Below are 57,671 nucleotides of genomic sequence, written 5' to 3'. Positions count from 1 at the left end.
CATAAAATACTAAAGTTCATTACCAATAGTACCCCCAATACATAAGGGGTTCCAATCCACTTTTGCGAGATGGTAAATAACAGGATACATAAGATCATAGGCACTAGCATGATACTTCCCAACAGCTTGAATCGACTGGTTAGCATCAAATAGCCAATGCTTACCTGAGATACAGCTATAAATTTGCCAAAAAGCTCAAGATTGTATTCCTGAAGCTGCTCAATTAAATCCGGTGGTCCGATCCATCCAATGAATAGATGCCCTTCAAAAAGCTTGACCATGCCCGCACTCCAAAAGGTAAATCCTAAGAAAATGGCTATAAAATGGATGAAATTGCGCTTCATACTCAATGGGAATAAAGTGGTTAATTTAACTGATAATAGGGGAAAGTTAGGTATTTGCGCAAAAAGTTCAGCTCCCAGCAACTGCTTATTTAAAGATAAAAACCGGTTGGTTCAGTAAAATTTCTTGGATAGAGGAAGCATTGGCAAAAAAGTAAGGTCACATTGGGTTAAAACAATTATTTTTGGGAGGAAAAGCGTCTTATTAAGTCACATACGATCATTCTGTTTCACAATCCTATGGCAATATCTACAAGTGAACTGGCTCCAGGAAGTAAAATCACCCATCCGAAATTTGGTTTGGGAATGATACTTTCTGTGGATGAAAAGTTTTATAAAATTTATTTTTATTCAACCGAGGAAGTCAAACTACTCGCCAGAGATTTTGATGGCTTTACGGTAGAGGATGCCAAAAAACCCGATTTTCCCATGCTAACCATGCGGGATGTCGAAAAAGCGATACGAGAGGCTTTACTTGCTACCTCTGAGCGGGCACCCCTTGTACCGATGGGAGGAAAATGGATCGGGGGATCGATAAATATCCTTCCAGGTGATCCTAGTTTGCAATCAAAGGAAATTTCAGTAGATGCTTTTTTTCATAAGATTGTAATGGTGAGAGAAAAACTCCGGGTTTTGGAGCAAAATATCAATAATCATCCCAAACTTGATGATCAAGATCGGGTGCATCTCCAGCAATACATTACCCGATGTTATGGTTCATTGACCACCTTTAATGTGTTGTTTGCATACAAGGAAGACCAGTTTAAAGGAAGTAGTGGGAAGGAGTAGGCAACTAGAAAGAAAAACATGGTTTAACTATTTGATTTTTAATGTGTTTTTTCAATGGATTGCACGAAAAAAAATCTCAATTTTGCCTTTCTTATCTTTGGATAAATATGGCTGAATCGAAATTTTTAAACAAAATAATCTTAGTTGACGATGACCCGGCTTTTCATCTGATCGCTAAGAAAAACTTAAAAAAAATTGAGGTATACCAACCACTTCAATCGTTTTACACGGGGAAAGAATTCCTTCAATCGATCTTAGAACAAAAAGATGAAGCAAGGCCTAATTTCTCCAACTTGGTCTTATTGGATATCAATATGCCTGAAATGAATGGTTGGGAATTTTTGGAGGCTTTTTCTCAGCTAGACCATGCTCTTCAGCTGGGGTATTACATTGTCATTTTGACCAGTTCGATTTCCCTAGAGGAGCGAAATCGGGGTTTGTCTTACCCCATGGTCAAAGGCTACTATCACAAACCGATGAATAAAAATGGCATTCGGGGGATTTTAGATGATTATATGGCCAAGGTCAATCCTGAAATCTAAGCTGAGGTACTTGGTAGTTTCACCATATCGGACCAAAAACCCTCGATGGCACTGACCGCATCATCGAATGATTCCATATCTACCGGCTTGGTGAGGTAAAGATTGGCAAAGGACTGATAGCTTTTTTTGATGTCATCAGGTGAAGAAGAGGTGGTAAGGACGATTATGGGAATATGTCTGGTTTTGTCGTTATTTTTCAGGGTTTTCAAAACCTCATGTCCATTTTTAAGTGGAAGATTAATATCCAATAAAATCAAATCCGGACTGACTTCCTTTCTAAACGGACCTTTTTTAGTCACAAAATCGATTCCTTCCTGTCCATTGGTTGCAACCGATATTTTTTTAATAAAGGGCCGACCCGAAAGCACCTCTCGGATCAGAAGGATATCCCCTTCATTATCTTCAATCAGTAAAATGTGCATGTTTCTCATACGGGTTTTTTTGGTAAGGTAAAAGTAAACGTACTACCCACATCTAAGTTTGATTCGACCCAGATCTTTCCGCCCAAACCTTCTATTATTTTTTTAACTATGGCTAGTCCCATTCCAGTCCCATTGTATTCTTCTTTTCGATGCAGGCGTTGAAAAATAACAAAAATTTTATCAAAGTAATCGGTTTTGATCCCAATACCATTGTCAGAGACGGAAATAGACCAATGATCAGCCAGCTCTTTACAAGTGACTTCTACGATTGGTGGGACATCGGGTTTACTATATTTGATGGCATTCCCAATGAGGTTATGGAGAACCTGCAACAAGGGTGAAGGATAGCTTTTTACTTTTGGGTTTCCCCTAAAGAGGAGTTGTCCGTTTTTCTCTTCCAAGAGTCGCTTTTGGAGTAAGCCGACTTCTTTAATGACTTCCCGAAGATCGATCGGTTTGATTTCCTCCTCTTGCTTGCCTACGCGTGAAAATTCCAACAGATCTAAAATAATCTGCCGCATTCTGACTGCCCCTCCTTTGGCAAAATCAATATATCGCAGTGCTTTTTCATCCAGCTGGTCCTGATATCGTCGTTCCAGTTGAGATAAAAAGCTGGATACCATCCGAAGGGGTTCCTGTAAATCATGGGAGGCGATGTAAGCAAATTGTTCGAGTTCGGAATTGGAAATGGCCAATTCCTTCGCCTGTTTTTCTAGATTCTCATTGAGCCGCTTCAGGGATTCTTCATAAGATTTTCGCTCGGTGATATCTGACATAGCTCCTATCGCTCTGATTGGGATGCCTTTGGTATTTCGGATAAATGAGGCTCTGTCAGCGACAAAAGAATAGCTGCCATCGGCTTTCAAAAATCGGTATTCCTCAATCCAATGATTAGACTCCGAACTTTTCATCATTTCCTCTATTTTCTCTATAATTCTGGGTCTATCCTCTTGATGAATCAATCCGATCAGTTTTTCAAATCGGGGTTCGAATAAATCCGGGTCATAGCCAAAAAGTGTTTGGAACCCTTTCCCCCAGAAGAGCTGGTCATTTAGGATATCATAATCCCAAATTGCGTCATTGGTTGCTTTGGCGACCAGTTCAAAGCGCTCGTTGGAAGCTTCCAATTCCGCCTTTGCTAATTTTTCACTCGTGACATCTTTGAAATACACGGTAAGTCCCATTTCGGAGGGAAAAACCGAAACATCAAACCAGCGCCCATATTTCGCGAAATAGTCCTCAAAATGCTGAATCTTACCGGTTTTCATGGCTTTTTGATAAAAATCACGGGAAACCGGATTTGCTTCATCATCGAACACATCCCAAAGGTTTTTCCCTAAAATGGACTCTCGGGAAATCCTCAACATCTGCTCGGCTTTATAATTCCAATAGGTCACCTTGAACTTGAGGTCTACTGCAAAAAAACCATCTCCAATACTTTCGAGAATCGTATTGCGCTCTTCCAAAAGTTCCTGTAAATCAATTTCTGCGACTTTTCGGTCATGGATATCTTGAAAGCTTCCATAGGCCCGGAGCACCAATCCATTCACCACTTGAGCATTTCCTATGCAACGGATCCATTTGGAATTTCCTTGAGGTGTGGTGAGCAATAATTCGATGTCAAAGCCTACTCCAAACCGAATTAATCGCTCCATGGCCTCTCTTGCCTGATTTTTATATTCTCCTTGATAAAATGAATAAGCGGATTCAAGTTCGATGCCCTGCTTATCGGATTCCAATATCTCCCGAGTCGTGTTGGACCATTGGAGCAGTAAGGGGTCTGCGTCAGGAATGACTTCCCAGCTGCCGATTTTGGCCATTCGCGCAGACTGTTCCAGAAGGTTTTCCAAGTTTTTTTGGTCAGTGGTATCCATGACCAAGCTGTCCCAGATTATCCTCCCATCTGCCATTTTATGTGGAGTACCAACGCCTTTGAGGTATCTGATTTTACCATCATGGGAAAGGACCCGCCATTCACAATTCCAGTTGCTGAGGTTGCGGGCAGAATCCTCTATGCTTTTTCGCAGGTTTTCGATATCGCCACCCATGGCTACTTGAGTCCAAACCAAGCCACTATCCCGCACACAATCTTCGGGACTTAGCCCCCAGATTTTATACGAACCTTGGCTTACATGTTGTAGCTTGTTGCTGCCATCCGGATTTAAAACGTATTGAAAAATTACCCCCGGAATACTGTCTGAAACACTTTTGAACCGCATTTCCACCATTTTTCGCTCGTGTATATCCTGAATCGAACCAAAGATTCGAATGCATTTACCATCCACCATTTCCGCTTCCCCGATGGAACGGATCCAGCGTTCTTTCCCTTTGGCGGTGATGACAGGAGCCTCAAATTCATAATTTTCTCCGGATTCCATTGCCTTTCGAACCTTTTCGTTGACCATATCCCGATATTCTTTTCGGTAAAATTCTAAGGCGTTTTCTAAAGTCAGGATTGTGTTTTGATCGGTTTCATGAATCTCATGAGTCATCTTTGACCATTTGATTTCCTTGGTTAAAAGATTGACCTCCCAGCCACCTACTCTGGAGAGCTTGGAAGCGTTATGGAGTAGTTCCTCCAGTTTTTTAAGTTCGGTGATATCCCGGCCAAAGGCGAAAACATTGGAGTCGCTGCCGAAGATTCCCGATGAGCTCCAGGAGATGTATCGGTATTCACCAGATTTCGTACGATACCGGTTGACAAAATTTCTCGCCAGTCGTTCCCCGGATTTGGTTTCTTGGTATTCCTTGCTCGTGTCGCTGAGATCATCCGGATGCACATAATCTATAAAAGGGCGGGTGGTAAGTTCTTCTGCTGAATAGCCCATAAGCTGACAGAAGGCAGGATTTACTTTGGAAAAATAACCATTTGGGGTAGCAATGGCCAAAATATCCGGCGCATTTTCAAAAAACTCCATGAGTTCTTCTTCCTGCTGTTTTCGCTCAATTTCCTTTCCCAAAATTTCCTGAATGACCTGAAGGATAGACTGCGTTTGCAGGTCTTTTTCTAAGTCTGAACTGCAAAGGATGAGACAAGATCCAATGATTTCATCTTTAGATTCGATGGGGATTGCGATACCCGATTTCAATCCAAATTCTTTGGCGGATTGTGAGCGAATAAAATTCGGGTTTTTTTCTAAATGATTCCATACCTGTACCGATCCTGTCTTCCAAGCCGCTCCCGGTAGTCCAGACCCTTTGCTTAGTTCGGATATGGTTTGCTTATGGGTATAAATTGATTCGTATTCGAGGTGTTTAATACTTTTACCTACTAGTTTGAGTTTAGTTTTGGAGTTGCCTTTTAACCATATTTCCGTGATTTCAAAATTTCCAAAATCCAAAATAAGCTGGCAAACCGCTTGGTAGATTTGTAATAGGCTTTGGTCTGTTTTAAATAATTCTGAGATTTTAGCCTTGAGCTCCTTTTGCTCTTGATCGATATGAAGCTGGGTCTGGTCCCGGAGTACTCCGATCATTCGGATCGCCTTGCCTTGTTTGTCACGGATCATAAATCCCTTTTCCTCTACAAATGCGTAGGTTTGATCCTCTTTGAGAAAACGGAAGGTATTGTCCCACCTGGACTGATCGGGGTTTTTAATGAATTGTTCCCACTCTTTTTCTTTCTTTTCTCCATCCTCAGGATGCATGAGCTTTCTCCAATGACTCAAAGTGAAATTTTCAAAATCGATTTGATGGCCAAATACTCGAGTGAAGCTTTCTCCCCAGGTAAAGATATCTTTCTCCACATCCCAGTCAAAAATCGCCTCATTGGTTGATTTATTGACATATTCGTAGCGCTCATTTGAACTTCGGATTTTCTCTAAGTAATCAAACTTGGCCATTAAAATGGACACCAGACGGTGGGTTCGCTCCAAGGTTTCCAGTTCCTGGGCTGATGGGGACTTCGGATAAGGGAAATAGTAAGCCACTGTCCCGATAACCTGTGATCCTGCTGAAATTACTGGGAATGACCAACAAGCACCGATTTGGTAACGCTGAGCTAATTCTCTGAAATCTTGCCAATAAGGGCTTTTTTGGACATCATCTACCAAGACATTTTCTTTTAGAAAAGCTGATGTTCCGCAGGATCCTTGGTTGAGCCCGATGGGCTGTCCTTCGATTTCAGAAATGTATTGGTTTGTCAAAGATGGGGAGCTCAAGTTTCTGAGTTGATCATCTTTAACCCGAAGGATAGACCCTTTTAGGTCCGGAATTAGCTCTTCGAGCTGTAGAATTAATTGATCAAAAATTGTTTTTTCTGAAGCATTTTCTTTAAAACTTGCCTCCATGACCTCTTTTTCGATGGCCTCCAAGGTTCTGAAGTAGTGTTCTCGGCTAATGTCCCGCATGGCCCCCACCGCACGGATGGCCTTTCCTGTTTTATCTCGTAGAATGACGGCTTTATCGTAAACATACGCGTAGTCTTGAGGTCCCCTCAAAAGGCGGAACTCCATTTCCCAAACTTCCTGGTTTTTGTTTTTAAGGGCAGCTCTGAAGCTGTTCAGCACCCTTTTTTTATCCTCTGGATGAATCGCTTGGTTGATCAAGTCATTGTTTTCTGCTTCTGATTGAATCTGAAAGTTGAAGCTTTTGCGGAAGCCGTCTCCCAAAAATAGGGATTGGTTTTTTGGGTTGAAGTCCCAGATACTTTCCGAACCGGCTTTCATGACCAGCTCAAACCGCTCATTACTTTTTTTGAGAAGATTTTGCGCACGTATAATGGCCGTGACATCCACTGAATTGACTACTATCCCTTGGATATCAGGGTCATCAATAAGGTTAGTGGCTACACTTTGGAGCCATCTCCAGCCATCTTCCTGATGTTTCATTCGGAAGGGACGACCTTTGATCTGCCTTTTATGATCAATTGCTGAGAAATCTCTTCTCACCTGCTTTACATCTTCAGGGTGAATAAAATCTTCGGCAACCTGTCCGATAAGGGTTTCGATTTTTTGACCTAAATAGGACTCATAATTTGGGCTGAGGTAGTTGTAAGTTCCTTGAGGACTGATGATGGTAACCAAGTCTGCTCCTTCCTGAGCGAGTGTTTTAAACCTTTTTTCACTTTTTTGTAGGTTTTCTTTAGCCAGGTACTCGGTGGTAATGTCCTTAAAGTTATCGACAATTCCATTGATGACCGGGTCATGAAGCATATTGGTGATGGTAGCAGAAACCCATCTCCAGGAACCGTTTTTGTGTTGGACTCGAGCAGGATGTCCCGGGAGCGATTTTCCTGGATTTGCCAAAGCTGCTTGGAGTTGTTTCTCTACTCCGGCAAAATCATCCGGATGTACAAGTTTGTCCAGACTGATTTTCATCGCCTCGGATTCGGAATAACCCAATACCCGATGAATAGATGGGGAAACGTAAGTTGGTTTTCCATCTAAGCCTAAAATTGCCACCGCCTCATCGCTATTTTCGACTAGAGTCCGAAACCGTTTTTCACGTTTAATGATCTCTTGATTAGCAATGACCTGCCCTGTGATGTTCGTGTGGGTACCAAACATCCGAGCAGGGTTACCTTCCTGGTCCCAATCCATCACTTGGCCTCGGTCTAAAACCCAGATCCAGGATCCATTTTTATGCTTCATCCGGACCTCGCATTCATACATTTGGTTTTTGCCTTGAAGGCAGCTTTCCAGCCAGAGATTGGAAGTTTCTAAATCTTCGGGATGAATAAATTTTACCCGGGTTTCTCGGTCGATGGTTCCCAGTTCCTCCAGGGTGTAGCCAATCATTTCTGCCCAACTTGAACTGTAGTGCAATTCATTGTTTAAAATATCCCATTCCCAAGTCCCCACTTTAGTGGCAAGAATAAGATTATGGACTCGAAGATGCTCTTTTTCCAATTCGGATTTAATCTTTTCGAGCTGAATTTTGTGTTGGTTGAGTTCCAATACATGAACTACTTGATTGGCAAGTTTTCGGAGCCCTTGGATTTGGGCATCCGAAAGTTTACGACGTTTTTGGTCCTGCACACAGATACTTCCAATCAGGTTGTTTTGGCTATCGATTAAAGGAGCTCCAGCATGGAATACAACCCCATTTTCCCTGTTGACAAGGGGATGATCCTGATAGTTTGGGTTTTGGTTGATGTCTTCTAATACAGTAATCTCATTGGGTCTTTCCAAAAGCTCCCGGCAAAGCGATTTTTTTACTGAAATTGTCGGAGCTTTTATCCCTTTGCTGGCTTTGAAAATCTGTTCACCATTGATGAAGAAGGAAATAAACGCATAAGGCACTTTGCAGAGCTCTCGCGCCAATTCAGCTAAATCATCAAACTCCTTTTCTAGGGTAGATGTCAATGCCGTTTCTAAAAATGATTCAGGATTATCGTTTTTTTCAGAATTCTTCATTTCATATTCTGGGAATAAAAAATCGGTTATGATAATTTCACTATTAATGTAAGGATATTTTGGAGAAATTATAGATGACTTTTTTTGAAAAAATACTTAGGAAGAGGAAAATCTCCGAAAAGTTCTTTTCCCTAGACTTAAATCTCGGCTTGGATTCAATTTTAGCATGATATACCTATCCCTACTTATTACTTAAAAATCTAACTTAGCTATGATTAATTCGGTATTCCTAATGTAATGTTAAAATTCGGTTCGTTGGGCTTGGTTTTAATCAGGTAACCAAGGGGTTGACTGATTTCAAAGTTTTGAAAAAAAATGCTCTTGAGAGTTTGAATTGTTCTTTTGACTGCACCCTATTGGGCTGAAAAAAAAGAGATGAATAAGAAATAAAAAAATCATTTTGTGGATATTATAATTTTTAAAGATATTTGGTTGAATGATTTTTTAGGCATTTAATAAATCCCCCTATAATGATGAACCCTGATTGGTCAAAAGTAATCAACAACGCTGTGGAGGTATTGCAAAAATCCGACAATGGCATTGTTTTACTCGATATGTACAACACTATATTGACTCCGGAAGAAGCAGCTTTTAATAAAATTACGGTTACGCCTTATAATGCCCTAAAATTTATTCAAGAGCAGTTTTTATCGCTTGGTTTTGATATCTATAAAAAAGAAAACCGAATAAAGATGATTGCCTTACTGGAGGAAATAGACCGACAAATGAATGAAAAACGAAAAGCTAAACTTTAATTTAGCTAAGACAATCTGAAGGGGGGATGGAGCCCTGATTAGCTTTTTTATGATTTATCCTCAACCAGTATTCAATACCGGTGAATTATTAGTACCTTGATCAGAAGGGTTACCAGCACTTCATGACCCTTGGATAGTATACTAAGACTTAGCCTCTACTCAGCCTTCTAGATGAAATTTTGGAATTCGTACAAGAAAGTGATTTGGAATAATTTAGGTTTTGAAGACCTGACTGTCCAAGGGTTGACCTTTTGGCAAAACCAACTTTTTTACATTACGCTGATCTATTTAATTCCATTTAGTACCCTGGTTTTAATTCCTGGCATGTATGTCTCTTTTTTGGAAAAGCGGTGGTTCTTGATCTCTTCTGATATGGTTGCCATTTGCACACTTTTACTTCTTGCTTTTAGTTCTTGGCCAAGCGTCAAAGTAAAAAAATCCCTTTTTATCTATTTGATCTATTTTTTGGCTGTAGTGTTGATGATCGAGTTGGGGCTTTTGGGACCGGGATTGATGTATTTAGTGGGAGGGGCTGTTTTTACGGCCTTACTCTTACCCAAGTCTTATTGGAAATTGTCCATTGGCGCCAGTATTTTGGTTTGTTTACTGTATTATTTGGCTCAAGGCTACGCTTGGGCATCAATTCCCGAAAATCAACGAATTGAGCTGATCCCATTTTTGGCAGTGACGCTTAATGTGTTTTTTGTCAATGCGATTATTGCTATTCTACTTCCTCTGCTTCTCCAAAAAATGGAGGAAAACCTGTTGCTTCAGCGAAATCTCATGGAGCAACTCGAGGGGAGTAATCAACGATTGGATAGCTCTTTGAAAAAGCTTGAATTTTATAATCTCAGTATGGGGCAACTGGTCAAAGTGACTTCTCAGGAACTGCAAGAACCCTTGCGGATGATTTCGGCTTTTCTGAGACGAATCAAGGATAAGTATCACGATCGGTTGGATGAAAAGGGGCTGACCTTTATCGATTTTGCCATGAAGGGTGAGCAGGATGTTCGGGATATCGTCATGCGTCTCTGGGAATTTTCGATTGCAGAAAAGGCCGAATGGAAAGTGGAGACGATTGATCTCAATGCATTGGTTCAGGAAATTCTTCTCAGCAATAAACGTGAAATAGAAACTTACCCAGTCAAAATTCAAATTGGGAAGCTTCCCAGAATCAATACCGATAAGGACATGATTACGGCTATTTTTACGAACCTATTGATGAATGCCGTGCAGTTTTCTAAACCCAATCAAGAAAATAAAATTGAGATAGCCTATACCGAATTGAAAAATGAACTGGTTTTTGAGTTTGGCGATCATGGAATAGGAATAGAAAAGGAGCAAATTGATAAAATCTTTTTGGCCTATAAACGAATCCCCATTCAAAACTACAAACGCAAACGAATAGGCCTAGGTCTTCTCATCGTGAAGCGAGCAGTAGAAGCCCTCCAAGGAGAGGTTTGGATCGAATCAGTTTTTGGTAAAGGAACAACTGTCTTCGTGTCCTTGCCCAAGCATATCCGAAAGGAAGATCAGGATTAGCTTTTCCTTTTGTGAGCGAGAGATGTTTTGGTGAATGCTAGCGGTTTGGCCGTGGGAAAGCTGCTTTGGTGGAAATCAGCCACTCAAAAAGCTCCGACCTTAAGTCCGCAGCAAGTTGGGGTTTCTGGCTGGCTAGGTTTTTCTTTTCACTGATATCATCTTTAATGTGATACAATTCCACCTGTTTACTTTCGAAGAAATAAATCAACTTCCAATCACCTTTTCGGATGACCGAACCCGGATTTCCTCCCTGATTTCCATAGTGCGGATAATGCCAGAATAGGCTCCGGTTTTCTAAATCTTCAGAGCCGGTGATCAGGTTTTTCAAACTTTTTCCATCTTCATCTTCGGCTTCTCCACCTATTCCTGCCATTTCCAATATCGTTGGTTTCAAGTCCATGGAAATCACAGGGGTTTGGATTTCTATTCCTTCCTGTAAGTTTCCCGCCCAATTCATCAAAAGGGGTACACGAATTCCTCCTTCGTACAACCAGCCTTTTCCGGCGCGGAGAGGCAAATTACTGGTGGGACTGCCCTCTGCGGTGGTTAATCCCCCATTGTCTGAAAAGAATATAATCAGGGTGTTATTCTGTAGCCCTTGTGCATGGACTTCATCGAGTACTTTTCCAATCGCCTGATCCATGGCTTCGACCATTCCCGCGTAGATGGCATGTGCTTGGGTAGTCCGGCTTTTCGTGTCCCACTCGGGTTCGAAGTGATCTTCCAATCCCATCTTAGCTCGTTTTTCAAGGTATTTTTCTTCTAATTCAGGCGTGGTCATTAAGGGAGTATGCACCGCATAAAATGACAAAAAAGCAAAGAATGGTTCCTTGCGATGAGCTCGGATAAACTTCACGGTCTCCTCACCAAGACGATAGGGGAGGTATTCACCCTGTGGTCCATCCTCCAATCGGGGATTGTTGTAGGGAGAAAAGTACTTATTTCCTGTGGATGGGGCCCCTTTACTTGTTCCTCCTTTGTTGATTTCAAATCCCTGGTTTTCTGGCCAAAATTCCTCGCTTTCACCCAAATGCCATTTTCCGGCAAAAAACGTCCGATACCCAGCTTGCAAAAATTCCTCAGCCAGTGTAGTCTCTTCCAAAGCCATATTCGGCTCATAATGGGCTGGTTTGAGTGGTTTATCCCGTGTCCAATGACCGGAAATCTCATCCGGCTGTGGAGCTCCAAACCAGTCGGTATTGTAGGTTTTGGAGGGGTATTTTCCGGTCATGATACTGGCTCTTGTTGGAGAGCAAACCGGCGATGCGGTATAGGCTTGGGTGAACTTGACTCCTGATTTTGCCAGCCGATCCAGGTTGGGAGTTTCATAAAACTGACTCCCGGCATTGCTCATGTCCATCCAGCCAAAATCATCAGCAAGGATAAAAATGACATTGGGCTTTTCTGTTTGCTGAGCCAAAGATGGAAAAGTTGTTAATATCAAACTGAAGCAAATGATCAGATTTTTATACATGGAGGTAAGGGGTTTTTTTAGGTTATTAATACTAAGGCTCCTTTTCGAAAATCCCTAATCTGAAATACAGGAACTGACCCTTTTGAATCGATGAACCTCCGAATTGATTGATTTCACCCCTATTTCCTTATCAGGGATAAAAGGAATATGCGCACTGAATGATAATTGTCATTCCTATAATTGTGACTTTTGCCATTTGTCTATCTGACTTTTAGATGGATATGACTTTTGGAATGAATGATTTGTACCCCCGATTAGCGAGGACTGTAGGTAGATTTGGATTCAAGATAAAACTTGTTAACCCAAAAGACCATGAAACACAATTACTTGCCCATTCGTAAAGGCTTGCTTTTCGCTCTGATTTGTTTCGGATTCAGCTCCGTACTCTTTGCAGAACAAGGAAAAAGCAAAGCAAATGGAAACCCCTGTAATTCCTCAAATCAGTATTTGTATTGGACTGGTGAGATGAATAATGATTTCTTTAATGAAAATAACTGGCGTCTGACACAGGAAAAACCCAGTGCTCCCAATCCTCCCGGATTGACGGGTGGAAGCGGCGAGTCTGCGAAGTCTGCCTGCCTTCCAGGAGCAAACTCGGAGCCCTGGGAGATTTGCCCCAACTCACAGAATCCCGAAAAAGACCCTCATCCTCAAGCGGGGACGTTGGAACCCGGTCAAGCGATCGACTACAATCTATGGGTCGATGGGGCGGAAATCACCGCATCTGGAGATATTACGTTTGCCTGTGATCAAAAAGGAATCACCTCAATTGCTTCTCAAATTGAAGTACAGGGAAGTATCGAGCAAGGGGTTTTGTCACTCGATGGAGAAAGCACAGTGAAAACTCAAAATGAGGATTGGAATCCAGGATTTTCTGTCAATTTCCTTGATCCCGCTTCTTGGCTATATGTCAGCGATGTCAATCCTCTTGAGCTACAGGATCAGCTTTCCCAGATTATGATTTCAAATGAAACTGGTGACCTGGATCAAAATTTCCGTATCAATCAATATTATCAAAAAGGAGCGGTCATTCGACCCTTGGATTCGGAATTCGGACCGATAGAAGTTTTTTCATCGTTGGGAGAAGAGGGGGCAGGAGTCAGCCTTGAGGAGGATTTGATTTATAGAGGCGGAGGAATTCCATTGGGAGATAATGTGCTTTCTTCTTTCATTTTGAAGCGGGGATTTATGGTCACTTTGGCAAATAATCCGGATGGAACGGGAAAGAGCAAAGTGTACATCGCCTCTGAGGAAGATTTGACAGTGGACAATTTACCAGCTGCCATGCAAGGGAATGTGAGTTTTCTCCGCGTGGTGCCGTGGAACTGGGTGACTAAAAAAGGAACCGGCGGATTTTACGGTGGGCTAGATGCCGGTTGGTATTACAATTGGGGCCTGGGTGAGGTTTCCCGGCCCAATTACGACTATGTGCCCATGGCTTGGGGTGCTGGAGGAGCATCTCCGGCCAATATCCAGAACATGATCAATAAAAAGAAACCTTCTCATGTCTTGGGATTCAATGAGTCGGATAATTGCAATGGAGAGTCCGGTCAGTTCAATAACCTTTGTGAACCTGCTGTAGCAGTAGCCTACTATGAAAACCTGATGGGATTAGGGCTTCGTTTGGGTTCGCCCGCCCCCAGGGAAAATGGTCCCACCGGCTGGCTGAGAGAGTTTAATGAGATTGCCAAATCTCGAGATGTACGCTTTGACTTTGTGGCCGTACACTGGTACGATTGGGGAAGCAATCCGGCCAATAGCCCAAATGCCAATGCTCAGGATATTTTCAACCGGTTCAAAGCTTACTTAAATAACGTATACAAAATTTACAATTTGCCGATTTGGATCACGGAATTTAATGCCAACCCCAATCGTGGGAATGCCATACAGGAGGAATTTTTGGAATTGGCCTTACCTTATTTGGAAAGCTTGGCTTATGTGGAGCGCTATGCTTATTTTCAGCCCAATCCCGCAAATTCTCAAAACGATGTCGAGCCGGCTTTTTATTATGACGATAATGACAATCTGACTAATATCGGAGAACTCTATCTCAATCATACATCTTCGCCATCGATTCCAGAATTATCCTACGCAGCTCCCAATAATCTCGAGCAGATGGATGATCCATTGATCGAAACTCCTGTCAATGTCCTCTCTTTCGAAGCAGAATGTGGGGATTACCTTGGAAATCAGTGGACGATCCTGACAGATGAAACAGCGGCTAACGGCCTTTATATCAAAGGGGATCCGAGCCAAGACGGCGAAAGCGCAAATGCAAAGCGGGTTCACTTTGAGTTTGATTTGGAAAATGCGGATGAATACCGGGTTTGGATTCGGTCAAAATCTGTCGCAGGAACCCCCGGTGCTGTGCGGATCGGTGTTGACGGGAATGAACTGGAGCAAGTGGCTCCGTTTAATAGTTCCGAGTTTACCTGGTTTCAGATTCCAAGATTCTATGATCTTGGAGAGGGAAGACATCGGCTGACTTTGGAGTTTCCCAATGCCAGCATTCAGCTCGATCAAGTAGCCATACTCAATGGACCAAGCGACTTGGATGGGTTGTTTCAGGAGGAAGGGGCTTGTGCTCCGGAGGAATTTACTTGGGGCAGGCTATTGACGGATTTGATTGATTATTACGAAGCTGAGGAAGCGAATCTAGGTCCCTGGTGGGAACTGGAAATTAATGAATCTGCGATCGGTGGATTGGCGGTGAAAAGCCTCGAAGATCAGCAGTCCCTAGATGCTCCGGCTGGAGCAAAAGGAATTTTGACCTTTAACCTGGAAGTGGAACAAGCTGACGAATATGAGCTTTGGGCAAAAATCCAAGCCAAAGAAGAAGCGGAGGCAGCACTTTGGCTATCCGTAGATGGAGAAGAGTTTCGGAAATGGAGCAATCTCCAGGACACCCTGTATGAATGGTATTGGCAGAAATTTTACCATAGCTACGATGCTGAGGATAGAGACTTCACTTATTTCTTAAGAGAGGGATCCCATGAAGTACGAATAGCGATTGGAACTGGAAATGTACAAGTAGATCGCTTGGCGCTAGCCAGCAAAGGAAAACTTCCTGATAATGAAGACCCCAATGTCATCGCCCAAGTGGAGGAACAATTGGAATTTGAAGCTGAGGATGCTACTATTCTAGGCAATGCCACTATTTTGAACTGTGCAACCTCATCAAATGGTCAGCAGGTCAATATGCGAAATGTAAATACCAACGGGGTGCGTTTTGATCAGATCGTCGCTCAGGACGCTGGTACGTATATTTTGAGTATTACCTACATGAGTGCAGTTTCCCGTTCCTTCCGACTGGTAGTCAACGGCGATTTTATCGGACAGCAAACCGTGGAATCCTCAGGTGCTTGGTGCAGCGGCGGCGGATCTCCTGATGTATATCAAGTGGAGGTCAATCTCAATTCCGGAATCAATACCATCGAGTTGACTCCATTCAGTGGTGATGCTCCATTTATGGATAAGATCAAATTGGAGAAAGCTGCTTTCGAAACCATTTCTCTCGAAGCGGAGGAAGCAGAATTGATTGGCGGAGTCAATATTGTGAATTGTATCACTGCATCTAATGGCCAACAAGTCAATGCCTTTACAAGTACAGCTAATGCCATTCGTTTCTCTGATATCAGCATCACTCAAGCAGGAACTTACCTGTTAGATATTACCTATATGTCTGCGGTAAATCGTACCATGAATGTGTCCATTAATGGAGATGCTGCCGAAAACTTGAGCTTTGAGGATTCTGGTGAATGGTGTTTTAATAGTGGCCAAACTAGTATCAAAACTGTCGAAGTTGAACTAAACTCAGGAAATATCGCCATTGAATTCAAACCAGATGGTTCCATGGCTCCATTTATTGACAAAATTGCTATTCGATCTTTGGAGACTGAGAACTTTCGTTTGGTAACAGAGGAAGAAGCAGAAGCGGAAAAACTGGCTAAAGATTGGATGATTTATCCCAACCCTATTTCCAAAGGCAGCCCACTTCATATTTCTATCCCCGAGTTTGATGGACAAGAATCGCTGATTCAAGTACTGGACCCAAACGGCAAAATCATTCGCACTGAGATAGTGGGATCTGGCACCCATGAAATGGACTTGTTTGATAGAATTTCTTCCGGAATCTATGTGATTTTGCTGAAGCAAGGATATATCTGGCAAAGCAAAAAGCTGATTGTTCAATAATTAGCTGAACTATTCTTTTTAAAACCCAAGTGCGGAAGAGTCACGGCTTTTCCGCACTTTTTTAATCCGAAAGCCACAATTTCAATTCTTTTTCTGGTTTCTGAATGATTTATCCTCAAGCTTGACCGATTTCACCCCTAGCGTGGGCAGCTTTGATTGGTAGCTTAGTGGAAACAGCTGAATAAGAAAGGAGTTACTTATCAATGACCTGGCTTTTCTTATAAAATTGCTGTCTGTAGTCTTGAAAAAGACTTAAATTACCCACAAACCCAAAATACCCCTGTTCCCATTCGATGCGAACTTATATCCTTACATGCTGGCTCCTGCTTAGCTTTAGTTCTTTTGCTTTTTCCTTTCAGGACAACCGGGCCGAAGAATTCACCATTGACGTCTTGAATGTCAGACGTGGATTGCTCAGTAATTACGTCACCAAAGTGGTCAGCGATGAATACAACTTCAAGTATTTTGCAACCGAAGGGGGGATCACCAAATTTGATGGCTATGATTTTTCAGAATATAAACCAGGAGCCAGCTATCCGGAATTGGAAAATGAAAATATCGAAACCCTCTTCAAAGACCAGGAGCATATGATTTGGATCGGGACCAAAGGGGGAGGGCTTTCCAAACTTGATCCCCAGAAAAACCAAATCCGCTCTTTTAACGAATCATTTGCTGACTTTACCGACAAACCTCTTCGCGTAATAGCCATCAATCAATCCAAGGATGGGCAAATCTGGATTGGCACTTGGGGAAATGGCGTGTTTGTTTTGGATCCCAAAACGGAAAAGGTCACCGATCATTTTCAATATAAGCAACCGGTACAACAAATTATCGCCGATCAATTTTGGAATATTTGGTTTATCAGCGGCCATGAACTGATGAAATTCGATCCTTCAGAAGACCGTCTTATTCGTTTCTCTACAGGAATGGTGCCTTCCAATCTTATTGAAGATACGCAAAGGCAAAAAATCTGGATGATTGGAAATTCGCAGCGTAAGGTAATTTTAGCCTCTTTTGACCAAGAAAGTCAAAAGATCCAACGCCATGAGATAGGCATCTCTGCCAATTTTGTTAAAAGTCTGGGAATGGATCAGCGGGGGAGACTGTGGATCGGGAGCTGGGGAGATGGGCTTTTCATTAGTGATGAGCAGGTTCAAAATTTTCGAAAAATCAATACCAATCCTCAGGGGTCTACTGTCGAAAACATCAACTACTCGATTATTCTTAGTATTGACATTGACGAAAACGGGATTGCTTGGTTGGGTACTTCCCACGGCGGAGCGTTGATCCTGTATCCAAACAAAGGATTTAATTTTGCCACCACGACACCATCCGAAACCCTGTCGGATCGGAATATTACCGCTTTTCTAATCTCCCAAAATGGGGACTCCTACAAAGGGACACTCACCGAAGGACTCTACTCCAATCGATTGGGTAACAGCTATCAAATCGAAAAAGCCATCAATAGGGCCAAAGTGCACACCCTTTACGAATACCGGGATTACTTATTCATCGGGACGGGACTGGGACTTTATATAGCCAAAAACGGAAACCTAGATCAAGCTCAGCACTATTTACCTTACCAAAAAATTACCGCAATTTTGGTTGATTCCAAGGAACGGCTTTGGGTAGGGACGCAGCAGTCAGGAATGAAAATGGCGGATTTTTCTGCCTTCCCAAATTTTGGGGATTGGCTCATTTTTAATGAAAATGAGGATCAACGAAAGCTCCAAAATAATCGAATCAGCCAAATCAAAGAGGATTCTCAGGGCAGGATTTGGCTGGGTACCTATTCTGGGCTCAATCGCTTTGACGAATCCACCCAGCAATTTTTAAGTCATGAAGCCATTTTTGGAGATCGACTCGATATCAATATCATCAATGATTTATTGATTGACGGATCGCAAATGTACCTAGCTACACCGATTGGTTTGGCCACGGTAGGACTGGAAGGTGAGCAGGTGATTTTCCAGGATTTTTATGAAAAAGGCAGTGGAATGGTCAATGATTTTGTCTGTGCCCTCGAGCAGGACCAAGCTGGAAATCTTTGGCTGAGTACGACCACGACCGTGACTAAATTTAATCCTGAATCCAAAAGCTTCATCAATTTTGATCGCGAAGACGGTATCTTGATTAACTCGTTTCATAGCGGCTCTTCATTTAAGGATCAGCGTGGACGGATTTATTTTGGGGGGTCCAATGGTTTGGTTTCCTTTGTCCCTGATCAGATCGAAGAAGTTTTTAATGTCCCTAAGGTGGTATTAACCAAGCTGACGGTAAACAATCAAGCTCTTCATGTGGGAGATGAAGTGGACGGCTCTGTGATTTTAGAAACTTCCATTCAGAATGCCTCTAAAATCAATTTGGATTATTCCCAGAACCACCTCTCTCTCAATTTCGCAGTGAATGACTTTTTCGGGCCAGATAATGTCGCTTATGCCTATCAGCTAAAGGGGATGAACGAGGAATGGGTCGAATTGGGTACCTTAAATCAACTGAGTTTTACAGGGCTTCCTTGGGGAGATTATGAATTGATGATTCGTGCCAGTCGCAACAATCAGGACTGGAGTCCGGTGCGATCGTTATTGATTTCGATTCAGGCTCCACCATGGCTACAATGGTATGCCTTTGTGTTTTATGTGGCGCTGGCTTTAGGGATAGTTTTACTAATTCGATATATCTCCCTTCGTCAAGCCAAATTGAGGGCTGAGCTTCAGATTATTCAGATCGAAAAGGAAAAGGAACATGAGCTAAATGAAGCCAAAATCACCTTTTTTACCAATATTTCCCATGAATTCCGAACGCCTCTTACCTTGATACTCAGTCCGGTGACGGAGCTTTTGGAGCAGTTTGACTTTAAGGAATCGGTCAAAGAAAAACTTTTGCTGGTCGAGACCAATAGCAAGCGCATGCTTCGCCTAATTAATCAGTTGCTGGATTTCAGAAAATCCGAGCATGGGCTTTTGAAGCTGCATTTGAACTTTGCCGATTTTGTCGAATTTTCGAAAGAGGTCTTTTTGAGTTTTCAGAATCTGGCTTCACAAAAGCAAATTTCCTATCACTTTGAATCCAATGCGGATAAGCTCCTTCTGGAATTTGACCGCAATCAGATGGAAATCGTACTGTGCAATTTGCTTTCCAATGCCTTTAAATATACCCGCCAAGGAGGTGAAATTGACCTCCGACTTCGCGTAGAGTCCGGACAACTTACCCTTGAGATTGAGGATACCGGTATCGGCATGAGTCCGGAAGAATCGGCCCGGGTTTTTGATCGGTTTTATCAGGTGCAAAACGCCGAAACGTCCAACCTGGTGGGAAGCGGGATTGGATTGGCCTTTTCAAAAAATATTGTAGATCTCCATGAAGGTGAAATCAGTATTCAAAGCGAAAAAGGGAAAGGCACACAAGTGAAAATTCTACTTCCGGTCGAATACGGAAAAGGTCTATCCATTGACACTGAGGAAGAAAAAGTGAACCTACTCACCGAGATCGAAATCCAAGAGCAAGGTAATCTGAAAATAGAAGTATCGCCCAAATCTGCCCGGATATTGATCGCAGATGATCATGAGGATATTCGAAAATATTTGAGAGGCTTGCTGGAAGATGAATATGAGATTCTAGAAGCTGAGGACGGGCTCGCCGCTTGGGAACTGATCAACCAAGAAATCCCCGATGTGATCATCAGTGATGTGATGATGCCTCGCTTGGACGGGATCAAACTCTGCAGGCAAGTTAAAAGTCAAATCACGACCTCCCATATCCCCGTAATTTTACTGACCGCACGAACATCTTTGACCTATGAGATGGAAGGTCTAAAAACGGGCGCTGAGGATTACATCACCAAACCGTTTAATTCGGGGATCGTCAAAACAAGGGTGTCCAATATCCTTGAAAATCGCAATAAACTCCGTGAATATTATTTAAATAAAGTTCGATTTGAGCCGAATACGGAAAAGGCTACCGAAACGGACATGGATGCGGTATTTATTGAAAAGGCTATCCAGCTCGTCAATGAAAACCTCCAAAATGAAAACTTTGGAATCGAAATGATGGTGGATCAGCTTTTTATGAGTCAATCCACCCTATTCCGAAAAATCAAATCCCTAACCGGGCTTTCGATCACCGCCTTTATCCGCTCGGTGCGATTGAAAAAAGCTGCTCAAATCATCCTCCAAACTAATACTAAATTAAGTCAAGTGGCCTACGAGGTTGGCTTTAATGATTACAAGCACTTCAAAAAGTCCTTTCAGCAGCAGTTTGATTGCCTTCCTTCGGAATATAAATTGAAGATTGTCGAAAAGACAAAATGAGATCTTTTTTATTTCCACTTCAGAGCACATTTTTTCAAGCGATTTAGGCCTGATCGTTCAAATTGGGGTGAAATTTCAAAAACACCATTTAATGGCCAATCTGGCCGATTTAGCCTCCGGATTGCTCGATTTGTACCCCATTAATCAGACTAAGTTTACTCATCTTAGCTTCATGAATTTATCAATAACCCAAAATCTTCCTTCTATGGAACATCAAAAAAGCGAGGGATCCACGCCATGCAGGGAGCGCGTGAAGATTCTTACGGATAAAAAAATCCTCCTGATGGCATGGTTAATTCTCTTTTCGATTGCACCAGCCTGGGCATTTCAGGCGGTGAATGTCAAAGGAAAAATTTCTACCCCAGATGGAGAAGCACTGCCCGGTGTGGTGGTGCTTGAGAAAGATACCAATAATGGAGCGGTAACCGATATCAATGGGGAATACAACATTTCAGTGTCTTCGCCACAATCCGTGTTGGTCTTTAGTCTGATTGGTTTTAGCAAACAAGAATTAACCGTGGGCAATCAAAGTACGATAGATATTACGCTTGCCGAATCGGAAGAACTACTCGAAGAGATCGTAGTGGTGGGCTATGGAGAGCAAAAGAAACTCAACATGACCGGAGCCGTCGAAACTTTAAAATTTGACGATGCGGTCAATACTCCTGTAACCAATTCGGCTCAGTTGATGTACGGTAAATTTTCCGGTGTACAGCTGACTCAATCAACGGGTCTTCCAGGCTCGGATGGCTCGGCAATCACCATTCGAGGAATTGGTACTTTTGGAGGAACCAATCCTTTGGTTGTGATTGACAATATTCAATACGAAGGATTGGCTGAATTCAATAACCTGGCTCCTTCGGATATCGAAAGTATTTCTGTCTTAAAAGACGCTTCGGCTTCTGCGATTTACGGAGCACGTGGTGCCAATGGCGTGTTGGTGGTGACTACTAAAAAAGGAACCAAAGGTAAATTTTCCGTGGATTATAATGCTTTTACCGGTTTTCAACGCGTGACCGTGGTGCCTGAATATTTAGACGGTGTGGATTACGCCACATTATTTAACGAGCGCACAAGAAATGTTAATGGACCGGATGCTCCATTGCGCTATTCAGAAGCCGATATTGAGGCGATTCGTACAGGTAGTAATCCCGATCAGTTTGCCAATACCAATTGGGCACAGGTGGCTTTGAGAGATGCACCGATCCAAAATCATTATTTATCTGCCTCCGGAGGCACAGACCGGATGACTTATCGACTTTCGCTTGGCTACCTCAATCAAGAGGCGGTTGTTCAGGGAAAGTTCAAATCAGACCGGATTAATTTAGGAATCAACCTCAATGTCAAACCCAATGACTGGTTGACCATCACCAATGTCACCAATGCGTATTGGTCTAGATTTATGGGGCCAACAGGAGGTGCTGGTGCCATCACTGGAGAAACTGGGATTATCAATCAGTTTCAGCGCTCTTCACCAACCGTTCCGGTCTATTATCAAAACGGGGAGTTTGGAATCGTAGATGGCGCGTATGAAAACGTCAACTTTTCCTTCCCAATCAACAATGTACTCTTGACGGGGACTCGGGGAGATTATTCCAGAGACAATATCAATATCAGTGAGCGAATTGGGCTGACAGCTAAGTTGGCAGAGGGACTTTTCTTCGAAACCAGTGGAAGTGCAATCATCAACTTTGCCAATATTTCCAATTTCAATCCTCGATTGACTACTCGGGACTGGGAAGGAAATGTGGTCAATCAAAATGATCTTAATTCACTTTCCAACAACCTGAACTTTAACTATCGCCTATTGAATGAAAATATTTTACGCTATAATGCCAGTATTCTGGGAAAACATAATATTGGATTCCTAGTCGGTCACTCAGTCATTTATGACAAAGTGGATGGTTTTAATGGTTCCTTGCAGGGCTTCCCGTCCGATGCCATCCAGGAATTTGATGGGGGAGGAGTTCTCAATCCTTCGGTATCTGGGGGAGCTTCTGAAGAAGCCTGGCAGTCATTCTTTGCCCGGGTCAATTACAATTACGAGGAGCGTTATCTATTTGAAGCGAATGTACGTAGAGATGGCTCATCCAAATTTGGAGGGAATAATCGATACGGAACCTTTCCTTCGCTTTCAGCAGGCTGGAATATTGCAAGAGAATCCTTTTTGGAAAATTCCAGCTTTCTCTCCGATCTGAAGCTTCGTGCGAGCTGGGGATTGAGTGGTAATGACCGGATCGGAAATTACATTTTTGAGCAGACCTACAATACAGGACTGGATTATCATCTGGGACAAGACGTCATTGTACCTGCGGTAGCTTTGACTTCTTTGGCCAATCCGTTTATCACCTGGGAAACCATCGAGCAGTTTGATATCGGAGCCGACATTGCGCTTTTGGACAACAGATTAACTATCACCGCGGATTATTTCAAGCGGGTGAGTTCGGATATTCTGTACACCAATTTTCCCATCCCGAGCTCGATCGGGGTGACCAACCTAGCTGCGCAAAATGCGGCGGGGATGGAAAATAGCGGAATTGAAATGACTTTAAACTACCGAGAAACTATCGGAAAATTGAAAATGAATCTCAGTGCCAATGTGACTAAAATGGCAGACAATGAAGTGACTGATTTAGGACCTGGGGGGGAAGAGACCATTTCTGGCCAGACCATTATCCGAATAGGGGTACCATTTAATGCCTACTATGGCTATCAAGTGGAGGGAGTCTTCCAAACTCAGGAAGAAGTGGATGCTGCTCCTCAGCAATTTGGAAACAATCAAACAGCACCCGGAGATTTGCGCTATGCGGATCTTTCCGGACCGGATGGAGAGCCGGATGGGGTGATTGATGCTTTTGACCGTACGGTCATCGGAAACCCTTTCCCCAAGTGGATCTATGGACTTAATGCCAATCTTCAATATTCTGGTTTTGACTTAAGTGTGGTATTTCAAGGTGTAGGCAGAATAGACCGTATCCTCGATAGCAATGGTCAACAGCCCATGCCAGGAGATCGGAATAATGCGCTTTCCTATTGGATTGACCGATGGACTCCCGAAAATCCATCCGAGACACTCCCACGATTGGGAGGGGTGAATAACACAGTGACATCTACCTTTTATATACAGGATATGTCCTATCTGAGACTGCGAAATATCGAATTGGGATATACATTCCCAAGCGAGCTTTCCAAAGTGGCTTTGATGCAGCGGGCTCGAATCTTCGTCAGTGGACAAAATCTACTCACGTTCACCAAAGTGGAGAATTTTGATCCGGAGCGACAGCGTGGTGGTGCGACCGACTTGACGACCCCGCTTTACAAAGTAATCTCTGCTGGTGTCAACCTTAAATTCTAATAAAGATGAAAAAGATAACCTACATATTTATATTTCTGGGGCTTCTCTCATTCTCTTGCTCAGAGGATTATCTGGAGCGGGGTTCCTTAACTCAATTGGCAGAAGGAAATTTCTGGCAAAATGAACAGGATGCGCTTTTGGGCATCAACGGTATCTACGAGGTCTTGCAAGACAGAGTGATGTATAGCGGTAATCTAAATGGAACAGCCGGACTGCCTCAGCATGATAGTTTTGCGGATAATACCTTCAACAATTACAAATTTGAAGGCCCCGGTAACTTTGTGGAGGGTCGCGCTGATCCTTCCTATGGATTTTTCAATTCTTTTTGGTCCTCACTTTACCGGGGAATTGGACGGGCAAATAATGCCTTGGAAAATATCGAGAATATCCCTGCTGAAAATATCGATGCGGAAAATAAGGATGCCTTGATCGGACAGGTCAAATTCCTCCGAGCTCTGTTCTATTTTCATTTGGCAGTATACTTCGAAGATGCACCGTTGATTACCGAATTTCAGACTTTGGAAGAAGCCTACGTGCCCAAAGCCAATTACTCAGAAATCCGTGCTTTTATCGAGCAAGAATTGCGTGAGGCAGCGGCAGTTTTGCCAGTGAGCTATCCGGCCTCTCAGTTTGGTTATGCGACCCGTGGAGCAGCTTTGAGTTTGCTTGCCCGCTTCGAATTGTACAATAGCAACTATCAGGAAGTGCTGAATCTGACTTCAGAAATCATGGGACTTGGCTATTCCTTGCATCCGGATTATGGACAGCTTTTCACCGAAAATGCTGAGCAGTCTCCTGAAATCATTTTCTCGGTTCGTTTTATTCAGGATCAGTCCAATAACGGGGAGACATTTTCTTCTACCTTTTTGGGAATTCCTAAGGTAAATGTCCAGCCCATGCCTAATATGGTGGACGCGTATTTAGCTTCTGATGGATTGCCGATTTCGGAGTCTCCCCTGTATGATCCAGCTGATAGAAAAGCAAATCGGGATCCGCGTTTGGGGCATTCGGTTTATTTTAATGGGGATATTTTCCTACTCTACCTCAATCGTCCTTTTAGAGGAAATACAGCAACTACGTTTGGTTTGAAAAAATATGTCAGAAACGATGTCTCCGACGATGGAATCAATCCTGGGGCACCGGGAGGACAGGATTTTTATGTCATTCGATATGCGGATGTATTGCTGATGCGGGCGGAAGCTTTGGCAGAAACTGGCCAGTACGCGGAGGTTTATGATTTGCTGGATCAAATCCGCGAACGGGCGGGAATGCCTACCGTCACCGAAGTAAACGGAACTGCCTTGAGTCAGGAAGAATTACTGGATTTGGTGAAATTGGAGCGACGGGTGGAATTGGCTTTCGAAGGACTTCGCTTCTTTGACGTAAAGCGTTGGGGAGAAGTAGAAGAGGCTTACGCCCGTGCTGCTGCCGATCCTGTGGGACCTTACAATCCGGAGTATCGTGGAAGAAGGTCTGAAGTCTTTGCGATTCCGTTATCTGAGCTGGATGCCAATCCAAACTTGGTACAAAATCCAGTCTGGAATTAATCAATTAGGGTTTTTACATAGATAGATACACTGCCTCTGCCTTTGGCGGGGGCGGTGTTTGGTTTTCAAATGATATCAAGCATGACTCAAAAGTCACGCACTGGTTATCAACCCTGCGAGATTCCCTGTGACCTTTGAAAATCAATTATAGAACATGAATTACATTAAGGCATTCCTATTTCTATTCGTTGCATTGGCTATTCCTGCTTTTGGGCAGCAATCCCCTCCTAATGTGGTCATCATTCTGACCGATGATCAAGGCTATGCTGATGTGGGCTTTAATGGAAGCACCGAAATTCCAACGCCCAATATCGATCGAATCGCCAAAAACGGGACGGTTTTCACCAATGGCTATGTGTCCTTTGCTGTTTGTGGACCGAGTAGGGCGGGATTGATCACGGGACGCTATCAGGATCGCTTTGGTTTTTCGCGAAATCCCCTGATGGCACCCAAGGACTCTACAATGGGTTTGCCACAATCCGAGGAGACGATGGCCGAATTACTGAAAAAAGCGGGTTACCGAACGGGCGTTCTCGGCAAATGGCATCTCGGTGCGCACCCAAGCCAACGGCCCAATCAGCGGGGATTTGATGAGTTTTATGGATTTCTTTCCGGAGGTCATCGCTATTTTTCGGAAGAGTACACCTTTCAAGACCTTTCGGAGATCTCTGCTCAGTTTGATGCCTACCGAACCAAATTGCTACGAAATGAAGAGCGAGTAGAGGAAACCGAATACCTGACCGATGCGCTTTCCCGCGAAGCGGTGAGTTTCGTGGAGCGAAACCAAAATCAGCCTTTTTTCCTCTATTTAGCTTATAATGCTCCCCACGCGCCCATGCAGGCAATCCCAAAATACTTGGATCGGTTTCCAACGATCCCTGATCCAAAGCGTCGAACCTATGCGGCAATGGTCTCTGCTGTGGATGATGGAGTAGGGGATTTACTGGACAAAATCGAGGAACTCGGTCTGACAGAAAACACGCTGATCTTTTTCCTCTCTGATAATGGCGGACCGACCAAAGACAATGCGTCAAGCAATGCGCCACTACGAGGATTCAAAGGAGATTTCTTCGAAGGGGGAATCAGAGTACCCTTTGCCGTACAATGGAAGGGGAAAATCCCTTCTGGAGCAAGCTACGAATACCCGGTGATCTCGCTTGACATCTTTGCCACTGCCGCCGCTTTGGCATCTGTAAATCCCAAAAATGAGTTGGATGGGGTGAATTTGATTCCCTATCTGACAGGAAAAAATTCAGGGAGGCCTCATGAGGCTTTGTATTGGAGAAATTACGACGCCAAACGATTTGCAATTCGACACTTGGATCAAAAATTAATCACCCTACCTGATCGAGTATTTCAGTTTGATCTCGATTCGGATTGGAGTGAAAAGCTGAATTTGGAGCAAAAAAATCTATCGCTTTCTGAGCGACTACGAGGATTGATTGAGACCTGGAACGAAACCTTGGAGCTCCCCCGGTTTTTGGGTTTGTTGCAGGATAAAGAATATTCCCGCTTAAACCCGGACCGATTTAAAAAGAAAAAATAATTCGATAAACCCAATTCTGTGAACCTATTTAGCCATTACCGATTGCTGTTTTCAGCTTTCTCTCTGACTTTCTTCCTTAGTACATCGCTTTTTGCGAAAGATTATTATTTCCATCCCCGCAAGGGTTCGGATGCCCAGTCCGGATTAAGTGCCGAGGAGGCTTTTCAAAATTTATCCAAAATCCAAAGCTTGGAGCTAAAACCCGGAGACCGAATTTTATTGGCCTCGGGAGAAGAATTCAAAGGCAGTATTTTAATTGACAAATTTAAGGGGATAAAAGAAACCCCGCTGATCATTCAATCTTTTGGAAACTCTGAATTGCCTTTTGCACTGATCAATGCCGCTGGAGAGGAAGCTGGAGTTTTGATTCAAAATTCGGCCCATATTCAAGTGAAGAATCTTCGAATTCAAGCCAATGGAAAAGGGAATACTGAGGCCTCTTTTCCCATGCGGGTTGGAGTTTTGGTGAGATCGACCATGGGGAGTTCGACGAGCAATATTTTATTAGAAGAACTGCAAATCGAGCAGATATTTTACGAATCGGTGGGCTTTCAACGTGGGGAATCTGAAGTTAAAACGGCCAATGGAACCCAAAAATACGGTTGGGGAATTCGGCTGATGGCCAATGGGCCAGATCAGGAAATCGAGCAGGTGGTAATTAAAAATTGTACCATTCGAAATTTGGCTCATACTGGAATCAAACTCACCGGAAATAATCAGCAATCCATCCGAAATATTACCATTACAGGAAACCAAGTCAAGCAGGTAGGCGGGCCGGGAATTCAGATGTCTGGAGTCAAGTTTGTCTATGTGGCAGACAATCGGGTAAGTCATTCTGGAAGTACCGATGACAGCCGAAAGTGGGGCAGAGGCAGCGGGCTCTGGACCTGGGGCAGTTCCATGGTGCTGATCGAAAAGAACCAATTTCTTTATGCGAATGGTCCTGGGGACTCAGCAGGCGCGCATATTGATTTCAACTGTGATAATATTATTCTGCAGTACAATCTGAGCGCGTACAATGCAGGAGGATTTTGTGAGATTCTGGGGAATAATTACAACTGCGCCTATCGCTACAATATTAGCGTCAATGACGGCCATCGAGTCAAAGGCGAAAATGGCGCTTTTCAGGAAGGAAAAACTCTTTGGCTGAGCGGCTACCAAGGAGGAAAGAAGCCGAGAAAAGGCCCTGTCAATTCCTATATTTACAACAATACCATCTATGTGGACGAGGATATCGTGTCCAAAATAGCCATCGACAATCGCTCAAAGGGCGTTTTGATCGCTAATAATATTTTTCACATCGAAGGAAAAAGCCAACTCGTGGACGGAGACCAATACAAACCCGATGATAAATCTTCCCGTGCGATTGAAGATGTATTTTTCAAAAATAATCTGTTCCTCCATGCTGAAAACTGGCCGATGCAGGCGCTCATTCAGCCGGAAGATTCTCACTTTGGAAATGTGGAATTTGCTAATCCTGGCGGAATGTCTGTGAAAGATTATATTCCTCAAAAAAGTGAAATGCTGAAAGGAATCGCCATTCCTTTTTTACCCGCTGACCAGTTTGGTTTGATGGGGGAAATGAATTTAAAACAGGATATCTTGGGAAATCCTAATGGAAAAAATCCTGGCATTGGAGCCATTAATTTTGTTGAAAAGCCATGAGGAAGGTAGCAATGATCACTTTTAGTACTTTCTTTTTCCTACTGGGAATCGGACTTTTCGGATTTCAGGTTGATTATCAGCATTTCTTTCCCGGAAAAGAATGGAAGGATGATCAAGGGGTTCACATCAATGCGCATGGTGGAGGCTTTTTGATCCATGAGGATACCTATTATTGGTTTGGGGAGCATAAAATCGCAGGCAAGGAGGGAAATAAAGCCCATGTGGGGGTGCGCGTCTATTCCTCCAAAGACCTCTACAATTGGAAGAATGAAGGCGTAGCACTGGAAGTGCACGATGACCCCAATTCTCTCCTGGTGAAGGGCTGTGTAATCGAGCGACCCAAGGTGATTTACAATGAGAGGACCCGGAAATTTGTGATGTGGTTTCATCATGAACTGAAAGGCCAAGGATATGATGCGGCATTGACCGGAGTGGCAGTCAGCGATCAGATTACAGGTCCCTATACCTACATCGAGAGTGTCAATCCCAATGCGGGGATCTGGCCCGAAAATTATCCGGATAGCTTGAAGTCCAAGCCGGTGAATTTGGATGAACTGAAGGCTTGGTCTGCCGAGTGGAAGGAAGCGGTTGTTGACGGGATATTTCTGAGAAGAGATTTTGAGCGGGGTCAAATGGCTCGGGATATGACACTTTTTGTGGATGATGATGGGAAAGCCTATCACTTTTTCTCCTCCGAAAATAATCAAACCCTCCATGTGGCCGAATTAAGCGATGACTATTTGAGTCATACGGGACGCTACACGCGTGTACTCCCCGGACAGCAAAATGAAGCTCCGGCTCTATTCAAAAAAGATGGAAAATATTACATGTTCTCTTCAGGACTCACCGGCTGGAAACCCAATCCCGGGAAATCTGCCGTGGCCGATCACCCTTTGGGACCTTGGAAGCCTCTAGGTAATCCGACACGTGGTACGGAAGAAGAAATGAAGACGACTTTTTGGTCTCAGAGTACAGCGGTGATTCCTGTTCTGGGAAAGGAGGACGCGTTTATCTTCGTCGGAGATCGCTGGACCCCAGAGAATCCCATCGATGGAAAATATATTTTCCTTCCGGTGGAATTTGAAAACTCCAACCCTATCATACGTTGGAAAGATCAGTGGGATTTGTCTTTTTTTGATCAAAATGAAAGCACCGATGAATAAAACGATAGGGATATTTTTATTTCTGATCTTTGGATTGGGTTTCTTCAGTGTTGCCCAAGAGCAAAAACCCAATATCATTCTGATTTTGGCAGATGATCTGGGCTACGCTGACTTGAGCTTGACGGGAAGTAATCAGATTCAAACACCGAATATCGATGCGATTGCAAAATCCGGAGTTCAGTTTACACAAGGCTACGTTTCTGCTCCGGTTTGTAGTCCTTCTCGGGCGGGATTGTTGACAGGAAGAAATCAGGTAACCTTCGGCTATGACAATAACCTGGCGGAAAATCAAAAGGGATTTGATCCTGCTTTTGCCGGCTTGCCGGTGGATCAAAAAACCATGGCTGATCGACTGAAAGAAGCCGGGTATGTGACTGGATTGGTAGGGAAATGGCATTTGGGTTCGCAGGAACAGTTTCATCCGCTCAATCGCGGGTTTGATGAGTTTTGGGGATACCTTGGAGGAGGGCATCATTATTTCAAATCAGAACCCGAAGGAAAAGGCTATTTGACGCCATTGATCAGCAATTACAAAAAACCACAAGCGATCACTTATTTGACTGATGACAAGGGAGACGAATGTGTGGATTTTATTAGAAGACATAGTGATGAACCCTTCTTCCTCTATGCCTCCTTTAATGCCCCTCACGCTCCTTTGCAAGCGACTGAGGAAGATTTGGCTTTGTTTGCCCACATCCAAGATCCCGATCGAAGGACCTATTTGGCCATGGTACATCGATTGGATCAAAATGTGGGTAAAATCCTGAATGCGCTTGAATCGGAAGGATTGGAGGAAAATACAATTGTGGTTTTCCTCAGTGACAACGGTGGTCCTGTGGACAGCAATGCTTCGCTCAATGCACCCTACAATGGTCAAAAGGGAATTTTACTCGAAGGGGGCCTACGCGTTCCTTTTATGATAAAATGGCCAGCCAAAATTCCGGCCAATTCCCGATTCGATCAAGCAATCTCTTCACTCGATTTGATGCCTACTTTTTTGGAAGCGGCTGGGATAAATTTCGAAACTGAAAAGCTGGACGGCAAAAACTTAATGCCTTATGTTTTGGGAGAAAAAAGTGAAGCTCCGCATCCCAGTCTAACCTGGCGTTTTACGATCTCAGCGGGCATTTTGGAGGACAATTGGAAGCTGATCCGGTTGCCCGATCGTCTGCCTTTGCTATTTGATCTTTCTCGAGATCCCTCAGAACTCAATAATCTAGCAAATGAGTATCCCGAAATCACCCAGGAACTACTCAAAAAACTTGGGGATTGGGACCTTGCATTGCCACATCCAGTTTTCTTGGAGGGTGCCGAGTGGAAAGCAAGACAACGTGACCTTTACGATAAAACCTATCTTTTGACGCAACCCATCAATAATTAAAACTTGAACCTATGAAAATAACCCAGATTTCCTCATTCCTCTCTTTGTGTTCGATTGCCCTGTTTTTCAGTTGCCAGCAAGCGAAAGTTCAGGAAGAATCCACAACAGAAAAACCCAATATTGTCTTTATTTATCTGGATGATTTGGGCTATGGGGATGTGAGTGCTTATGAAGCAGGAACTTTAGAAACACCAAATATGGATAGACTGGTTAATGGGGGAGTGAAATTCACCAATGGCTATGCTTCCTCGGCTACCTGTTCGCCCAGTCGCTATGCGATCTTGACGGGAACTTATCCTTGGCGAAATAAAAATGCTAAAATCCTTCCCGGAACTGCTCCGCTTTTGATTGATACGGCACAATACACGCTGCCCAAACTGCTCCGGGATCAGGGATATGCGACGGGAATTGTGGGCAAATGGCATTTGGGATTGGGCTCCGGAAATGTAAATTGGAATGAAAAAATCAGTCCGGGCCCTAATCAGGTGGGCTTTGATTATTCTTATATTCTGGCAGCGACTCAGGATAGAGTTCCGACCGTCTATATCGAAGATGGTTATGTGGTCAATTTGGACCCGAGTGATCCGATTGAGGTAAGTTATGAAGAGAATTTCCCCGGAGAACCTACAGCATTGACTCATCCCGAGCTGGTAGAAATGAAATGGCATCATGGGCATAACAACAGCATTGTGAATGGTGTACCTCGAATTGGTTATATGAAAGGGGGGGAGGCAGCCAAATGGAGTGACGTGGATATGGCAGATCATTTTTTGGAAAAGGCACAAAGCTATGTGAAAGAGAAAGCCAATTCCGGTCAGCCGTTCTTTCTGTATTATGCTTTGCAGCAGCCTCATGTTCCGAGAACTCCTCATCCCAGATTTGAAGGAAAATCCGGAATGGGACCTCGCGGAGATGTGATTTTGGAGGCGGACTGGGTGATTGGTGAGTTTTTGAAGACACTGGAAGAAGAAGGGGTTTTGGAAAATACGCTGATTGTATTCAGCAGTGATAATGGTCCGGTTTTGAATGATGGCTATTACGATGAGGCAGTGGAGAAATTGGGAGATCATACGCCTGCAGGACCGCTTCGTGGAGGAAAATACAGTTTATTTGAAGCTGGAACTCGCGTGCCTTTTGCAACCTATTGGAAAGGGAAAATTGAGCCGGGCGTGTCTGATGCTTTGGTAACTCAGATTGATTTAATGGCTTCGATTGCGGATTTGGTTGGGGTGGAGTCAACCGCTCCGGATAGTCAGAATTTGCTAGCAACTTTCATGGGTAAAAGTCAGCAAGAGCGCTCGGAGTTTGTATTGGAGGCGACTACAAAAACAGCCCTTCGAAAAGGGGACTGGGTGATGATCCCGCCTTATCAAGGGCCGGCAGTTCAGAGTCAGGTCAATATCGAATTGGGAAATGCCGAAGATTATCAATTGTATAATTTGACCGATGACATTGGGCAGGAAAACAATCTGGCAGAAAGCAATCCGGAAAAGCTTCAAGAGATGATTCAATTGTATGAGCAGATTCGGGGGGCTGGAGCCGGTAATGTGGAGCAATTAGAGCTGAAATAGGGATGAACCATGAAAGGGTTAATTCATTTAAATGAAGCCAACCTTTTTTGATCCTTATTCACAAATTAGTTTTAATGAATAGAAATGCGATTTAGTTTATTTATTTCAATTAGTAATCCGGTGATTAAAGGGAAGTTGTCCCAACCAATTTTATTTCTATTTTGGCTTGGACAGATTTGAAAGTAAAAAGCCCGAATCAGAAATCTGATTTGGGCTTTTGTCTTTTTAGAAGCTATGGTGAAGACTGAGTTGTGCTTGTGCTTTGCTAAAGCGATCAACGGTTTGATTCATCCAACCAACTTGCATTCGAAGGTTGTCCCTTAAACCATAGCCTAATCCTAAATAAGTTCGGTTTCGATCAAAGTATTCCACCGTTCTTCCATCACCAATTGATTTTTGTCCGTTAATAAAGAGCTCATTATAGAGAGCAAGATAGACTGCTTTTTTCTCCAATTTGCTCCTGTTCAAAGGGATATTCATAAATATATTGTAACGGTATCGAGTACGGGTGTCTTGGTTATCCACCCATCGTTGCTCAAATCGGAAGCGATGGGTCAGGTATATCCGCCCACCAAATTTCTGAGGTATAAGCGCCTCTTGGTAAACCCTGTGCTCGACGATATTTTCCCGACTTTCACCGAATTCTCCGGAGGAAATAAATCCATAACCCGCAGTCAAAAGGATATTAGTATTTAGGGGATTGTAAGTGAAACCAGTACGGAGTAGTAATTGCTCTTTATCTGAACCAAAATCCCAATAACGGAACTGATAATCCCCTTGGATGCCAAATCGGCTATTTTCAAAAGATTTGGTAAAGAAATACATGTACCAAGCACCTAGCTGTTCATCGTCCACTGTTGACTGGGCATGACTAGTGAATACGGTGAAAATCGCAATAGCCAGCAATAAATGTTTTTTCATAAAGGTAAATAGCGGGCTAGGGCGGACCTAGCCCATTTTTTTGGTTGCAATTTAGTTTGAAAATTTTGGCAAGCTAGTAATCGTTTCTTCAATAAAATTGACGTAACCAGATGCCAAATCGTAAACAGCCCCAACGATAAGAACTTCCCCATTTTCAGATTTCCTACTCAATACCGGTTCCAAGTTTCGAAGCATGTTGACTTGCTCGATTACATTTTCTCTGACCGCAAAGTCGAGCGCATCATCTGGAGATAGGTTGGCTGACTTTGCTCTCAAAGATGCAGGTTTAATGGCATTAATCAAGGTGACCACGTGTCCCGGAGGGTTTTCAGGTAGTTTCATGGCGGCATCTACAGCACCGCAGGACTGATGCCCGAGGACTACGATTAATTTGGTTTGAAGAACTACTGTAGCATACTCAATAGTCCCATAGGAAGCTTCGGCCATTACCTGACCGGCAGTACGAGTAATAAACAAATCTCCAACCCCTTGATCAAAGATAATTTCATTGGGCACACGGCTGTCCGCACACCCGATGATGGTCGCAAAAGGCGCCTGACCCAACTCATTACTTTTCAAGTCTGCATCAGTCTGTCTTGGCCTTATACTTTTGTCGTCTGCAAATCTCCGGTTACCGTAAATTAACTTTTTCAAACCGTAGTATGGGTCCAAATAAGCACTGTCCCGGTCTGCAAAATATTGATTTTCTTCCAGTTCAAGAAGTTTTGCAATCGTACCGGTATTTTGAGCTTGAACAGAAGTTAACATAACAAATAGTAGGAGCATGCTAGCTATTCCTAGCTTATAATTTAATTTCATTTTGCTTAGTTTAGAGTGATTTGACAACTCATTTTTGTAATTGCAGATATACTTGCTCTTCCCTATTTAACCGGAAGAGTTTTCATCTTGATGATTTTGTTTTAGAGAACACTTGGCTCCCTCTTTATCCCACTTTTAGGATTTTGGGGATAAATTCCTGACTTAGCTGATTGGATCAGCAAGTCATTCCATTTGGAAATGGAGTAAACCTCTGGGAGTTTAGACTAAAATTGGTTCGGGAGGCAAACCCAAAGGGGGTAATACCAATTGATATCTTCCTAAAAAATAGGCGTGCGCATGGATGACTTTAAATTCAATAAAGAAGTGATAACAACAGGCTTTAGGAGTGTCCAATTCAAGGGACTTTCCTTTTTCCTCTTTTTCTTCTTCGAGTCCAGAATCTAAAATTTCATACAAACTGAAGAAAATACCATGGTTGGACAAATTAGCAGCGTTTTGTCCGATGTAGACAAAAACTCCCAATGCCAAAAGAAACACCAATGATATTACTGAGCGCATCCAATCAAAATTTTAAAGATAACTTCAAGGCATTGATTAGGTTTTTTAAAAAAAGAAAAGAGATTAGCTTTTTTTAAAAAATGAGATCTTGCTTGGATCAAAAAATCGTATGGTACGGAAAGGAACTGTTCAAGCAGGTAAACCAAAGTACCATTCACATAAAAATTAGGGATTAAAATTGAAAATAGTTGAATTTTTCACGCTCTCAATAATATTTTCGCAAAATTCTAAAGCTTTTATTCACAAATTCTGATTTAAAGTCTGGTGGTGGAAAAATGAAAATACCACACTTTATATTCTTCTCTATGCTGCTCTCGGGTCTAGTCTTTATTCAAGACTCGGAAGAGTTTATGCTGCAAAATGAAATCTTGCAGTTTGAATCTTCTAATACACTGATCGTTGATCAGCTTGTTTTGAAGAAGGCTTTTTTAAATTCAGCAATTCAGCTCCGTCGAAAAAATACAAGCCATTCACCAATAAAAGGGGGAGATAGAAAATCAGAAATGAGTGGTCTGAGGTTTCTAAGTGGTAAACTGAGTAGGAGATATGCTCAAGTCCCCAGTGCCGATTTTGATTTCAAGCCCTTTCTTCAATTCAACTGGGCTAATGCACCCTGACAGAGAGCCTGTCAAACAAGATTGTTTTATTTCCATCATCCAAGTTACAAAAGTATGAATATCGAAAAGACTAGTTGTTTTTCCGTCAGGAAAACCATTGACCATTCCCATGTCCTTATTTTTCTATTACTGCCCTTCCTAGTTCTTTTTTCATGTCAATCCAAAGAAAAGAGAAGATTGAAAAATAGAAAGGCAATAGAAATTCCGGTGTTGGAATTATTGCCCACTACAGTGCAAGTGCCTCAGGCTTATATAGCCGATATTCAAGCCATTCAATTTGTAGAAGTTCGGTCCAAAGTAGAAGGTTTTGTGGATCAAATTTTTGTCGACGAAGGACAATTTGTTACCAAAGGACAAAAACTTTTTCAATTGTCCAGCGCCGAGTACAGTGAATTGGTAAATGCAGCCCGAGCGAATCTGGCTAGGGCTCAGGCGGAACAACAGGCAGCAAAAGTAGAAGTAGAACGACTTCAAATTTTAGTAGATAAGAACATAATTTCAGCCTCAGAGCTTGAGTTAGCCAAATCAAAAATGACTGTGGCTAATTCTCAAATTGCCGAGGCAGAATCCAAACTCAAATCCGCATTGACGGGCTTGTCCTATACCACAATCAAAGCGCCTTTTGACGGATTGGTGGATAGAATTCCGTTCAAGACCGGTAGTTTGGTTACCGAAAATGACCTCCTTACTTCCATTACTGACATCTCTTCTGTTTTTGCCTATTATAAGATGAATGAAAGTGAGTACCTAAATTTCATGAGGGATAAAATTGCGAAGGGGGGAGCAAAAGAAATTACCGAGGAGCTAACCTTGATTTTGTCTGATGGCCAAATATATCCCCATAAAGGAATTTTGGAAACTACTGAAGGAGATATTGAATCAGGAACAGGTTCAATTGGTTTTAGGGTACGATTTCCGAATCCAAATCAGTTGATTAAGCATGGAGCCTCTGGTCGGGTGCAGATGAATTCTACCTTAGAGAATATCTTCTTAATCCCACAAAAATCCACTTTTGAGATTCAGGATTTCACCTATGTGTATCTGGTGGATAAAGAAGGTAAGGTTAGGGTAAGAAGTTTCAAGCCTATTCAACGCTATGGGCTTTATTATTTGGCAGATAGCTTTCTGCCAGGGGATAAAATCGTCTATGAAGGAATCCAACAAGTTTCCGACGGAGCGCGCGTAGTGCCTGTACCTGTTTCTAAAGAAGACGCCTATGATCAATTTGTTGGTACGTTTTAACTAAACCATCATGCTAGAATTATTTATAAAAAGACCGATTCTATCCACTGTTATTTCGGTATTTATCACGCTTTTGGGGTTACTAGCATTGACTTCACTTCCGATCACCCAGTTTCCTGATATAGTGCCTCCATCGGTGACTGTGGAAGCTAAATATACTGGAGCCAATGCAGAAGTATTAGCCAAGGCGGTAGCTACTCCACTTGAGCGGGCAATCAATGGAGTTCCGGGGATGGACTACATGTATTCGGTTAATACGAATGCAGGAATTACACTTATTACCATAGTCTTCAAAGTAGGTACAGATCCTGATCAAGCGGCAGTAAATGTACAAAATCGGGTTGCCACGGTTATCGATGAATTACCCGAAGAGGTAATCCGAGCAGGAGTAATGACCGAAAAGGAAGTTAACAGCATGCTGCTTTACCTTAATTTAGTAACTACCGATGACTCACAGGATGAGAAGTTTGTATACAATTTTGCGGATATAAATATTCTCCCTGAACTCAAGCGGATCGATGGAGTAGGTCGTGCTGAAATTATGGGGATGAAGGATTATGCCATGCGGGTATGGATGAAACCAGATCGAATGGCGGCCTATTCAATTTCCCCTCAAGACATCACCGAAGCTATTCAAAGTCAGAATGTGGAAGCAGCACCGGGGAAATCTGGGATCAGTTCAGACCGTGACCCCCAGGCCTTGCAATACGTGCTAAAATATACCGGGAAATTCAGTGAAGAAGCAGAATACGAAAACATCACATTAAAGGCGCTTCCCGACGGCTCTTTACTTCGGTTAAAGGACGTGGCTGATATCGAGTTTGATGCTTTGGATTACAATATGGTCTCGATGACCGATGGTCGTCCCTCAGCCTCAATCATGCTCAAGCAAAGGCCAGGTTCCAATGCTAGGGAGGTCATTGCCAATATCAAAGCGAAGATGGATGAGTTGCAAGATACTTCCTTTCCTCCAGGTATGACCTACAATGTTTCCTACGACGTAAGTCGGTTCTTGGATGCCTCCATTGCTGAAGTAGTAAAAACCCTTATTGAAGCTTTTCTTCTAGTGTTTTTGGTAGTATTTCTTTTTCTGCAAGATTTTCGTTCCACCGTGATACCGGCGATTGCAGTACCAGTTTCATTGGTGGGTACCCTCTTTTTTATGCAGCTTTTTGGGTTTTCCATCAATTTGCTAACGCTATTTGCTCTGGTTTTAGCCATTGGTATTGTAGTGGATAATGCAATCGTAGTGGTGGAGGCGGTGCACGTAAAGATGCATGACCTTCACCTCAATTCCCTAGATGCTACCTTAGAAGCTATGAAGGAAATTGGAGGTGCAATTGTGGCGATCACCTTAGTGATGTCTGCGGTTTTTGTACCCGTAAGCTTCCTCTCAGGGCCAGTTGGGATTTTCTATCGACAATTTTCTCTCACACTGGCCATTGCCATTGTCATTTCCGGGATCAATGCGTTGACCTTGTCTCCTGCCTTATGTGCAATGCTTTTGAAACCTGTTCAAGGGCAAAAGAAGACCAAATTGAACAGGGTGCAACGGTTCTTCAATGGATTTAATCAACGCTATGATTCTCTGGAGTCCAAGTATAAGCATATAATTCAAGCTACCGCAGGAAGAAGAGGCCTGACCTTCGGGGTGTTGATTTTGTTTTTTGTGATGACTTATGGAATGATTTCTATTGTCCCAACAGGGTTTATTCCCAATGAAGATCAAGGGATGGTTTATGTCAATGTTACCACACCTCCTGGTGCTACAGTAGACCGGACTTCAGAAATCATGGACCAAGTACAGGCTTCTCTTTTGCCACTCCAAGAAGTAGAAACTATTTCCACACTAGCAGGATATAGTCTGTTGACCGAAACTTCTGGAGCCTCTTATGGCATGGGAATGATCAACCTTAAATCATGGGATGAGCGGGAGCAAAGTGTAAACGAGTTGATTTTGGATTATTCTAGTCGTACTTCTCATATCAAGGGGGCAGATATTCAGTTTTTTGCACCTCCTCCCGTGCCCGGTTTTGGAAATGCTTCAGGATTTGAGTTGAGGCTTCAGGATAGGACTGGGGGAGCGTTGAATAATATGGCCCAGGTTACCGAGGAGTTTGTAGCCGCACTTAATGAGCGGGAAGAGCTCAGTGAGGTATTTACCAATTTTGACCCCAATTTCCCTCAATTTATGATTTCTGTAGATCATGACAAAGCAGCCAAGTTGGGTGTATCGGTGGAGGATGCGATGAAAACTCTACAGGGCTACATTGGGAGTTTTTATGCATCCAATTTTATCCGCTATGGTCAAATGTACAAAGTGATGATTCAGGCCTCTCCTGAATACAGGACTTCTCCCGAATCCTTACTCGATATGTTTGCTAAAAATAAAGATGGAAAGATGGTACCCTATTCCAATTTTGTGAGTTTGGAGCGCGTTTATGGGCCTGAACAGCTTACTCGGTACAACATGTTTTATTCGGCATTGGTCTCAGGGGAGGCTGCAGCGGGTTTCTCCTCTGGAGATGCTATTCAGGCGGTAGAGGAGGTGGCGTTAGAAACCTTACCTAGAGGTTTTTCGATTGACTGGTCGGGTATCACTCGAGAGGAGATTGCTTCTGGAAATCAAGCAGTTTATATATTTCTTATCTGTTTGCTTTTTGTGTATTTGCTTTTGGCCGCACAATACGAAAGTTACCTGTTGCCTATGCCCGTGATTCTATCACTTCCGGCCGGGATATTTGGCTCCTACTTTTTTCTTTATTGGGTAGGACTACAAAATGATATCTATGCTCAAGTTTCTTTAGTGATGCTAATCGGTTTATTAGGCAAGAACGCCATTCTGATTATTGAGATCGCTATCCAAAACCGCAAAAGAGGGCTTTCAATTTTGGAAAGTGCAATTAGGGGAGGAGTAGAACGGTTGCGTCCTATTTTGATGACTTCTTTTGCCTTTATAAGCGGATTGATTCCCCTCGCTTTAGCTTCTGGTGCAGGGGCAATAGGTAATCGAACCATTGGAACAGCTGCTGCGGGTGGAATGCTCATCGGTACCCTGGTGGGTGTGTTGCTGATTCCCGGTCTCTTTGTCATTTTCGAAAGTATAGACAGCCATTTTAAGGCAAAAAAGTCCAGAAAAAAGCAAATGGAAACTGAATTAACTACCAGTCAAGCCTAATCATGAAGCAATTTAGATTATCAATCATTCTGCTGCTTACGATTCTGGCAGCTTGTAAAGTACAACATAATCCATCCCCTAAATCAAGAGTTGAGCTGCCTGCTGAATATGAAGGGTTGGTGACGGATTCCCTGGGAAATAGCTCTCAAGTTTTTTGGGAGGATTTCTTTCAGGATGAATATTTGAAGCAATTGATCACCTTGGCTCTGAGAAATAATCAGGATAATCAAATCACACTAGAAAAGGTGAAAGCTGCTCGATCAACCATGCTTCAAGCAAAGAGTAGTTTATTACCCGGTTTCAGTTTGGGGGCTGGAGCTTCACAGCGGAAGTTTGGGGAATACACCATGGATGGGGTGGGGAATAATGATACCAATTTCTCAGAGTTTGTACCAGAAGACAAACAAATCCCTGATCCCTATCCGGATTTTTTTCTCAATGCGCAGTTTGGATGGGAAATTGATGTCTGGGGAAAACTCAGAAATAGAAAAAAAGCAGGGGTAGCCCGCTATTTAGCTAGCCAAGAAATGAGCCGTCATGTACGCACTTGGCTGATTGCTGAAGTAGCTACGGCTTATTATCAATTACTGGCACTTGATCAAGAGTTACATACTCTTCAGGAATATATAGATCTTCAGGAATTGGCGCTGGAACTGATTATTGAGCTCAAGGAGAGCGGACGTGCCAACCAGCTCGCAATAGACCAGTTTGAGGCCCTGTCGCTAAATACCAAAGCAAAATTTCAAGCGAAGACAAGAGAACTAAAGTCATTAGAATTTAACCTGGCCCGATTGGTTGGGACTTTGGATTTTGGTTCTGAACGCACGGACCTGGATAGTGCGATTGTGATTCAGAAGGAGCTGCTGACAGGACTACCTGTGGAATTGATCAAAAATCGTCCTGATTTGAGGGAAGCAGAGCTTCAGCTTCAAGCCAGCAATGCGGATGTTAATGCAGCAAAAGCCGCTTTCTATCCCACTATTAATTTGAGGGGGATAGCGGGTTTCAATGCTTTTGATTTCAGTAAGCTTTTTCTGGCCCCAGCCTCGACCATGTATCAGTTGGGGGGAGGGTTAACTGCTCCTCTTTTCAACCGTCGAGCAATCCAAACAATGTACCAAATCGCAAAAGCTGATCAGCGGGTGGCATTGCTTGAATATGAAAAGAAAACCCTTAATGCCTATTTGGAGGTCTTGGACTTAATTAATGCAATGAATACTTATGACCAACAGTTAAAAACCAAGCAGTATGAAGTGGCGGTACTTGAGCGGGGTATTTCCAATGCCAATACCCTTTTTTCGGTAGGGTATGCAAACTATTTAGAGGTAATCAACGCACAAACCAGAACATTGGAGTCAGCAATCGAATTAGCAGATCTAAAAGCAGCCAGATTGCAAACCAATGTACAGCTATACCGAGCCTTGGGTGGAGGTTGGGATCTGGATTAATAAATTGAATCTCCACATTATATAAGCGGTTGAATGAGAGATTGAGACTATAAATCTGTTAGGAACTGAAAGCTTTCAGGGGTTTTTCTTTGTCCAGAAGCTTACGTTCAAACCCAATTATTCCATAAGGTACTTGTTTATCCTAAAACACTTTAAAGTCAATTATTTCTTTAAATGTAATTCTTTTAAATCTATATAGAATAGATCAAGTTTGGATTTATTTAAAATCAAGCCTTAGAAAAACCTACTTTTTCGAAATTCCGATTCAAAATATTTCACTTTTACAAAATTAATTGATTTATTCAAGTGAATTTACAATTTTGTCCTGGGTACCTTTGTACCTGGCAGATTGTGTTTTGTGGGGATTTGACTCTTGGGAAGATTGGTCGCTTAAATCTTTCTATTAATTGAAAAAAAATGGTAAAGTCTCAAGACTACGGCACCTTGTTTAATTTTAGCCCCTTACCAAAATGGGTGTACGACCTTCGTAGTTTTGAAATATTGGATGTCAATCAGGCAGCGATCAAGCTTTATGGCTATTCTCGGGAAGAATTTCTTTCGCTCAACCTCAGGGACCTCCGGCCGGAAAGTGAAATTCCGGCATTGATTGATGCTCATAAGAATATCGAGGGACGGGAGGGAAATATTTATTTTGGAATTTTTACTCACCAAAAGAAAAACGGCCAAATTCTGCGGATGGAAATCAATGGCTTTAAAGTGCGCTTTTTAGAGCGTGACTGTCTTTTGGTGACTTGTCAAGATGTGACCGAAAAGGAGGAGCAGTACTTAAAGCTAGAGGAGTCAGAGCGCCAGCTTAAAATAGCCTCTGAGATTGCAAATCTGGGTTATTGGAAACAAGATTTAGTGAATGATATCCTTCATTGGTCGGATAAAATCTATGAAATATGGGAGCGGAAAAAGGAGGAATTTGAGGTCAGCTTCGAAAGTTTTTATAGCACCATGCATCCCGGTGATCGTGAATTGTTTGATCGAGAGCAAAAAGCGGCTCTCGACGGTACAAAAGATCTTGATTTTCCGCATCGCATCATTTTGCCAAACGGAAAAATAAAATGGGTTCGCGAAATCGGAATTCTAAATAGGGATGAATTTGGAAATCCGGTTTCATTCGAAGGAACCGTGCAGGATATCACAGCGGAGAAAAATGAAGAGCAGCCCTCAAACTTTTGGAAAGTGTGATTATTCACGCCAATGACGGGGTGCTGATCACCGAAGCAGAACCTTTGGATGAACCGGGCCCGAGAATCATTTACGCCAATCATGCTTTTGAACGCATGACGGGTTATTCTGCATCCGAGCTGATCGGAAAGACTCCCCGAATCCTGCAAGGTCCCAAATCGGACCGAAAGGAATTGGCGAGACTAGGACGAGCTCTCCGAAAATGGGAGCCCTGTGAAATCACCACAGTCAATTATAAAAAGAACGGAGAAGAGTTTTGGTGCAATTTTTCTGTATCTCCCGTGGCTGATGAGAAGGGCTGGTTTACTCATTGGATCGCTATTGAGCGGGATGTGACCGATCAGAAAAATGAGGAGATTCAAAAACAATTATTAGCAGAAATCAGCGAGGCCTTCAACTCCTCCAATAACATGAAGGAATCCTTAGATGAAATCGTGGAACTGATGACAGAATTTGGGTCCTTTAATTTTTGTGAGATATGGCTTCCCAATTTAAAAAATTCTGCTTTTAGGCTGTCCTCTATTCATGCGCAAGATGAAATAGCGAAAACCTTTCGGAAGTTGTCAAAATGCTTACGAGTAGCGAAAATCGGAGAAGGATTGCCCGGAAAGGTATGGGAAACCCAGCGTGCAGTTAACTGGGATGAGCAGGATTCGGGAGCCTATTTTTTGAGAAGAGAAGCTGCTCAAATGTCCGGGATGAAATCGCTTTTTGGTATCCCTCTAAAGCATCAACAGAAAGTAGTGGGAGTGATGGTGTTGGGAACAGCCGAGGATAAAAGTACCTTAAAACGATATCGGTCCATTTTGACCCGGCTGGAAAACTTTATCGGTTCGGAAATCCATCGTAAGCGACTAGAATCGGATCTTTCCCACTTGTTTGAGGCCTTGCCAGATTTAATTTGCCTTGCGGATTTTGAGGGTAATTTTTTACGAATCAACCAGTCAGGATGTGCCTTATTGGGCTATTCTGAGTCAGAGATTTTAGGGATGAATTTTGAAGAATTTGTACACCCTGCAGATTTGGAAATGACCCAAACCGAAATAGTAAAATTAAAAGAAGGCCAGACTATTTTTCAGTTTGAAAATCGATTTATCTCCAAAAGTGGAGAAGCCGTTTGGCTTAGCTGGCATGGCAACTCCCGCGTAGAGGAAGGGTTGATTTTTGCCTCTGCAAAGGATATCACCCAAGAACGGAAGTTTAGAGATTTGGCCGCGGATGCGACAAAACTTGCACGAATAGGCAATTGGGAAGCAGATTTGGTAAACAATCGCCTGTATTGGTCGGAAATGGTCCATGAAATTCACGAGACAGATGCACAAAACTACATTCCCAACTTGGACGAAGGAGTTCGTTTTTATAGGAGTGATTATGTAGAGATGGTGTCTAAGAATATAGGCTTGACCATGACGGAGGGAAAACCCTTTGATTTTGAGGCTCCGATCATTACTGCCAAAGGAAATGAGCGATGGGTACGGGTCATCGGTCAAGCTGAAATGGCGATGGGAAAATGCATCCGGTTTTTTGGGAGTTTTCAGGATATTCACAAACAAAAAATAGCTGAACAAGCGGTTCAGGAAAGTGAGGCTAAATTCAGAACGATTTTCGAGATCGCCTCCCTTGGGATTGTTCAGGTTTCGCCTTCAGATGGCAAAATTCTCTTGGCAAACTCATACTATGAAGCCATTACTGGATATACTTTTGAGGAGCTCCAGCAAATGAAATTTTCCGAACTAACACACCCAGAGGATCGGGATAGAGACTGGCAACTGTTTCAAAAGGCTGTAAAAGGAGAAGTAGAATATCGAAATGAAAAACGCTACATCCGAAAAGACGGGTCCATTGTTTGGGTTAAAATTCACCTAGCATTTATAAAAGATGATCGTGGAGTACCAATCAGGACTGTTGCAATTTGTGAAAATATTACTGATCGAAAAGAAATCGAGTCTAGACTTAAAAACCTTTCGGACAATGTGCCGGGAGTGGTTTTTCAGTATGTGATTCATCCGGATGGAAATGATGAACTCAATTACGTCAGTAAAGGCTCAAAAATAATTTGGGGATTTGAACCAGAGGTAGCCATGGCTGACAATCGCTTGGTTTGGAATCGGATAGAAGCTGGAGGAGATCTGGACTTGGTTCAAGGTAGCATCGCTGAGTCTATTCAAAATAAAACTCGTTGGACGGCAAAATGGAAGTATCCCCTTCCCTCCGGAGAAATCAGGACCCATATTGGACATGGGGCTCCCGAATTTTTGGCCGATGGGACAGTAGTTTTTAATTCGCTAATATTAGATGTCACTGAAGAGAAACGGACCGAGGATCTACTTCACCAGGCCACCTCAATGGCCCGAATTGGGAGTTGGGAATTGGATTTGATAAATCAAAGCGAGGACGCTATGTACTGGTCTCCTATGACTAGAAAAATTCTGGGGGTAAATGAAAGCTATAATCCCTCGTTGACTGGTGGTTTTGAGTTTTATGTTGAGGAAAGTGAGAAAAAAATTAAGAGTGCCATTGAAAATCTGATCAATAGAGGTATTGAATTTGACGAAGAACTTTTGCTGATCAGGACTGATGGGGAGAAACGTTGGATTCGCTGTATTGGAAAAGGCGAATTTCTTCAAGGTAAATGCGGCAGGATATTTGGAAGTTTTCAAGATATTCATTCCTCCAAATCCTTGGAAACTCAAATCAGCGAGATTCTAGGTAGTATATCAGATGCTTTTTACGCGGTAAATCAAGACTGGAATTTTACTTTTTTCAATAAAGAAGCGGAAAGACTGCTAGGTAGAAAGAGTGAGGAATTATTGGGTAAAAATATCTGGGAGGAAATTGCCCCTGCAAAAGGGACCATCCTAGAGGAAACTTATCGTAGAGTAGCAGAAACAGGAATCTCAAAAACATTTGAATACTTGTATCCAGGTAATGACTCTTGGTATGAATTAAATGCCTATCCTTCCAACGGTGGGGTTTCTTCCTATTTTAAGAACATCGATGAGCGGAAAAAGAATGCCGAAGCGCTTCAGGCTGCCTATGAGGAAAAGACCCGAATTCTGGAGAGTATCGGTGATGCTTTTTTTGCTGTAGATCAGGATTGGAATGTGACCTATTGGAATCGAGAGGCTGAGTTGGTTCTAGGCCGAAAGCGAGAAGTTATCCTTGGCAGAAACCTCTGGGATGAATATGCTGATGCGATTGATTCGGATTTTTACCGAGAATATCATCGTGCAATGGACGCCCAAGAGATGGTTTCTTTTGAAGAATATTACCCGGCTCTTAAAAAATGGTTTGAGGTAGCGGCATACCCCAGTTTGGATGGCTTATCTGTGTATTTCAAAGATATTACCCTTCGAAAAGAAACCGATATCCGTATCCGTCAAGCTAATGAGCGATTTGAAAAAGTCACCCAAGCCACCACGGATGCGATTTGGGACTGGGATATCGAAGGCAATAAATTTTATAGAGGAGAGGGATTTGAGAAGCTTTTTGGCTATAAAGTAAGCCGGGATTTGTCAGAAGAGTTGTTTTGGACGGACACCTTTTATCCCGATGACCTTCCTCAAATCAAGGAAAGTCTTCACGCTTGTCTGGAAGATCCAAGTATTGATTTTTGGCAACAACTCTACCGGATTATCCATTCTTCAGGTGAAATCAAAACTGTGATTGATAAAGGAGTGATCATTCGAAATGAGGAAGGAAAGCCTATTCGAATGGTGGGAGCCATCACGGATATCAGCGATCAAATCAAGCATGAGAAAGAACTCCATGAACTCAATCTTATTTTGAAGCAGCATATCAAAGAACTTCAGGTCACCAATGAGCAGCTGGAGCAATTTGCCTTTATCGCCTCCCATGATTTGCAGGAACCCTTGCGGATGATTTCGAGCTTTCTCAATCTGCTTCAGCGAAAGTATGGGGATCAATTGGATGAGAAAGCCCATCAATACATTCACTTTGCTACCGATGGTGCCAAGCGGATGAAGCGAATCATCCTGGATTTGTTGGATTATTCCAGAGCCGGGCGTGAAGAGGAGGCCATGGAACCTTTGAATCTGAGAGAGATCTTTGAGGAATATCGAATTTTGAGAAGGAAGGTGATTCAAGAAAAAGAAGTAGATCTGAATGCCGAAAATCTCCCGGTGATTACTGCGTTCAAAGCACCCTTGATTCAGACCTTACACTGCTTATTGGATAATGCAATCAAATACTCTGTTCCGGATCGAAAGCCGATCGTGCATTTGGAGGTGAGTGAATCGATAAATACATGGACTATTGCAGTGCGTGACAATGGGATTGGAATAGATCCCAAGTTTTTTGAGAAGATCTTCGTAATATTCCAGCGACTTCATGATCGGGATGAATATGGGGGAACTGGGATCGGGCTTTCGATTGCAAAGAAACACGTGGAATCCTGGGGTGGGAAAATCTTTGTAGAATCCCAAAAAGGTCAGGGAAGTACTTTTTACTTTACTGTACCTAGAAGTTTTAAATTAAAGGATAAAAATGAATAGAAATACTATGGAACCAGTACACATTTTATTGGTGGAGGACAATGAGGGAGATGTGATCTTGACCCAGGAGGCCTTTGAAGAGAGCAAAATCAAAACCCAAATCAGTGTGGCCAAAAATGGAGCTGAAGCTTTGGACTTTCTCTTTCAGCGAGGGGAATTTTCTGCCGCAGCACGTCCCGATCTCATTCTTTTGGATATCAATATTCCAGTCTATAACGGTCATGAAGTCCTTCGCACGATCAAATCCGATGAATCGCTAAAAAAAATACCCGTGATCATGCTGACGACTTCTTCCCATCAAAAAGATATCAATCAGGCTTATGAGCATCATGCCAATAGCTATGTGACAAAGCCGATAGAGATGGAAGATTTTTTAAAGGCGATTTTGAAAATTGAAGAGTTTTGGTTGCAGCTTTCGAAGCTTGCAGACTAAAAATTTTATTCGTGAATAATATTTTCACATTGGACCAAAAGGGAATATATAAATCTGCTTTCTTACCCTTAAGAATTGTGCACAGACCAAAATGAGGGTTGAAGTTCAAATTAAGCAAACTTCGGTCATCGGTCATCGGCCTCCTGTGCTGAGCAAAGTCGAAGCATCCAGCCGCTTAAGTAAAAAAAAATATGGCTACTGGTATAATTGAGGATAATCAGTAAAGGGAATAAAAGATTAAAGTATCTCAAATATTTTTTAAAAAACTAGGTATTTCTATTTTTGTGCTTGTACACAAATATCAATCGATTGTTTATGAAAAATAACCTTTCATAAACAACTCTTTTGCTCAGATTTTGCTGTCTAAACTGAAGGGGACTAAAACTAGTCTTGTTCATTTGGGTAAAAGAGGGAATTTCCCCAAGGATAATGTTGGATAATCATTTAAAGAAACTGATTCCGTCAAAGGAATATTTAGAATGCTATCAACTAGTCGATTCAAGTAGTGAAAAGGCCTTTGATCAAATTACAGAATTGGCTGCTACGATCTGTGGCACTCCGATTTCCCTAGTGACAATACTAGATGATGAGCGTCAATTTTTTAAGTCCCACTATGGGATGGATATAAATGAGACCCCTATTGACCATGCTTTTTGCATCTATGCTTTGGAGCGTCCGGATCAGCCTATGATCGTGTCGGATGCGCGGCTTGATGCCAGGTTTCAGGACAACCCCTATGTCAAGAGTAATCCGGGCATCGTGTTTTATGCGGGCTTTCCCCTCGTTACCCAAGATGGCATTGCATTAGGTTCGCTTTGTGTTTTGGACATGGAGATTCGTGAGCTTTCTGAGGATAAAGTCAGAGCCTTGGAAATCCTGTCCCATCAGGTGGTGCAGCTGCTGGAGCTAAGAAGAAGTAACTTGGAAAATCAAGCCATTCTCGGACATCTCCAAAACGAAAAGGAATTTAACAGGAAGTTGGTCGAAAATATCGATGGTGTCTTTTGGGTGGCAAATGCCAAAAATTTAGAATTTACCTATCTCAGTCCTCAACTCGAGCGGATCATGGGCTACAGTGCCGAGGAATGGAAGGCATCACCTACTTTTTGGGTAGATCATATTCATCCGGAGGATCGAGAGCGGGTCATTACAGCCTGTAAAAAGGCCGTCCAAAATCTCGAAGATCATCAGTTTGACTATCGGTTTATGACTAAATCTGGAGACTATCTCTGGATTAATGATCGGGTGGTCGTCTACAGCGAGGACGGAAAGCCCGTCCAGCTCACGGGGCTTTTTTTGGATATCAGTGATCAAGTGAAAAATAAGCGGGACCTTCAGGCCTCCCATCTCCGCTTTCAAAAGGTAGCCGAAGCGACTAAAGATGCGATTTGGGACTGGGATCTCAAGCAGGATTTACTCTTTCTAGGTGAAGGGTTCAAGGAAAGTTTTGGATTGGAGGAATGTTTGGTTGATATGAAATTTCCGCACTTGATACGAAACATTCACCCCAAAGACTATCCGAGGGTAATTCGTTCATTCAGAGGCGTGATCAGCAATCCTGAAAATTCTAAATGGGCAACCGAATACCGGTTTAAGACTAAAAATCAAACGTATCGGTTTGTAACCAATCGGGCCCTAATTATTCGGGATGAAAGAGGAGATATTGTCAGATTGATTGGTGCGATGACGGATATTTCTAAGCAGAAGGAGTATGAGCAAACGCTCAAAGAAATCAATAGAAGATTGCAGGTGACGGTCAAAAAACTATCCGAATCCAACGAGGAATTGGAGCAGTTTGCCTACACTGCTTCCCATGATTTGCAGGAACCCTTACGGATGATTGCGAGTTTTATGAGATTGTTGGAGCGAAGACTCGGCGATCAGCTTGATGAGAAATCCAAGACCTACATCAAATTTGCCATAGATGGGGCGAGTCGGATGAAGCGGATAATTCTGGATTTATTGGAATATTCGAGAGTGGGCAGGCAAGAATATTTGAAGGAAGAGCTCGCCTTTTCAGAAATCATCCATGAGGTTCTTTTACTCAATAAACAGCTAATCCGGGAAAGAGAGGCTAAAATTGCGGTTATAGGAGATGCTCGGCTTTATACCAATAGAAGCTTGCTCATTCAGGTTCTGCATAATTTGGTCTTGAATGCAGTCAAGTACGTTTCAGCAGATAAAAAACCTCAAATTGAAATTAGGGTTAAGGAGAAAAAAGGACAGGTGGAAGTAAGGGTAAAGGATAATGGGATCGGGATCAGGCAAGAGGATCAGGAGCGTATATTTATCATTTTCCAGCGTCTTCATGGCAAAAATGAATATACCGGAACAGGGATGGGACTGGCCATCGTAAAGAAAGCAATTTCAAATCTCGGTGGGAAAATCTGGCTAAAATCCACTCCGGAAGAAGGGGCTAAATTCTACTTCTCTATTCCCAAAAAGCCCTATTCCCAAGCCTAAAACAAGCTGGACTCTTCCAGATCGAAAAGGTAAAATAGCTAAATAAAGGTGTTTTGAACTCTTAAAATTGTATTTCTTAAGGAAAGAAATTACTTTCGGTTCGGAATTAATCCAGTTGAATTAGTCTAAAAGCAACCCAAAAAAACCATTTTTATTTTCACATGTCAGGAGCACTGATTTTCAAATTGTTTATCCTCTCTTTTGCCATTGTCAATTCCTTGGTACTGGCAATCAAAGGAAGTGTAGGACGAATTCGAAATTACTTTTTAGGTTGTTCCCTATTCTGCTACAGTTTGTATTTTTTGGTTTTTATCCTTTGGTATGAAATGGGATTTATCCTAGATTACCCCCATTTGATGCGAACAGGCAGTCCAATTGGATTTTTGGCGGCGCCCTTTTTTTACTTCTTTGTTCGCAACAATGTCAACGGGTGGACCGGCTTCCAAAAATGGGATTGGGTTCACTTTCTCCCTGCCTTGTTGCATATTCTGGATTTGATGCCATTTTTCCTGCAACCTGAAGCAGTCAAATTAGAACTTGCCCAGCAAATCTTGAGTAAACCATACCAACTGGATGTGGTTGCCAATGGATTCATTCATCCCAATCTGGTCAACGGGGTCAGGCTTTCCTTAATGTTGGGTTATTTTATTTGGAGTTGTCTGATTTTGACTCGTTCCGGTTCGATGAAGACGGATTTCTTGAAGAAATCATGGGTAAGAAACTGGTTGATGCTTGCCATGGTATTGATTGGTGGGATTAACTTGGGTTATTTTATTTTCCGTGTTTCATTTTTTGTAGGATATGCCAGTGGGGGAGATGGAGGTGAAATCCAAGTCTATGCCAGTTATTTGATCATTGCCTGTGCCGGGGTTTTGAGCTTGTATATCCATTCCAATCCCGAGTGGGTGTTTGAGAAAGAGGAGGATAAAATAGGAGGGCAGGTCCAAAGAGAACCCATTTCGAAATCAGTTTTGGCTGAATATTCAACTCCCATAATTGAAAATGAGCTAGATCCTGAAACCTTTCAGGAAATGCTGGATGAGAGGGTCCGTGATCGGATTATTTCCCTTTTTGAGGAAAGGGAAATATTTCGGGAAAAAGGACTGTTGGTGGCAGACTTTGCCAAGAAAGTTGGAATCTCTGTGCGGGAGCTTCCCCTTTATTTTCGTCATTATTTTGACTCCGATTTTAAGACCATGGTCAATGATTACCGGGTCTGTCTTGCCAGGAAAAAGATAGAGGAGGGCTACTTGGATGATTTTACGCTGGAGGCACTTGGGGATCATTGTGGGTTTAGTAGCCGGACTACATTTTTTAATGCCTTTAAGAAAAAGTACGAAAAGAGTCCAAGCGATTATTGGAAGGCTTTTCAGGAAAACGGAAGTTGATTTCCTGGTGAAAACTTGGTCTTAAATCTTGTGATTCTTGAGTCATCGTTAAGGTGGAAACCACTATTTATTTATCCCTAATGCGGATTGGTGGGTTTCAATTCCTGTTTTGAAACAGTGAAAAATGATTTTTTCAACAAATCTTATCTATTATTTGACTAATCTTTTTTGCAGTTTATTCAGTTGATTTTGCTGTTTACTAAGTCTTTGTTTCAAAGTCGGTATATGAAACAGGGAATTGTATGTGAAGGAGTGGATTTCGAGTATTTTTCGCACAAGTTTATCCCCAAAGACGAATTAACCCAGCATCGTATGCAACAATTTTACACGGAAAAGTTTAGGAAAATTTCTGGAATAAAGAGTAGGATTACTCTTTTGACTTTGCTCTTTACAGCGTTCTTGAACCTCAGTTTTTCTTGGGTGCTGCCCACTGATCCTTCTAATTCATTTTTTGATAGAGAAGATGTAAAAGCAGCCACTGCTTCTGTGAAAGAAGAATTGGGAAAAGGCGATGGTATAGAGCGCTACCTCACAAAATACGACGATATTCCTTCTGGCAGTGTAATAACTTTTGATGATCAGGGATTTAGTGGTTGTCAGATTATTAGTGATAATCATAGTTTTTCTGCGATTGGAAAAACCTTCAATATCTACGCAGCTAATTTTGATGGTTCAACTTCTACGAATGGAAGTTTATGGTTTGAAACCGGTTCTGGGGGATGCTGGCATCCCTATACAACGGAATTTGAAGATGGAGGATATATCACAGCAGGTTATACAAGTGATTCTGGCCAACAATGGTATGCTCCTGAAGCCTTAGTGGTTAAAACCACTGATGGTTCGGATTTCAAGTTTACCAGCTTTAAAGCGCATGATGCTGAATGGAATTCATGGGGGAATTATCTGAAAATATCTGGGTACAAGAATGGGGTTTTGCAGGGATCCGAAAGTGTTGTCATTGTATCTGATGTTGAACCCTATCATTCTACAGTTACATTAACAAATCCTGTTTTTGAGAGTATAGATGAAGTTCGTATTACGATGGACAAGGACAATAATCCTGCCTTCGGAGATTCTGGAATCCCCCACAGTAATGCGGAGGGCTTGTTTCATTCGTTTGATACGTTTGTAATTGATAATGCAGTAAGTAGTGCAACTGAACCAACCGTAACCACTTCGGCAGCATCTTCCATCACCGCCACCGGAGCTACTCTCAATGGTAATGTTACCTCTGACGGAGGAGCATCAGTAACCGCCCGTGGCTTTGTCTATTCCCCCACTAACAGTACGCCAACTCTTGGAGGATCAGGAGTAATCCAAGAGGAAGATGGAAGTGGAACTGGTATTTTTGATTTTGCTATTTCAGGTTTAAGTGCATCTACTACTTATTATTATCAGGCCTATGCCACCAATAGTGCAGGGACGAGCTATGGGGGAGTGGAGAGTTTTACGACGAGTGCGACTGCAGGAGGAAGCGGATGTAGCTTTGATTCAAATGATGGAGGAGCAATTACTGATGCTAATTTTAGTAGTACCTCAGACACTTTTATTTTCTCAAGTCCATTCAGTCAAAGTTTTACGGCATGTGAAACAGGAGCTTTAAGTAGTATTAAGATTTTATCAACGGCAAATTCAAGTGGAATTACCGTTACAGTGTATTCAGGAGAAGGAAATTCAGGAACAAATTTGGGTACTGTATCAGGTTTATCGGTTACTGCTGCCCTTTCTATAAATGACAGAAGTACATTGGATATGTCTTCTGCGGGCATAAGCCTTACCAGTGGGCAGAAATATACCTTTGTAGTAACCACTGGTAGCATATCAACAAGAGTTACTCGAAATTCTATTTACGCTGATGGTGATGCTTTTGAGGGAACTATAAAATATCAAGATAACGACTTTTTGTTTGGGATAGAAATTTCTGAAGCTCCCTCCACCGACCCAACCGTAACCACCTCAGCCGCTTCATCAATCACCGCCACAGGAGCCACGTTTGGCGGTAATGTAACCGATGACGGTGGAGCTTCTGTTTCCGAGCGAGGATTTGTGTATTCCAGTACTAACAATTCTCCGACCATTGGAGGATCAGGAGTAATCCAAGAGGCAGATGGAAGCGGAACTGGTGTTTTTGATTTTGCTATTTCAGGTTTAAGTGCATCCACTACCTATTATTACCAAGCCTATGCAACCAATAGTGCAGGAACGAGTTATGGGGGAGTGGAGAGTTTTACTACTGAAAGCGCAGGTGTATTGTTAAGCTCTAGTCCGATTTTAACATTTACTATGAGCGCTGTTGACCTTACGGGTGATGATATTGCATCAGATGGAGAGGGTGGCTCAGTACAAATTAGTGATATTAATATTGATGTTTTCAATATTTCAGACACCAACGGTTCTTTACATTCTGATTTGGACTGGAGAAACAACACATTCCTGACTAGCAATGATGGCTCTTTCTCTGGCTTGACAGATCCCAATACTGGCTCCAAGGGGATGTCTATAAAGTCGCCTGAAAGCAGTGAGTTTAAACTGATCCAATTTGAATACTATAACTGGGGTGAAACTTCGACTTTTACCAACACCATCGTCGGATACCGTGATGGCGTAGAGGTAGCTACTACAACGTTTGATGGTTATGACAGCGGTTACCTGCCTCAAACTGTGACACTAAACTCAGCTTTCTCGAACGTGGACGAAGTACGTTTTTATATCAGTAGCGGCGGGTATGAAGGTGAACAGAACTATACTAACCACACAATCAATAATATTCAGGTCTCTTCACCAGTAGTCACCATACCACCTACAGTTAATGTAAACAATGGATTGAGCTTAAATCAAGGAACAATTCAATTTATCGGTTCAGGTAACCTAAGTATTGGTTATGACGAAACATTTGTGGCCTCTGATATTACATTTACTATTACTTCAGCAGTGTCATACGGTGTTTTGTTTATAGATTCTAATCAAAATTTCCTTGTTGATGCTGGAGAAGTAGAATTGGTTGAAAATGCCACTTTCACCGCAGAAGATATTGATGGTGAACGACTCAGTTATAAGAATACTATTGCGAATCAGAGCGTTGATAGTTTTATTTTTAAGGTTACTGACCCCAATGGAGGAGAGTTGACCAATCAGACCTTTAACATTACTGTCAATCAGCAGCCCTCAGTAAGCACAGTTGCTGCTTCAGGGGTTTCGGCTTTTACAGCAAATTTTGAAGGAAACATTACTTCAGATGGAGGAGTCAGTGTGACAGCCCGTGGCTTTGTATTTTCCTCTACTAACAGTACGCCAATTCTTGGAGGATCAGGAGTGATTCAGGAGACGGTTGGAAGTGGAACTGGTATTTTTGACTTAGGCATTTCAGACCTGAGTCCAGCTACTACTTATTACTACCAAGCCTATGCAACCAATGGTGTAGGGACTTCTTATGGTGGAGTACAGAACTTTACGACGAGCAGCCCCCCTTGTACGGGAACGATTACCATTGGTTCGACCGCTTCAGGAGCATCCTATTCGATCAATGGAAGTGTTTTGACTACAGCAGGCGAAGCCACCGTGCCAGCCTCTGTAATCGAGGATTATCTTCAGAATAATGGCAACTTGGTTATCCAGTCTTGTGACGGCAATATCATCGTTGCTACAGCCATCAGTCCTGCATTAAGTGCCGAACGCACCTTAACTTTCAAGGCTAGCGGCAGCATTGTATTCAATTCGGGAACTTCCTTAATCGCTTCAGGAGACAAGCTCAATACCATTCTTTGGTCGGATGCGGATGGGAATCAATCGGGATCCATCTTCCTCAACGAATCTACCATCCAAACCAATGGTGGTCATCTTTGGATGGCAGGGGGTGAAGAAAGTACTACCCCTTGGAATGGCCTGACCGTGGGCGATGGAAGCTCCTATGCCGATGCTACGCATAATGTGAATGGAAGTATTTTCAAAAATGGGATGACGATCTATAAGTCATCTGTGAACACCGACGATGGAAACCTTTTTATTTCGGGTATAGCCGATGGCGCAAGCGGTGGACCTGCTGGTTACAATGGTGTATACCTGGAGCAAAGTACGCTGTCATCCGGAGCCGGTGCAATTGACTTGAATGCGATTTCAACAGGTACCATTAATGACGGAAGCTGGTATTACGGTCTCCTAATGGGAACGATCGTGGATAACACCTCAGCGATTATCGAAAGTACCTCCGGTTTGATTACGATCAACGGGGAGACCGATTTCAGTGAAAATACACACGGTGCTGGTGTAGGACTATATTCATTTGGAAACCCTAATAGTGAAGTCATTATCCGAACTGTCTCAGGTGCCATAGATATCACAGGTAGTTTAAATAGTACAGACTTTGATGGACAGTATGGTGGTATATTCCTTTTCGGAAGTGGAGAGGAACAAATCGTATCCCAAACTGGTACTATCAGTTTAGAAGGTATTTCAGCTAACCCTAATGTAGCCGGAATCAATCAAGCCACAGGTAATAACACAAGTGCTATCGGTTTTGATGGTACCAATGTGTTTACTGGAGATATCACGTTTAATTCCAATACATTTATCAACTATGCCGGAGTAATCACTGCCAACAATCTGGAGTTGTTGGGCTCCGGAGTAGTGTATGATTTTTCCAATGCAGGAAACAACGTCAACAGCTTGACAGCGAATACAGGCTCGGTGACTTACTTAGATGGGGATGAGTTGACTGTCAATAACCTCACCGCTACAGGAGAAATTGAAATCGCGACAGAAAGTGGAAACTTGACCCTTTCTGGAAATGTGAAGACTTCTTCCAGTTCATCAGATGCCATTATTCTGAATGCGGGCAAGAGTGAAGCCATTGGTACAGAAACAGGGGGAGATATTATTGTTTCAGGATCTCCGGCAGTTTCTACAGGTCCTGGCGGGATTGCCAAGCTATTCAGCGGCTCTGAGCTTACCAGCACGGGTCTTACCGCTTGGGTAGGTGGATCTTCGTATGTCCGCAAAGAAGTGGACGAGACCACGACCATCTTTGATCCGGCTTTGTCCGCAGGGAGTGTTTATGCCCTGTATCGCTATCAGGATATTATTCAGTTGACGATTGATAGTCAAAGCCTGACCCTATCCAAATCCTATGATGGAACTACTACAGCAACAGTGACAGATGTCGTGTTGGCTGGAGTTCGCTCGGGAGATGATGTATCGGTAACGGCTGAGGCTACTTATGATAATGCTTCGGTTGGGACTGGAAAAACTATTACAGTGGTCTATACCCTTAGTGGTGCAGATGCAGCAAACTATTCAGTACCAGAAAACATAGTAGTAACAAATGGAGAGATCACAGCGAAAGCATTGACCATTACGGGTTTGACCGGAAACAATAAAACCTACGATGGTACGACCAATGCAACAGTTAGCGGGACTGCTACACTAAATGGATTGGAGCCGGAAGATGAGGTGACCTTAGGAGGGACAGGGGTATTTACCTTTGCGACTGCAGATGTTGGGATTGGAATAGCGATTACAGCCTCAGGCTATGAGTTAAGCGGATCAGATGCGGGGAATTACAATTTAATTCTACCTTCCGGATTGAGTGCGACTATTTCTCCAAAATCCCTCACTGTTACTGGTTTGACTGCCGAAGATAAAACCTACGACGGTACGAACTCGGCAACGGTTTCCGGGACTCCCCAACTGCAAGGAATCATTGATGGCGATGTGGTGGAAATCAGTGGAACTCCGATTTTCATATTCATCCAAAGTGGAGTAGGTACTGATATTACTGTTGTAGATGATGGCTGTAGTACCTACTTCCCAACCGGGACAGATGCTGCTAATTATTCGATCACCCAGCCGGAATTTCAAGCGGATATTCTTCCCAAAGAATTGACTATTACGGCTAATGACGACAGCAAGACCTACGGAGAGACCTACACCTTTGCAGGGACCGAGTTTACTGTAGACGGTTTGACCAATGAGGATGCGGTTACT

30 protein-coding genes (1 of these 30 running past the window's edge) are annotated in these 57,671 nt (G+C 42.8%); 23 read left to right on the top strand and 7 right to left on the bottom strand.

Annotated features, from left to right (window positions below):
• Positions 1-344: the 5' portion of a hypothetical protein gene (locus Q0L00_RS14540; RefSeq protein ID WP_297337615.1), read on the bottom strand. The gene continues 286 nt to the left of window position 1, outside the view; the window shows 344 of its 630 coding nt (coding positions 1-344); it begins with the start codon at positions 342-344; its stop codon lies beyond the left edge, outside the window.
• 237 nt (positions 345-581) lie between these two features.
• On the opposite strand from Q0L00_RS14540, the gene Q0L00_RS14535 reads away from it, so the two are divergent.
• Positions 582-1,130 carry a hypothetical protein gene (locus tag Q0L00_RS14535; protein WP_297337614.1) on the top strand — a complete coding sequence of 183 codons (549 nt, stop codon included), beginning with the start codon at positions 582-584 and terminating at the stop codon, positions 1,128-1,130.
• A gap of 107 nt (positions 1,131-1,237) precedes the next feature.
• Positions 1,238-1,672 (top strand): response regulator, encoded by a 435-nt coding sequence (locus tag Q0L00_RS14530; RefSeq protein WP_297337613.1) that lies wholly within the window; start codon positions 1,238-1,240, stop codon positions 1,670-1,672.
• On the opposite strand, the gene Q0L00_RS14525 is transcribed toward Q0L00_RS14530, so the two are convergent.
• Positions 1,669-2,094, bottom strand: coding sequence for a response regulator (locus tag Q0L00_RS14525; protein WP_297337612.1), 426 nt, complete (start codon positions 2,092-2,094; stop codon positions 1,669-1,671). The genes Q0L00_RS14530 and Q0L00_RS14525 overlap by 4 nt on opposite strands.
• Positions 2,095-2,099: 5 nt before the next feature.
• On the bottom strand, positions 2,100-8,450 hold the full coding sequence (locus Q0L00_RS14520; protein ID WP_297337611.1) for a PAS domain-containing protein: 6,351 nt from the start codon (positions 8,448-8,450) through the stop codon (positions 2,100-2,102).
• Between the two features lie 470 nt (positions 8,451-8,920).
• Here Q0L00_RS14520 and Q0L00_RS14515 point away from each other — a divergent pair, with 470 nt between their 5' ends.
• Together Q0L00_RS14515 and Q0L00_RS14510 are read left to right on the top strand one after the other, a co-directional pair.
• Positions 8,921-9,205 (top strand): hypothetical protein, encoded by a 285-nt coding sequence (locus Q0L00_RS14515; protein ID WP_297337610.1) that lies wholly within the window; start codon positions 8,921-8,923, stop codon positions 9,203-9,205.
• Positions 9,206-9,376: 171 nt separating this feature from the next.
• On the top strand, positions 9,377-10,747 hold the full coding sequence (locus Q0L00_RS14510) for an ATP-binding protein (protein ID WP_297337609.1): 1,371 nt from the start codon (positions 9,377-9,379) through the stop codon (positions 10,745-10,747).
• Between the two features lie 37 nt (positions 10,748-10,784).
• Here Q0L00_RS14510 and Q0L00_RS14505 read toward each other — a convergent pair whose 3' ends face one another.
• A complete protein-coding gene (locus Q0L00_RS14505) occupies positions 10,785-12,221 on the bottom strand; it encodes a sulfatase (RefSeq protein WP_297337608.1) in 1,437 nt (478 codons plus the stop codon).
• Positions 12,222-12,533: 312 nt separating this feature from the next.
• Between Q0L00_RS14505 and Q0L00_RS14500 the strand changes: the two genes are divergently transcribed.
• The 9 genes from Q0L00_RS14500 (at position 12,534) to Q0L00_RS14460 (ending at position 32,953) form a co-directional block, all read left to right on the top strand.
• Positions 12,534-16,415 (top strand): glycosyl hydrolase, encoded by a 3,882-nt coding sequence (locus Q0L00_RS14500; RefSeq protein WP_297337607.1) that lies wholly within the window; start codon positions 12,534-12,536, stop codon positions 16,413-16,415.
• 293 nt (positions 16,416-16,708) lie between these two features.
• The gene (locus Q0L00_RS14495; RefSeq protein ID WP_297337606.1) at positions 16,709-20,725 is read left to right on the top strand and encodes an ATP-binding protein; all 4,017 of its coding nucleotides are present in this window, start codon (positions 16,709-16,711) and stop codon (positions 20,723-20,725) included.
• Between the two features lie 205 nt (positions 20,726-20,930).
• Positions 20,931-24,080, top strand: a complete 3,150-nt coding sequence (locus tag Q0L00_RS14490; protein WP_297337605.1) for a TonB-dependent receptor — start codon at positions 20,931-20,933, stop codon at positions 24,078-24,080.
• Between the two features lie 5 nt (positions 24,081-24,085).
• Positions 24,086-25,627 carry a RagB/SusD family nutrient uptake outer membrane protein gene (locus tag Q0L00_RS14485; protein WP_297337604.1) on the top strand — a complete coding sequence of 514 codons (1,542 nt, stop codon included), beginning with the start codon at positions 24,086-24,088 and terminating at the stop codon, positions 25,625-25,627.
• Between the two features lie 154 nt (positions 25,628-25,781).
• Positions 25,782-27,173: a sulfatase-like hydrolase/transferase gene (locus Q0L00_RS14480; RefSeq protein WP_297337603.1), complete on the top strand. Its 1,392-nt coding sequence runs from the start codon at positions 25,782-25,784 to the stop codon at positions 27,171-27,173.
• 18 nt (positions 27,174-27,191) lie between these two features.
• Positions 27,192-28,838: a right-handed parallel beta-helix repeat-containing protein gene (locus tag Q0L00_RS14475; RefSeq protein ID WP_297337602.1), complete on the top strand. Its 1,647-nt coding sequence runs from the start codon at positions 27,192-27,194 to the stop codon at positions 28,836-28,838.
• A complete protein-coding gene (locus Q0L00_RS14470) occupies positions 28,835-30,001 on the top strand; it encodes a glycoside hydrolase family 43 protein (RefSeq protein WP_297337601.1) in 1,167 nt (388 codons plus the stop codon). Before Q0L00_RS14475 ends, Q0L00_RS14470 begins: the two co-directional genes overlap by 4 nt.
• Positions 29,994-31,382, top strand: coding sequence for a sulfatase (locus tag Q0L00_RS14465; protein WP_297337600.1), 1,389 nt, complete (start codon positions 29,994-29,996; stop codon positions 31,380-31,382). Before Q0L00_RS14470 ends, Q0L00_RS14465 begins: the two co-directional genes overlap by 8 nt.
• A gap of 11 nt (positions 31,383-31,393) precedes the next feature.
• Positions 31,394-32,953, top strand: coding sequence for an arylsulfatase (locus Q0L00_RS14460; protein WP_297337599.1), 1,560 nt, complete (start codon positions 31,394-31,396; stop codon positions 32,951-32,953).
• A gap of 225 nt (positions 32,954-33,178) precedes the next feature.
• Here Q0L00_RS14460 and Q0L00_RS14455 read toward each other — a convergent pair whose 3' ends face one another.
• The 3 genes from Q0L00_RS14455 to Q0L00_RS14445 all read right to left on the bottom strand — a co-directional run bounded on the left by Q0L00_RS14455 (position 33,179) and on the right by Q0L00_RS14445 (position 35,212).
• On the bottom strand, positions 33,179-33,874 hold the full coding sequence (locus tag Q0L00_RS14455; RefSeq protein WP_297337598.1) for a DUF2490 domain-containing protein: 696 nt from the start codon (positions 33,872-33,874) through the stop codon (positions 33,179-33,181).
• Positions 33,875-33,925: 51 nt separating this feature from the next.
• The gene (locus Q0L00_RS14450) at positions 33,926-34,693 is read right to left on the bottom strand and encodes a carbonic anhydrase (protein WP_297337597.1); all 768 of its coding nucleotides are present in this window, start codon (positions 34,691-34,693) and stop codon (positions 33,926-33,928) included.
• Positions 34,694-34,912: 219 nt separating this feature from the next.
• The gene (locus Q0L00_RS14445) at positions 34,913-35,212 is read right to left on the bottom strand and encodes a hypothetical protein (RefSeq protein ID WP_297337596.1); all 300 of its coding nucleotides are present in this window, start codon (positions 35,210-35,212) and stop codon (positions 34,913-34,915) included.
• Between the two features lie 275 nt (positions 35,213-35,487).
• Here Q0L00_RS14445 and Q0L00_RS14440 point away from each other — a divergent pair, with 275 nt between their 5' ends.
• The 10 genes from Q0L00_RS14440 to Q0L00_RS14395 all read left to right on the top strand — a co-directional run.
• Positions 35,488-35,829, top strand: coding sequence for a hypothetical protein (locus Q0L00_RS14440; RefSeq protein WP_297337595.1), 342 nt, complete (start codon positions 35,488-35,490; stop codon positions 35,827-35,829).
• 177 nt (positions 35,830-36,006) lie between these two features.
• A complete protein-coding gene (locus Q0L00_RS14435; protein ID WP_297337594.1) occupies positions 36,007-37,071 on the top strand; it encodes an efflux RND transporter periplasmic adaptor subunit in 1,065 nt (354 codons plus the stop codon).
• A gap of 10 nt (positions 37,072-37,081) precedes the next feature.
• A complete protein-coding gene (locus Q0L00_RS14430; RefSeq protein WP_297337593.1) occupies positions 37,082-40,249 on the top strand; it encodes an efflux RND transporter permease subunit in 3,168 nt (1,055 codons plus the stop codon).
• Positions 40,250-40,251: 2 nt separating this feature from the next.
• Positions 40,252-41,697 carry a TolC family protein gene (locus tag Q0L00_RS14425; protein WP_297337592.1) on the top strand — a complete coding sequence of 482 codons (1,446 nt, stop codon included), beginning with the start codon at positions 40,252-40,254 and terminating at the stop codon, positions 41,695-41,697.
• A 417-nt stretch (positions 41,698-42,114) separates the two neighbouring features.
• Positions 42,115-42,894, top strand: coding sequence for a PAS domain-containing protein (locus tag Q0L00_RS14420; protein ID WP_297337591.1), 780 nt, complete (start codon positions 42,115-42,117; stop codon positions 42,892-42,894).
• Positions 42,891-47,408 carry a PAS domain S-box protein gene (locus Q0L00_RS14415; RefSeq protein ID WP_297337590.1) on the top strand — a complete coding sequence of 1,506 codons (4,518 nt, stop codon included), beginning with the start codon at positions 42,891-42,893 and terminating at the stop codon, positions 47,406-47,408. The genes Q0L00_RS14420 and Q0L00_RS14415 overlap by 4 nt, the downstream gene beginning before the upstream one ends.
• The gene (locus Q0L00_RS14410; protein WP_363318553.1) at positions 47,401-47,841 is read left to right on the top strand and encodes a response regulator; all 441 of its coding nucleotides are present in this window, start codon (positions 47,401-47,403) and stop codon (positions 47,839-47,841) included. Before Q0L00_RS14415 ends, Q0L00_RS14410 begins: the two co-directional genes overlap by 8 nt.
• Before the next feature lie 429 nt (positions 47,842-48,270).
• Positions 48,271-50,304, top strand: coding sequence for a PAS domain-containing protein (locus Q0L00_RS14405; protein ID WP_297337588.1), 2,034 nt, complete (start codon positions 48,271-48,273; stop codon positions 50,302-50,304).
• A gap of 161 nt (positions 50,305-50,465) precedes the next feature.
• Entirely contained in the window at positions 50,466-51,692 is a 1,227-nt protein-coding gene (locus tag Q0L00_RS14400; protein WP_297337587.1) for an AraC family transcriptional regulator, read from the top strand.
• A gap of 225 nt (positions 51,693-51,917) precedes the next feature.
• Positions 51,918-57,671 (top strand): YDG domain-containing protein (locus Q0L00_RS14395; protein ID WP_297337586.1); only part of this gene is annotated, 5,754 nt, incomplete at its 3' end.

The organism is Algoriphagus sp., from assembly GCF_024305035.1.
Lineage (GTDB): Bacteria > Bacteroidota > Bacteroidia > Cytophagales > Cyclobacteriaceae > Algoriphagus.
The sequence above is the reverse complement of the archived record's forward strand: the minus strand, read 5'-3'. Positions and strand labels throughout refer to the sequence as shown.

Bases quoted from the DNA above. Each gene is read 5' to 3' on its own strand.
- Q0L00_RS14535 (WP_297337614.1), top strand. From the start codon at position 582: ATGGCAATATCTACAAGTGAACTGGCTCCAGGAAGTAAAATCACCCAT.
- Q0L00_RS14530 (WP_297337613.1), top strand. From the start codon at position 1,238: ATGGCTGAATCGAAATTTTTAAACAAAATAATCTTAGTTGACGATGAC.
- Q0L00_RS14525 (WP_297337612.1), bottom strand. From the start codon at position 2,094: ATGCACATTTTACTGATTGAAGATAATGAAGGGGATATCCTTCTGATC.
- Q0L00_RS14520 (WP_297337611.1), bottom strand. From the start codon at position 8,450: ATGAAGAATTCTGAAAAAAACGATAATCCTGAATCATTTTTAGAAACG.
- Q0L00_RS14515 (WP_297337610.1), top strand. From the start codon at position 8,921: ATGATGAACCCTGATTGGTCAAAAGTAATCAACAACGCTGTGGAGGTA.
- Q0L00_RS14510 (WP_297337609.1), top strand. From the start codon at position 9,377: ATGAAATTTTGGAATTCGTACAAGAAAGTGATTTGGAATAATTTAGGT.
- Q0L00_RS14505 (WP_297337608.1), bottom strand. From the start codon at position 12,221: ATGTATAAAAATCTGATCATTTGCTTCAGTTTGATATTAACAACTTTT.
- Q0L00_RS14500 (WP_297337607.1), top strand. From the start codon at position 12,534: ATGAAACACAATTACTTGCCCATTCGTAAAGGCTTGCTTTTCGCTCTG.
- Q0L00_RS14495 (WP_297337606.1), top strand. From the start codon at position 16,709: ATGCGAACTTATATCCTTACATGCTGGCTCCTGCTTAGCTTTAGTTCT.
- Q0L00_RS14490 (WP_297337605.1), top strand. From the start codon at position 20,931: ATGGAACATCAAAAAAGCGAGGGATCCACGCCATGCAGGGAGCGCGTG.
- Q0L00_RS14485 (WP_297337604.1), top strand. From the start codon at position 24,086: ATGAAAAAGATAACCTACATATTTATATTTCTGGGGCTTCTCTCATTC.
- Q0L00_RS14480 (WP_297337603.1), top strand. From the start codon at position 25,782: ATGAATTACATTAAGGCATTCCTATTTCTATTCGTTGCATTGGCTATT.
- Q0L00_RS14470 (WP_297337601.1), top strand. From the start codon at position 28,835: ATGAGGAAGGTAGCAATGATCACTTTTAGTACTTTCTTTTTCCTACTG.
- Q0L00_RS14465 (WP_297337600.1), top strand. From the start codon at position 29,994: ATGAATAAAACGATAGGGATATTTTTATTTCTGATCTTTGGATTGGGT.
- Q0L00_RS14460 (WP_297337599.1), top strand. From the start codon at position 31,394: ATGAAAATAACCCAGATTTCCTCATTCCTCTCTTTGTGTTCGATTGCC.
- Q0L00_RS14455 (WP_297337598.1), bottom strand. From the start codon at position 33,874: ATGAAAAAACATTTATTGCTGGCTATTGCGATTTTCACCGTATTCACT.
- Q0L00_RS14450 (WP_297337597.1), bottom strand. From the start codon at position 34,693: ATGAAATTAAATTATAAGCTAGGAATAGCTAGCATGCTCCTACTATTT.
- Q0L00_RS14445 (WP_297337596.1), bottom strand. From the start codon at position 35,212: ATGCGCTCAGTAATATCATTGGTGTTTCTTTTGGCATTGGGAGTTTTT.
- Q0L00_RS14440 (WP_297337595.1), top strand. From the start codon at position 35,488: ATGAAAATACCACACTTTATATTCTTCTCTATGCTGCTCTCGGGTCTA.
- Q0L00_RS14430 (WP_297337593.1), top strand. From the start codon at position 37,082: ATGCTAGAATTATTTATAAAAAGACCGATTCTATCCACTGTTATTTCG.
- Q0L00_RS14425 (WP_297337592.1), top strand. From the start codon at position 40,252: ATGAAGCAATTTAGATTATCAATCATTCTGCTGCTTACGATTCTGGCA.
- Q0L00_RS14420 (WP_297337591.1), top strand. From the start codon at position 42,115: ATGGTAAAGTCTCAAGACTACGGCACCTTGTTTAATTTTAGCCCCTTA.
- Q0L00_RS14410 (WP_363318553.1), top strand. From the start codon at position 47,401: ATGAATAGAAATACTATGGAACCAGTACACATTTTATTGGTGGAGGAC.
- Q0L00_RS14405 (WP_297337588.1), top strand. From the start codon at position 48,271: ATGTTGGATAATCATTTAAAGAAACTGATTCCGTCAAAGGAATATTTA.
- Q0L00_RS14400 (WP_297337587.1), top strand. From the start codon at position 50,466: ATGTCAGGAGCACTGATTTTCAAATTGTTTATCCTCTCTTTTGCCATT.